Genomic DNA, 57,671 nt, shown 5'->3' with positions numbered 1-57,671 from the left:
CCTTGTCATGGGTTTATTTGTTGGGATTACCATAACGTCAAGATTGTAAATCTTCCCGAATTCCTCCGCCTCTGTGTCAGCCGTACCCGTCATGCCGGCAAGTTTGTTGTACATCCTGAAGTAGTTCTGAAAGGTTATTGTTGCCAGCGTCTGGTTTTCGCTTTCTATCTTTACCCCTTCTTTTGCCTCTATTGCCTGATGAAGACCATCAGACCAGCGCCGCCCGGGCATCAGACGCCCCGTAAACTCATCAACTATCAGCACCTCGCCGTCTGATATGACATAATCGACATCCCTTTTATATAGGTTGTGCGCCTTCAAGCCCTGCAGGACATGATGCACAAGCTCTATATTTACCGGGTCAAAGAGGTTATCCACTCCCAATAGTTTTTCGGCACGCACGCCGCCATCTTCGGTAAGTATAGCGTTTTTGGTCTTCTCATCTATCGTAAAATCTACGTTAATCGTTAATTTTGGGATTATCCTGTTTATATTGTAGTACTTGTCTGTTGAGTCCTCAGATGGGCCTGAGATTATCAGAGGCGTTCTGGCCTCATCAATAAGGATGCTGTCAACCTCGTCAACAATGGCATAGTTCAGCTCCCGCTGGACATAGTCCTGAAGGTCGTACTTCATGTTATCTCTTAAGTAGTCAAATCCATATTCGTTGTTTGTCCCGTATGTGATGTTGGCACGGTATGCCTCCTGACGCGTACACGGGCGCAGGTAATCGTTCTTGTCGTACTCCGATTTATAGGACGGGTCATAGAGAAACGAGCTGTCATGCTGAATAACCCCGACACTCATGCCAAGAAAATTATATATCGGCCCCATCCACTGCGTATCCCTGCGCGCCAGATAATCGTTTACTGTTACTACGTGGACACCGCGCCCGCCAATGGCGTTTAGATATACAGGAAGTGTGCCGACAAGGGTCTTGCCCTCTCCTGTCTTCATCTCAGCAATCTTCCCGTGATGCAGCGCCAAGCCGCCAATGAGCTGAACATCGAAGTGCCTCATCGCTACTGTACGGCGCGACACCTCTCTTACAACGGCAAATGCCTCTTTCAGCATGTCATCAAGCGTCTCACCATTAGTAAGGCGGGCGTTAAACTCCGCAGTCTTAGCCCTTAACTCATCATCTGACTTTGAGACAATGCCAGGCTCAAGGGCGTTTATTTCGTCTACGATTGGGAAGAGTTTCTTCAGTTCCCGCTCGTTTTTTGTGCCAAATATCTTGCTTAAAATCATGTTTATCATTTATTTTTTTCCTCTTCAGAAAATATCTTATTATAGAAAACTCCTGATTATACCATAATCCAGCGTCTTTGAGACGTCAACTAAGGTATTATAATTTATTGTATCAAGAAAAGGCAGGGCGGCAATTACCGGCACGGCGGTTAATTGTCTTATTAGTCCGATATTAGTACCAATAGATATGTCACGCCCGCCGGTTATTATATTATTATTGAAGATTATACCAGCAACGGTGATGCCTTTTGTTTTCATATGTTCCAGAGAAAGCAGCGTGTGGTTGATTGTCCCAAGCCTGTTTGTGCAGACGAGGATAACCGGCAGGTCAAGTTCTTTTATCAGGTCAGAGACAAAGAATGTCTTTGTAATCGGGACAAGCAGCCCGCCAACACCCTCAACGACTGCCACAGTGGAGCTGTCAATATTCCTAAATGACTGCACTATCTCATCAACATCTATCGTCGTGTTCTCAAGCCCTGCTGCCGCAGCTGGGGCAAGTGGATGAGTAAATCTAAGCGGTGTTATTACACCGATGTCTTCGGCTGAGTCTGTGATGTTTTTCAGAAACAGGCCGTCTTCAGGCATCAGGGTATTATCAAAAACGGTGCAGCCGGTCTCGATGGGTTTTCTGACTGCCACATGAGGAAAACCCTTTTCTTTGAGCAGGACGCCAAGCATAGCACTGACAACAGTCTTCCCTACTCCCGTGTCCGTGCCAGTGATAAAAAACCCCTTCATGTCAACCTGCTGTCAAGCGTAAAGAACTGCCCTGTGACGGTCTTAGTATTAAGAATAAACCAGATCAACTCAGCTGCCTCATCTGCGTCTGACAGGGTGTTAAGTACACTGCTGGATTTAGCACGGGCGAGGGCCTTTGGATTTGAAAGCCCCATAGGTGTTTCGACATAGCCCGGCATTACAGCGTTTACCCTGATGTTTTGCGGCGCCAGTTCCTGTGCCAGTGACACAGTAAGGCCAAGCAGGGCGGCCTTTGAGGCACTATAGGCACACTGACCGGCTGTGCCTCTCAGAGCCGAACGTGAGGAAATGTTTACAATATGCCCGCCCCCGGCCACAACAAACAAAGGCAGCATTGCCCTGATAACCCTGAAGCAAGCGCTCAGATTCACATCTATCACCTCGTCCCATGAACTTTCCGGGCACTTTATTAACAGCTCATCGGCGGTCACACCGGCGGCGTTGATAACATGGTCAATATGTCCGAATCGCGTTTCTATCAGTTTTGAGAGGTTTTCAATGTCGTCTTTATTCCTTAAATCAGCCTTTACGGCAAATACGGGCGCGCTGATGAAATATTCAATGAATTTCTCATCAGCGCTGTAGTAGTGTGCAATAACATCTGAGTTATGCTGCAGGAGCTTTTGGCATATCGCCCTGCCAATGCCGCCAGAGGCACCGGTAACCAGCGATACGCTCATCTTATGGCCTCAGACAGGGCATTTACGAGATGCTCTATGTCTTCATCTTCATGGAAGGCAGAAATGGAAATCCTGATTCGAGGCTGTTTAACAGTAGGCGGCCTGATAGCCGGGGCATAGACACCCATCTCAAGCAGACGCCCTGATATGTGTAAAGTCTCTGCTGTTGAGTCAAACACGATGGGGATAATTGGGGTGTTATCAAGCGTAACTGTGAATCCTTTTGAGCGAAGCATACGGCGGCAGTTGTCAATTGTCTTATGGAGTTTAACAATTAAGTCCGGTAACTCAGCCGGTAACTCAGCCGGTAACTCAGCCGGTAACTCAGCCGGTAACTCAGAATGTGCCTCAACATATTCAATTGCCGCAAGTGACGCTGCCGCTGCCGCCGCGGGAAGTGCTGTGGAGTATATCAGTGAGCGGGCAGTGTTAAACAGATAATCGATTACGGCCTCTGAGCCAGCGACAAATCCACCGATTGAGCCAAGGGCTTTGGAGTATGTCCCCATTTGGATAATATTATCATTCGGCGTGACGTTAAAATGTGCAAGCGCACCCCTGCCCTGCCCTATAACGCCGGTTGCGTGTGCATCGTCAATGTAAAGGGCTGCGTTATATTTATTGCACAGCAGATTCAGATTATAAATATCAGCGACATCGCCGTCCATGCTGAAGACCGATTCGGTGATGACAAGTTTATGGGCGCATGGGGAGTTTTTCATCAGTGATTCGAGATGGTCAAGGTCATTATGCCTATAAATATATCTTTTTGCGGCAGAGAGCCTGCAGCCGTCAACTATGCTGGCGTGGTTAAGGGCGTCGCTGAAGATGGCGGAGTTGTCATCGGTCAACGCGGGGATAGCCCCGGTGTTTGCAGCGTAGCCGGAGTTAAACATTATTGCCTTTTCAGCGCCTTTGAAGGCGGCTGTTTTTTCCTCAAGCAGGGCATGAACAGTGGTGCCTCCGCTTAAGAGCCTGGAGGCCCCGGCGCCGTGCCCATAGTCCATGAGAGCCTGTTTTGCTGCCCCGATTAGGGCGGGGCTTGAGGCAAGGCCGAGATAGTCGTTTGATGAGAAATTAAGGAGGTCACGACCATCAATGTTAATCACCCTGCCAGCAGGACAGCCCCTGTCTCTGACTGTCCGAAGGAGGTCTTGTCTTCTAAGTTGTTCTATTTTATATTTGTAGTCCATAGGCCGCCGCGCGCCGCCACTGCGCTATGAGATTGAACATAACAGGAAATTTCGGTATAAATCAATAGTATACAATACTAATCTTCTGAAAAATAATCGTTATCTATTTTCTTTACTTCATAAACCGATTGAATTGATACTCCAACATTATGCTCTATCATTAATTCTGCTAACATGTTACCATCAATGAGTACTACCTTATTTTCTAGTCCAGCTACATCACTGTGTGAGGTTTTTGGGAATGTTGATGTTGTTATTAAAACTCCCTTTTTCGCCTTTTTTATTGTTAATGCGCCAAGGAAATCTCTGGATGCACTTACAGGCACTTGGCTTTCCCATCTTTTGGCTTGTATATAGATAACATCTAATCCTAACTTGTCTTCCTTTATGATACCATCAATGCCTCCATCCCCAGTCCGCCCTATAGATTGACCAGCATCTTTTCTCGAACCACCATATCCCATCTTTAGTAACAAATCAATAACTAAGTGTTCAAAAAATTCAGGGGGACATCTCTTTATAGTTTCAATTATTTCCTGTGCTAAACTATCTATCATTTCTTTATACGCGTACTCTAATCGTTCTTCAGGTGTACTTGAAGTTCTGCCTACTGTTTCTGTTTTGGGGCACACTTCTTTTTGAGATTCATCTAATTTCTTCGGTTGTTTTTTAAAATTTCTAAATTGTGGAAATTTGAACAAGAAATCATCATTAACCTCAGAGGGTTTTTGCTTTAGGACATCCATTCCTGTCTGTGTTATCTCATAACATGCCCTTTGGGGAGACTCAATCAACCCAGCCTTCTTTAAATATGTTGCCGCCCAACTAACCCTATCACTAAAAATATTTTGATTGGACTTCTGATACCTTTCCTTCCGCTCCTCATCTGTCAGCTTAAAGTCATCGGAAAGCTTTGATATCACAGACTTTCTATCTAAAATCTTACCTTCTATTGCTTTTAAGAAAGGAAGCATTAATGTTTCATATTGTGGTATTGCCATGATGGTAAAATATACAAAATATTTTCATTGGATGTCAATGATGTATGATATAAAATACTTGATATACCTCGGGCTTTATGGGAAAGGGTTTTACCAGTGTGAAGATAAATACTTATAAGCATCATCATAAGTGTTGTTGTTTCTTAAGCCTACGTAAAGAAACATAATTTCAGGGTCTGACGGTTCGCATCCCCACAAATCAGCAGACTCCACAGATAAAGCATAAAGAATTCGAAGTTTGCCGGACTTAAATCGTCTGATATTTTTGGACTGATGCTTTAGGAGGGGATTTGTTGTTGGAGACGATACTATTGGAGACGATACTATAATATCTTCTTTAGCGCTGATTAAATCTATAAGTTTTGGAGGAAATTCCGATTTAAGTATTTTGTAATGTTCTGAATAGTTCTTTTTCAAGGGAATCATCTTCCATTTCTTCCATTTCCTCTACTATATCCAACATGGCAAAGTATTTTTCCTCTGTATCGATTGCTAATTCAGACACGTAGATAGGTTCGTTTGGTTCTGAATAGCGCCACGCAGGCAATTTATGAGAAATATTAGACAGCTCCATCCCTGTCATTCCCCCATATTTATTGACGACACTGGTTATAGTTTCCTGTGTTTCAGCCCATAACTCTGCGTGAGGGGCAGGTACGGTATATTTGTTTATACAACGGTATGAATATTGTTTTCCTTGCCTTGCGCTTTCGTGGACATCAGACATTTCCTTAGTCCAGAGAATATCAATCCCTTCGTTAAGCACCTCATCGAAAAAAGCTATTACCGGCCCATAAGTCAACCGTAAAAAATACAAGCCAGTAATAGACTTGCCAGCTTTCTTGTAGTACTCAATTTCAGCTAACAATATCAGCTTTGCCAGCTTTACTTTTGGCACTTGACCAGCTTGGCTCAAAACACCCGAAATCAAACCCTTTAGTCTTTCTCTCTCCAGTTTCATACCATAGTATAACATGTTTAGTCTGTTTTTCTGCCATATTTAATCGCGGTAGGAAATCACCTCAGTCACGCTGAAAAATCCCAATTGCCTGCATGGGCGAAAATATTATACAATAGTGCGAATGAAGACAGTGCAAAAAACGTATTCACTTTTCATGGATCAGCTTGGCATTACATATGAGATTAATGCCAAAGAACCCGGATTCAGGCTGCACTACAGCAATCCAAACGGCAGCCTTTATCAAGGGGATAGTATCTTGTGGTTAGATTCGATAGAAGATGAATCTATTGATTTAATATTTGCCGACCCCCCTTATAATATCAATAAGGCCGAATGGGATAATTTTGAAAGCCAGGAGCATTATATTGAATGGTCATTGAAATGGATTATACCAGCGTCGAGAATTTTAAAACCACATGGGTCATTATACATCTGTGGGTTTTCTGAAATTTTAGCAGATATTAAACACACTGCTTCAAAATATTTCAAAGCCTGCCGCTGGCTGATCTGGCACTATAAAAACAAGGCAAACCTTGGAAATGACTGGGGGCGTTCACATGAGAGCGTTATTCAATTCAGGAAATCATCAAAGGTTCAAATAAACGTAGATACGATTCGTATACAATATGGAGCGCATACCCTTAAATATCCATCACATCCGCAAGCAGCTACAAGCCAATATGGAAACGGGATACACAGAGGGCACTGGACGCCTCATCCACTGGGTGCTAAACCCAAAGACGTTTTAGATATACCAACTACATGCAACGGCATGGGAGAAAAAACACCTCACCCAACGCAAAAGCCTGAAGAATTAGTTCGCAAATTTGTATTAGCGTCTTCAAATAAAGGAGACATTGTCCTTGATCCATTCTCCGGCTCTGGTACAACACTTGTTGCGGCGCAGCAGCTTGGCCGCAAATGGTTAGGTTGTGAACTCAACCCTCAATATAACGACTGGGCGATTCAGCGCCTCGAAAATATCAGGGAAATGACAGTTGACCAGTGGATTGAGCATGATAGAAAAGTTCAGGAAAGACGGGAATCCATCAGGTGAAACTATCTAAGATTGTCCAGATTGCTTCAAATAAAGAGAAATTTGTAACCATCGAAGACTATATTAATTTCAGTAAGATTTATTTGGAATTTGTCGCCGATGGACTTCAGGCAATAATTGTCTCACAGAATGAAAACCATTATCATTTCTATCAATACAAGAGCGATGGTCATTTCAATATTTCAAGGCCAATTAACTCAAATCTGATTTACAGTATAAATGATATTTCAAAAATCGAGGTAGAATTTCTAAGACTTCTCAAGGCACTTAAAGACATCAGTCAACAGGACTCCAGCCGCGACATTATTAAATGTGGTATTTATACCATTGCACAATCCGTCGGCGCTGCCCTTGATGCCCTACCATCTGGACAATCAAATACGGCACGTAAGGTCAACGGTGATCTCTTTGAGAGACTTATCCAATTGCTGATAAAGGAAATAGGCATCAAATGTGAGAGCGGCACAGTGCAAGTGCCTGTTTATCTCAACAAGGTTTTTCAATTCAACATGAGTTATCAGCACGACCTCCTTCTGTACAATAAATCCGATTTAAAAGTTATCGGCTCGGTTAAAACTTCAAGCAAAGACAGGATAGACAAGATTTTCATGGATAAATTTCTCTACTGCAAATTGACAAACACAGCACTGCCTCATATCGCTATATTCCTGAATGACGTGCAGAGGAAAAGCACACGACGACATGACGAATACGGAATAAACGCAACATTTCTACCAGGCCACTTTAAAGTATATACGGTTAAACTCAATCCACTTGACGGCGTATATTACTGTGACATCCGACCCAACATGCTCACTGATAAGCTCTTAAAAAAACACATTCGCTCTATCGACCATTTTTTCTGTAATGACATATGGTCTCTTTTAGAAAAACCATAAGCTATGTCACGGTGTTGTTTGCTGACATTAACCATTCAGCTCACGCCTCATTGACTATCTCACGCTGAGTCATTATAATACAGCCTTAGTGTCAGAATTGATTTAAAACTCAGGGTATATGAACCTTTCTGAAATTTGGATAAAGCGGCCGGTAATGACTACTCTTGTCATGTGTAGTCTCCTGTTTTTCGGCATTGCCGGATACAAGAAGCTGCCTGTTAACAACCTGCCTACCGTAGATTTCCCTACTATCCAGGTTTCTGTAAACTTCCCCGGGGCAAATGCCGAGACTATGGCCTCCACCGTTGCCACCCCTCTGGAGAGACAGTTTACTCAGATAGCAGGGCTTGAGCAGATGACATCATCCAGTTCCACAGGAAAGACCTCGATCACGCTTCAATTTTCCCTTGATAGAAACATTGACGCAGCCGCCCAGGATGTTAACTCATACATCGCTGCCGCCGCAAAAGACCTCCCCTCCGCCCTTCCCTACCCCCCAACCTATAAAAAAGTCAACCCCGCAGACAACCCCGTTGTCTATATTGCCATTTCCTCTGATACCCTTCGCATGTCTCAGGTTGACGAGTACGCCGAGACCTTTATCTCCGAACATATATCTATGCTCAACGGCGTCTCTCAGGTGCTTGTCTACGGCGCTCAAAAATTTGCTGTCAGGGTGCGCGTTGACCCTTCTAAGCTGGTATCTGCCGGTGTTGGCCTCGATCAGGTCAAAAACGCCATCAGCGCAGGCAACGTAAATCTCCCAAACGGTATCATCGACAGCAGCTACCAGCAATATTCAATTCAATCCAACGGTCAGCTGTTTAGCGCAGCCGGTTATCTGCCGCTTATCGTCGCTTACCGCAACGGTTCTCCTGTCAGGATTCAGGACATCGGCACTGCCGAGGACGATGTCGAAAACAACAGAACCGCCGCATGGTTTAAGACAAAGGACAAGGCTGACCGCTCCATCGTTATCGTCGTAAAACGCCAGCCCGGCTCTAACACCGTCGAAGTGGCCGACAGCATTATGAATCTTATCCCCAAGCTCAAATCCAAGCTGCCCGCATCTCTAAACATGAAGGTCTTTTACAATCAGGCCGACTATATCAGGGAATCCGCACAGGACGTTCAGTACACGCTTGTATTTACTATCTTTCTGGTCATTATGATTATATATGTGTTTTTGCGCTCTGCAATGGCCACAGTCATCCCGGGGATAGCCGTGCCGCTTTCAATAGTAGGTACGTTTTGTGTCATGTATGTCCTGAACTACAGCTTAAATAACCTTACGCTGATGGCCCTGACCCTGTCGGCAGGCTTTGTAGTGGATGACGCCGTTGTTGTGCTTGAGAATATCTTCCGGCGCATGGAACACGGTGAACCCGCAATGAAGGCCGCCCTTGACGGCTCAAAAGAGATCAGCTTTACAGTGTTATCGATGACCATATCCCTCGTGGTCGTCTTTATCCCTATTATGTTTATGTCCGGTATTATAGGCAAGCTCTTCAGGGAATTTGCTGTAAGCATTGGTGTGGCTATCCTCGTCTCAGGCTTTATTTCCCTTACGCTTACGCCGATGCTCTGCAGCAGATTTCTCCGTCACGGCGGAAAGACCCGTGACGCCAGTAATAGTTACTACGAAAGGGTCTTCGACTCAGTTTTAAAAGTCTATGGCTCACTCCTGAAGTCCGTATTAAAACACCGTTATACGATGCTTGTATTTACACTAATTATCATGGCTGCAACCGTATTCTTATTTATTTACATAAAAAAGGGATTTATTCCCGGCGAAGACCAGAACTACTTCAGAGGGGTTACGATGGCCTCTGAAAGTATCTCCTTTCAGGACATGGTACGCCATCAGCAGACCATTTCCGAGATCGCAAGAAAAGAACCGGACGTAGAAAGTCTCATCTCGGTCGTTGCCCCTATGAGCCTGCCCGGTGCCAACTCCGGCATATTGTTTGTTACCCTGTCCAACAGCAAAGACCGCAAGCGCTCTGTTGACCAGATAATAGCCGCTTTGCGCCCAAAACTCAACTCGGTAGTCGGCCTCCGGGCATTCCTTCAAAATCCACCAGTTATTACCATTGGCGGGCAAGTAACAAATGCACTCTATCAGTTTACACTTCAGTCGGTTGACCTTAAGGAACTCTACAAGTACGGCGATATATTAACCCATAAGGTGCGGGAGATAGACGGCCTTACCGATGTCTCTAACGATATTATGCTCAACAGCCCGCGCATAAACGTAGAGGTAGACAGGGATAAGGCCTCAGCCCTGGGCCTTACGTTAAACTCCATCCAGGACACACTCTACAGCGCCTATGGCACGCGCCAGGTATCGACTATTTATACTGACATAAACCAGTACCAGGTAATCCTTGAGGTTGAACCTAAGTACCAGCTTGACCCCTCAGCGCTCTCATTGCTTTACATACGCTCAGACGACGGCAGGATGGTTCCATTATACACCGTTGCAAAAATTACGATGGGTTCAGGCCCGCTTGTAGTAAATCACACGGCACAACTGCCATCGGCAACTATTTCCTTTAACCTCCAGGGCACTAAGTCCATCGGTGACGCTGTCCTTGAAATCACAAAAATAGCAAAGGAGACACTGCCAGTAAACATTACGACAAGCTTTCAGGGCTCTGCTCAGGAATTCCAAAAATCCATAACCAGCATGGGCATCCTGCTCTTGATTACGATATTAATCATATACGTCGTGCTGGGGATTCTCTATGAGAGTTTCATACATCCGATAACCATACTGACCTCACTGCCACTGGCCGGTTTTGGGGCACTGGGAACGCTGATGTTGTTTAAAATGGAACTTGACGTGTATGCCTTTGTCGGGGTGGTGATGCTGGTTGGTCTGGTGAAGAAAAACGGCATCATGATGGTTGACTTTGCCCTGCAGCTGGAGCGTGAAAATGGGGAAAACTCAGTAGATTCGATTTACCATGCCTGTATGATACGCTTTCGCCCAATTATGATGACAACAATGGCAGCACTGTTTGGTACACTGCCCATAGCGCTGGGGATTGGGGCAGGAGGCGACGCCCGCAGACCACTTGGAGTGGCAGTAATCGGAGGATTGTTTTTTTCTCAGATGCTGACCCTGTTCGTCACACCAGTGTTTTATGTCTACATGGATAAGTTTAACAGATGGATTACGAAAGACAAAGGACACTAAATTTGTCTGTCATCAACCCTCAATTTTAACTGACTCCAGATACAACCTTATGATTGTCCTGTAGTCTTCCTGTAAATCAATGAATTTAACGCCTATCAGGTGTTTGGTGTCGCAGATGGAGGAGTTTCTCATGATGAAATTTATGCCTGTAAGCTGCCTGCCAAAGAGGATAAACGACAGCCTGTAGGATGTGTCCTCTCTGAGTTTCTGCTGTAGGGGCACCTGAAGCAGGCATCCCGTAGCGCTGATATTTAAGACAGCGGCAGGGATTGGTTCGGGGATGCCCTCAATTGTCAGCTCTGCCGGAGATGATATCTCCGCCCTTGTTTCTTTTCTGTTAGCAGCGCCTTTTTTTGAGAAATCACCGTGACCCCAGAGCTGCTGATTGTTTATGCCTACGTCAATTTGTGTTTGAGGAAGTGTCTCTATAACTTTATGCTCCACAGCCGATGTATCTCTGGATTGAGGGAAGGTGTACGGGACGCCGTTTGCCCTGATAACCGACTGAACGGCTGGTATGTTTAAAGCCTTACCACGGTATGTAACAACACCAATCTCACCGTTTTGCAGCCTGACTACAGTTCCAGGGGGATAGATGCCTAATTGTTTTATAAATAAAGCGGCAAGAGACTCGTTTACCTTATGAGAGCCGGTCAGGAAAATCTTCTTCATAGCCTCATTTGCAGGCATTGGCAGCCTGTATGAACGGGATGAGACCATTGCTGTGTAGATGTCTGAAAGTGATACAAGCTGGGCAGGGACTGATATGGCGTCACCTGTAATGCCTTGCGGGTAGCCGCTTCCATCTATGGCCTCGTGGTGTTGAAGCACTGACGTGAGCCAAACCTCGTCCGCCACGCCAAGCCTCTGCAATGTCCTGAAATCGGCCAACGGGTGATCAAAGATTGCAAGCCTCTGTGCCCTTGACAAGGGCTCTTTCTGAGACTGAAGCCTTTCATGCAGGGCAAGTGCAGATATGTTCATCGTTAAAGCCGCCGCTAAAATCTGCTTCCTGTCGTCCTGAGTAGTGTTCATGCCCCTGCCAATAACCTCACAGACAATGGCAGTTTGTATCGGATGTCTTATCGTATATTGAGAGAATCTATCCATAAACGCCAGTCCAAGGGCAATGTCCTCATCTTCGAAACAAAACTCCTGAATCATCTCGCAAATCGTTATTGTATTTTTCTGGAAATCGGGGACTGTATCAGCACCACCGCGTAAAAGCTCCTTAACACGCCTTTGAATAAGCTTAAACAAGTCAAAGGGATTATCCTTTGGGGGGATTTTAACGGGTTTAAACATGCTGAGAATCTCGTTGTCTTCGTCAATAATACCGCCCATCAGCTCACGAACGAGTCTCAATTCATTTTCGTCACTGATAACATAGCCTGCCCTGAGCATCAGTTTACCGGTTTTGTCCCTGATTGGCCGTTTTATTGGAACGCCTACGGCAAGTTCGTCAAGCTCCTCGACCCTATAGAGAATCCTCTGCTCCATAGGGAGATTATATCATTTGTTCAAGGGGGTTAGGTAACGGCTGCTGCGCCTCAGCAGGTTGGTCAAGCGTCTTAAGATATGTGCGGATATTGTCCTTATCTGTCTCAGATATTTCTGTAAACATCGTCCCTATCAACAAAGTATCATATTTTGGCTGAATGTTTTTTACTTCGGCGGCTGCGTTTTCCACGATATATGTCAATATCTTAAAAGTCACATGCAAGGTCGTGCCAATAGTTAAGTACCCCGCAGCCTCAGGGGTCATCTTAAGCATACAGCCGCTCTCATTTACATTGATTATGACAGCATCCATCGTGGTTATAGTCTGCATATCAAGGAGCTTTGCCGGTACGCTGACAAACACCCTTTCATCCTTCCTTTTGAGGGTCTTTGACCTCTTGAAAACACCATAACCCCATAATTGATAGCGGTTGACCGTTATATTGACATTCTCAGAGGGTATTAAGGCCGTTATCGCATATTCTGCAACAGAGGTATCCCTGCGCGGAGGGACAAAGGCGACCTCCCCTGTTCTCCTTATTACTGCATGTACAATAGGATAGTTTACCTTGCTTCCACGCTGTGTTACGATAGCAATTTCATTGCTTTTCAGACGCACAAATGTCCCAGGCGGAAAAATTCCCATGTGTTTAATAAATAACATACCGAGGTCTGTGTCGATTTTGCTGTTTAAGAAAATCTCCTTCATAGCCAACGATGGCGCAAGGGCTGGACGATAGTCTCTGCCCGATACACGGGCGCAGTATATGTCACTTAGAGAGAGAAGGCGTGCCGCCGGAATAATATCTCCCTCTTTGAGATTCTTTGGATAGCCGCTTCCATCAACCATCTCGTGGTGCTGTGCTACGGTAGTACACCACAGTTCATCGGTAATACCAAAGTTTCTTATCATCTCTGCACCAACAATGGGATGCCTGTGCAGCTCTGTCTTCTGAGAATTGGTAAGCGGGTCACTCTGGTTATGCAGTACGTCCTGAAGTTCAATCATTCCAATGTTCATAGTAAGGGCAGCAAGGGTGAGCGACGTCCTCTCGCGCAGACTCCAGCCCAGCTTTTTAGCTATTATGTTACAGACAATGGCAGTGTGTATATGATGTTTTACCGAATAACTGCCCTGATTATCAAGCATTATAGTACCAAGTGCAAGGTCTTCATCATTTTTACAGATTTCTTCCACTAACGCAGCCAGCACCATGGCCTTTGATTTAAAATCCTTTTCTGTGGCGATATTTTTAAAAAGGGACATCTGCCTGAACTGCAGCAGCGCAAGCAGCTCAAAAGGAGAGTCCTGCTGGTCGAGCATTGCTTCAGCCTTTTCGTACTCATCAGCCCAACCAGGGATTTCATGGGGTTCATGCTCAAAGACAATTGCGTCAATACTCTTTGGTACATCATTAACGGCAATAACGTGACCCCTTTTCAGAAGCAGCTGCCCTTGGTCATCGTATATAGATGTCGAAAGAGGTCTGCCTATAACAATCTCCCCTTTTGTTACACGTCTTGGTTTCATAGCGTTATATTTCTTACAATCATCGTTGTCCCACTCCACCAGCGTTAATGTCCGGACTTTCTTAATACCTTGTGTAAATACCTCATGTATTATATCATTATATCAGACATTCCTTCAAGCATATTATACGCCACTGTCAAGCCAAAAAAGAAAGGTCATATTTCTAGCAAAGTAAAAATGTCCTCGTATGTTAGGGTAAAGGCGTATGTTATTCTATGATGTTGATATTTGGATAAGGATACAACAGCCCGCAATGTACTCGGGCATAAAGAGCCCGTCGAATAGCATGGAGCGTTGCATCTATCTAATGTCTTGCCTGTCTGTATCTGTAATCCGTAGTGTTTCAATAAAGCATCGTAACGCTTTATCAACTCTTCCAACTTTGACATGTTATTCACTGCCGAACTTAATCTATCCTCTGATGCTCCTTGGGTACTCCCCCTAACTCAAATACTGCTTCTTGTAATCCTTCACTCAAAACTGAAAAACTTAGACAGTTTACTTGCTCCTTGTATCAGGGTAGTTTATTTGTCATTAGGCGGTAATTTTAATTGGCGTTGATCATCGGAATCCAGGAAAGCATCGGTCGGATGCTAAAAATATAGGCAATTACTGCCTAATTTTTCAAATGCGTTTGCCCTGTATATCTTGGAAATTCTACAATCTGATTTGTGTATATTGACAGCCCCTGTTATAACAGCATCACAGTATCAATTATCTTACGAAACGGCTTTGGCTCGTGGTTTATGAATTCGTTATATTCCATAAGGAACTGAAGGATAGCGTCGATGTCGGGCTGACCGTTTTTCACAAATGGATTATGCCTTTGCGCGGCAACCCTCTGCATGTCAAACCGCAGCGCCTCAGATTTTGATGCCTCATAGAGGTCTAAATCACTTTTGTCGAATCGGTTCATTCTTCTTTAATAAAATCGCTGAAATCCATGTTGAATAGTTCAAAGTATTTTTTTACCGCTCCAACATCGAGTGAACCTCCACAGACGTGCATAAGCGCCTTGATGTCAGAGGCGTCGATAGCATGGCGGGCGGGGTCGTTTTTCATTGCCTGAAGTTTTAGTCCTATTAAGTCCTCCGGTCTCAGGACATTAATGTTTAACGCACCAGAAAAGGCGGTCTTTACGGTTGTCCTCTTTAACATGGCGACAGTTGCGTCTCTGAATGCGTGAAGAAAGTCAACCTCTCCGAACACACGCAAAGGCGATACATACTGAGACACGTTCTCGGTCTTATACCTGCACTCATAGTCATGCGCTTCCATAATTGCCGCTATGCGCTCCATGTCATCTCTGAGGACGAGAAAGTCCACATCTACGGTTGACCTATGTACTCCCCACAAATTAAAGGCCAGACCACCAATCAAGGCATAACTTATATCATATCGGGCAAAATCATTTGTCAGTGTCTCAATGACAACTTTAAAATCCATAAGAGTTTGCCGCAATGTACGTATTACAACTGACAGCCATTATTTCGTCCCGCCAAAATTACTCAGCAACCAAACCACTACATAGCCCGTTCAATACTATTTAAAATCTCCTCACCTGTCTTTTTATATTCAATGGCTTTTTCCTGGAATCCTTCTATCTCCTCAAGCACATGAGCAAGTTCTGTGTAAGCTTCTCCAGTTGAATGTTTATCATTTATTTGCGCATAGAGCTTTATAGCCTTAAACACTTCCTCTATCCCCATGTCTGTCTGGTTATCTTTTATAACACAAAGCCCAAGACCCTTAATGCAGTTTGCCTCTCCTAAAATATCCCCAACCTGTTTATATAGTGGCAGCGCTTTATTGTAAGATTCCATGGCCTCTTTGTTTCTTGATTCTCTGAAATTTATGTCGCCTATACTCCTAATGCAGCGAGCCTGATTGGTAATGTCTCCGGCTGTCTCAGCGATTTGTCTTGCTTTTTCCAAAAAAGTCATAACCTCTTTTGTGATTCCCGCAAATCTTGAAAAATCAACCAAATTAAAAAGTATTTCCCAAAAACTATCTTTCTCCGATCTTAAAATCAAGTAATCCAAAACCCTAAACATATCTGGAAACTCTTTAATCAGCTCGTTAATCGCTCTCGTGCCCTTTCCACGAGGCGTCTTATAATATTCAATCGATTTCCTGACACATAAATCTATCCAGCGTGCTACGATAACTTTGTATTTTTTACTTTTTGCGCTCATTTTCTTAAACATCCCGTATGCATAGGTTTGCATGAGGGCAAGCATGGTGTATGTGCCTTTATAAGGACACGAAATCAGAGATTTGGATATAAGCGATGCATAATTCTTTGGTTTGAGCGCGGGAAGGATTTCTTGAGCGTCAGCTTCTGTAAGTCCGGTGGGAAATAATGAGCAGATGTGAAATAAAAGCCTTTCGTTATTGTCCTTTATTTTAGAATAAGAAAGTAAAAAACTCTTAGCAACACATTTGTCTTTCGTGGTATCTTCTATCTTTATACCACATTTCGTTAAAACGTCAATATTTTGTTTCTGTAATTCCTTTGTTAAATAATCAACTCCTAAAACAAGGTTAGACGCGGCAAGCACTATCGCTAACGGCACATCGCCTAATTCAACAAGGAGGGCGTTTAAATCTCCTGTCTTTAAATAAACAGTAAATGTTAGGTCGTCTGCCAACTTACTAATAAGTCTCTCTGAATATTCTCGTGTTAAAGTTTCTACACTCACGACCTTTTCTATGCCAGCAAGGTTTATACTCTCTCTGGACGTGATAAGCAGTTTAACGCCGCTGGCCTGTTCTAATAACTTTTCAATAAATGATTCCACATTAGCCCTATCTGCAAGAGTGTCTTCAAAATTATCTAAAATCAAAAGACATTCTTTATTCTCTAACCACGCAAACAAAATATTCTCGTTAGTATCAGGGTTATTAGTAACCACAGAGCTAATCGTGGCAGTGAGACTGTCTTTTGCCTCAATCCCTTGACACGAACAACAATAAACACCGTCTTTAAAATCTGGATTCACCTTATCTTTAAAAACAGAAGCAATAACAGAAGCAATAGTTGTTTTCCCAATTCCCGGAGGGCCTAAAAGGGTAATTAACCGCCTATTAGTATCTTTCAGTAAAGTTATTACGCCAGCGATAACAGTTTCGCGCCCAATGACTTCAGTCACAGCAGAATACTTAGAACACGTATTAGTTGATTTGGGAGGAGGTGTGTCTGAAATACATTTCTTTACATCAAAAATATCTGATTCAAAGTAGCCGCCATCTTCTTTTAAATGGAACGTGATGTCCCTTTCAATTACATAGCTTTCATCATCCTTTTTATTTCTTATTCGTGGCCACCACCTAATCCTGCCCTGTCCATCTTTAATTATGACTTTGCCAGCGCTGTAGCCGTGGATTCTTTTAGTTTCACCATTTATTTTTTCCAATCCAAATAAAGAAATACCCTGAAATTCCCGTCTATACTTGCCGCCTCCAACAGAAATAATCGTACTTTTCGTTTCATGTACGTGACCGTACAAATGGGCGTGAAATCTACCGGACGGGGCTATGTCAGATTTGAAAAATTTATGGACTTCTGTGCTTCCATCAGCTAACCACTCTGGCGGGTGATGGGTTACTAACATATTTATTGTATTTTCATTACACCAGCGTTGTGTGCTTTGATCAGCACAAACACCGTTAAACTGATTAACATCTACCGCTATATTGTATTTATTGGCATCGTCAGACAGATGCAAAAAAGCAGAATTGAGACCTATGAGTCCAAAGCGGCACTCACCCTTTTTAATAACCGCAGAGAAATCACCTGGGATAACCCCATAGTTAATATCATCAGGAAATGGTAAATCGCAGCTTGTCAGAAAGTTTTTATAATTTTCAAATCTCTCATTTATATATAATCTTGTTCTGCTTTTTGGTTCATTAAAAAATCTTTTTCTTATTTTTTCATTTGAGAACCAGCTTGCTAATGTATCAGCCTCATCACAATCATGTCTCACTAAATCGTGATTGCCGGGTACACACAGAAATTTTACATTTTCAGAACCAAGTTCTTTCAGCCGCTTAAATAAATCTTGTAAGTGTATGATAAGCGCATCAAATTCTTCTTTTGTTCCACGATTAGTTAAATCACCAGAAAAGATAACAACATCGAATGGGCCAGCCATTTCATGAACTTTCTCTAAATCTGTATAGAACTCATCTTCAACCTGTGACCATAAAAACATTGAGCTGGCGTCGCCCCAGTGCAAATCAGACAAGTGCAGCCAGTTTAACTCCGTCGATGCCATTATCCCCCTCACCTCTGTGTTGAAATATGCTGATATGAATATTAGTATAAACAAATGTAAAAGTCAATACGCACGCTTTACATAAACATGGAAAATACAATATTTTAAACACTTGATAATATTACTTGTTTGTGTTATTGTAAATACAGGAAGAGGGGGATATTTATGATAAGAAGGTCTGTGACCTTGCCGGAAGATATTATAAATGAGATTCAGCAATATACAGATAACTTCAGTGGATTTGTCGCTGCCGCCTTACGAGAATACCTAAAAGCACAGAGGATAGCAAAGGCTAAACAGAGCTTTGGCTCATGGGCTAATAGAGAACAGGATAGCATAGAAATGGTCAATGAATTGCGGAAAGATAGGGACTATGGAGCTGACTCTAATTGATACCGATGTTGCAATTGACTATCTTAGAGGACAGCCCTATGCAAAAGAAGCCATAGAAGGGTTATGGGTTGCCAACACTGCCTGTTTAAGCGTGTTATCGGTTTATGAACTTCATGTCGGCATGAAGGACAACGAAAGATTCTCTACAGAGAGTTTTATCGAGGCTTGCCACATTGAACCCGTTGGACATGATGTCGCTATCAAGGCTGGAGAAATATATAAAAAATACAGGACAAAAGGAATAACGCTTACACCAATTGACTGCCTGATCTATGCTACCGCTATTTTAAAAAAATACAAAATAGCGACAAGGAATTTAAAGCATTATCCAGATGGAGACACTTTGTTTAGCGCATGTCTTAGACTATGATGTGATGAACTGGAAAACATAGCTCTACAGCATTTTGTTATAAGAAATAGATTGCTATATCCACTATGACAACAATACACGTATAGTGTATTTGCCCTGTTTACAGAAGCGGCGCATTCTGGTAGAATATTTACGTGTATAATGTCGGCAATGCCGCATGAAGGAGCCGCGTGAAGACTTTCTCGTTAGTGCTATTACTGTTTGCCGTGTTTTTGTACGTCCCCGCGTTGCGGGCAGACCCTCCTCCTCCAAACTTCGCCGAAATCCATGCTAAAATTGCCGAGTTCAAAGAACTTCTCACACGGCAGACAAATAAAGATATAATAACTAAGGCACTCGAAATCGACGAAAAATCTAAAGAGGCATTCACCAGGGGAAACCACGCCCTTTCGTTCAAACTCCTAACCGAGGGGATTGCTTTATTAAAGGCTGGCGTCTCACCCCCATCTCTGACTCCGGCTCTGGCTCCGGCCCCGGATGAAACCCCATTAGGCGGCACCGGCAGCCCCAGCCGTTATGATTCCCCTTTCGGTATATTCGGCCCCTATGAGTACTGGGCTGCCCCGCTGTCAGACAAGCTGGCCTCACGCGATGTGATTTCAAAAGAAGAAATTAACAAGCTGCTTGCCGACCTCGGCGTCGCCTGGGTACAGGAGATGGCATTTGAACTGAAAAATCTCCCCGGCAATGTGAATATTTATACAAGGGTTGGCTCCTCTCCACATATACCACCGCCTGATATAAACTATGACCATTATCTGCCGGTTCTTAAAAAACAAATCAGCTTATTAAAAAACCGTGTAAAATACTATGAAATTGACACAGAACCACTTGGTGAACATTCAAGCTGGGCTGACCACGCCAATAAGTATGCCCAATTTCTAAGGAAATCCTATTCAGTTATTAAGGCCGAATGCCCTGATTGCTCTGTCGTGCTTGGCGGACTGCCGGGGGCAGATACTAACGCATCAACAGGAGATTTAAACAGCAGATTCTTACGCGATATTCTAAACCATAACGCCGGTAAGTACTTCGACGTCCTTGAAATTAAACAGCACATACACTCACTGGAAGACTACAGGGTGATAAAAACTCGTCTGGACGTGTATCGAAAGATACTCCAAAGCTATGGCGTCAATGTCGATAAGATGCCGGTCTTTTTGGAGACCGCTATGTACAACGGCAGCCCAAGCCGCCCCTCTGAGCAGCTTACTCTTCCCACACAGACAGAAACAGACCAGGCCATAGGGTTAGTCAAGACCTATGTCTATGCCATTTCTATCGGTTTCAACAAGATATTCTGGAACGGTGTCATGGAGCTTTACAAGTTTGCCGGTAACCCCAACGACCCCTTTAACTACTACGGCCTTGTAAATAACTGGAAAAACTCCGGCAAATCACACAAGAAACTTGCCTACTATACCTATAAAAAGATGATTGAAATCCTCGACGGCTCAGACTGGGAAAAGACTGAGGTAGTAATGGACTCAGACAGCGTGTTCGTCTGCAAATTCTCAAAAGGAGGCAGGCGTATTTGGGTAGTATGGAGCGATGACAAAAATGCAGCTAAAACTATAACCCTGAAACTTGACCCCACGTCAAAGGTGAAAATAACAACATCCATCCCTGCTAAAGCCCTAACAGGGACTCAGGTACGAAACTACACCAGCGCATTTGTAACCACAGCCGCAGCCACAGACGCAAGCGGAGATTTAACCATCAAGGCACACACGGCACCGGTGTACATAGAAGAAGACAGATGATCTCTTCAGAAAAAGCGTGTCCCCTCTGGATGCCAAAACACATTGCCGCTAAACACTATGTCATATACTCAGTGGTGTTTCTGTATCTTGTGTGCAGCGCTGCCCTATGTGCCCTGTATCCCTTTTATGTAGTATTCGCAGTTAACCTGCTCATTGTCTTGTCTGTCCTTTTTCTTATCAAACCAACATGGGGGGTCTACTGTCTGATATTCCTTGTCCCCATTTCACGTGAGACCATATACTTTGCGTTTACCGGCACGTGGAATATTCATTTCATATTCAGGCAGTCGGAATTCTATTTAAATGCACTGCCGGTTTATACGCCGGTACTGCTGTTGACATGCGCAGGGTTCGTCCTCCACAGGTGGGCTTCGTTAAGCGACGTGCGTCTAAGACCTGATATAAAGACCCTGTTTGCCGCAATTACAGTTTATGCCGCCATTACACTGTATTGGACGCAGAACATGCTTCATGGCATATCTCAGTACTACTATCTTGTGTCAAACATTATGCTCTTTACCGTCATTGTTTACACAGCGGTTACAGAGGATGCCCATAAGAAAATGCTCTGGTGTCTGTTGGTCTCATGTCTGATTGAGGCAGTGTTGTCGTACTGGTTCAGGTCTTTGGACACATATATTGATTACGGGTTTGCAGGGGATATTGTCTATGGGATGCGTATTTATGGAGGTCTTCTGGCCTCTGACGGCTCACCAGAACAGGCGCACGGCCTTCAGGACGCCCATGAGACGTCTATGCTGATGAATATATTTATTGGCGTTGCAGCCGCCCTTTTTCTAACTGTGAGGTCAAAAGGACCAAGGATATTCTTAGGCCTGTGTGTTATCACTGGCCTCTCCGTTGTGATTGGGACAGAAAGCAGGGCGGGAGCAGCGGCGTTTATTTTTATGGCAATGTGTTTTTTATTTATCAATAAGAAGACATCAAAGCATTTTATGCGGTATACCATCGTGCTGCTTGCGGCAGCCTTAGTGTTTTATATAGTTGAACAGAAGATATTTTCAGTTATGGCAGGCAAGGACACCACTATAATGAGGCTTCTCAGGATTGGGGGACAAATTGTTGACTCCGGCGATGTCATAGACCCGGGGTTGTCAAAAAGCGAGACGGCAGGCCCGGGCAGGCGCACTATCTGGGGCTATGGGTTCTCTGGCCTAGGCGCCAAATGGCCTGTTGGCATCGGCATCGGCAGCTATAAGTATCTCTACAGGACGCCTCATGCCCATAGTGTGCCGTTTTCTTTCTTATTCGACTTAGGACTTATTGGCTTTGTACTGTTTTTCCTGATTTTATACGCAATCACCAAACACTACATAAGGCTGATTAAGCTGCAAGACACCTATATGCAGCTCATGTCGATGTGTCTTATGTCCACACTTGCCGCCGTCATATTTCATGGATGCTTTGACTATGACTATACATATCCTCTGTTTTGGCTTTTTGGAGGTCTGTTGTACTCAACGCTGTTGTTAGCGGCTAAGTCAGAAGAGGCGCTTACTTAAGGCATTGGTCAAGTATGGCGAATTTCTTCTCGTCTGCATCAACTGACACGCTGATCCCGATTGGCAGGGCAGTGTTTGGCGTGTTATGTCCAAAATCGTTGGTCTTTAGAATCGGGAATCCATACATGTCCGTAAATTCACACAGGATATCCTCCATTTGCGGCTCATCGGGGAACTCCACCTGCATACTATAGACAAATCCAACCACAGCGCCCTTGATCTTATTGAATACGCCAAATGATTTTAGTTCACTAAAATAGGCCGCGCACTGGTCTTCGGTTATGCGAAGCGCCTCAAGCATTAATATTGCATCCTGAAAGTCTGGGCATAAGTCCGTCTTCATGAGTTTTAATAAGCAGCGTAGGTTTCCACCTACAAGCCTGCCTTCGGCCTTCCCTCCCCTTACGGTCTTACGCTGCCGTGCCTTGCGAATCTCTCCGGTTTTACGGCTGACAAACCGGTCAAGAAACTCCTTTTTCCCATAATCAGGAGGAGATGGCACCTCAAGCATTGGGTATTTGCCAAAACAATATCTCGCATCGCTTCCGTGGAACACCACCAACGAGGTCTTCTTATTAATGGCGTTAAGTGTGACGGTTACATCGCTTAATCCCACAAATATCTTCGGGTTTTCAGCAATGTTGTCCCATTTAAGATAAGGAAGCAGGTGTTGTGCGCTATCGCCGCCCTGTGTTGAAACAATAGCGGAGATTTTTTTATTGACAAAAAACTCATTTATATCCATCGCCCTGGCCCATGGGTCGGGGGAGCAGATGTTTTTTCCCGCCTCGACGTTAAACCCCATATTTTTCAAAAACTTTATCCCTTTTTCTAACTCCTCCATGTGGAGTTTCCCTGTGACGGGGTCAGAGGGGGAGACAAGCCCTATTGTATCTCCGGGCCTCAGCCTCTCCGGAAGCAGGGGCTTTGTCATGGTTTTACATACGCAAAGCCTTCGCTTTGGCTCCTTACTATCTCCGTTATACCGGCTGGGACTATCTTAATAAATGGAGGAAGCGCCGCCTCTGTCAGGCATGTATCAGTACCAGCACACATTTTCCTCAGCGAATTGCGGCACGCCATAAACAACGCGCCATCGTCTGCAAGGGCCTTCATAACCTCAAGTCTCGATGAGTCGCTGTAGGCAGCCACAGACGGGCCGTTAGCGACTACCTTTATCTCTGCCCCGCCGCGCCCTACATCTTTTATCAGATTCGTTATGTTGCCTAGTGCCGTATCCCATTTTTCCATTTCGTTGACGTGAAACAGAACCTTCAACCCTTGCTTGTCCATAGCATTAAACTCCCTGTCTCATCTGTTTCTCTTTTTTATATACACCCGTATGGGCGTACCATTAAAGGGATATCCCTGTCTGATTAGTTTTTCAATATATCTCATGTGATTGTCTTTGATGGCCTCGGGATAGTTTAAAAACACCGCAAACTGGGGCGGCTCTACCGCCACCTGAGATATATAAAATACCTTCGTCTGCTTGCCCTTATATGCTGGCAGTTGCTTGTTCAATGTCTCGACATACCTGTTTAGCACGCCTGTGGTTATGCGTTTTTTTCTCTCTCTCACTATCTCGCCAACCAGCGGGAAAATCTTTGTAATCCTCTTTTTCATCAGCCCCGAGATGGTGAGCATTGGGGCATAGTACGCAAATGCAAAATGATGCTCTACGGAGTCCATGAACTGGCGGTAGCTCTCATCTGGTGAGTCTACGGCGTCCCACTTGTTTATACACAGGATGAGGCCCTTGCCGGAGCGGTCTATCAGGCTTACGATTTTCTTGTCCTGTTCGACGATTCCCTCTGTTGCATCTATCAAAAACACCACTACGTCTGCCCTTTCGATGCTTCGTATGGCGCGCACCACAGAAAACCTCTCAAGGTCTTCGACAACGTTTGGTTTTTTTCTTATACCGGCAGTGTCTATAAGGACATATTTTTTGCCGTAATACGTACATATGCTGTCAACAGAGTCCCTTGTCGTGCCGCTTACCGGACTTACAAGCATCTTCTCTTTTCCAAGCAGCGTATTAACCAGCGTAGATTTTCCCACATTGGGGCGCCCTACGATTGCTATTTTGGGGAGCTCTGAGGTTGTACTATCGCTGTGGCTGCCGGGCTTAAACCGGCTTATAACCTCGTCCATCAGTTCGTCAAATCCAAGCCCGCCCTCTGCCGAGACACCAAGCACCGTGCCTCCTATGTGATAGAAGTCTGCCATGCGCTGTTCAGCCTTCAGGTTGTCTATCTTGTTAACTACCCAGAGGACTGCCTTGTTGCATTTTCTGACAAGTGAGGCAAGCTCAAGGTCGGCTGGGGTGAGGCCGTCTTTCGAGTCAAACAGTTGAATCACCACATCGGCCTCGTCTATACCCATAAGGGCGTGCCTTGTCACCCCGGCAAGGATTTCGTCGTCAGTGCCGGTGAAAAATCCCCCCGTATCGATAACGACAAAGCTGCGGCCTTCCCACACGGCCTCGCCGTAAATCCTGTCTCGTGTAACGCCGGGTTCGTCTTTGACTATGGCCTTTCTGCCGCCGGTAATCCGGTTAAAAAGGGTTGATTTCCCCACATTTTGTCTGCCTACGATTACTACTACCGGTCTGGACATAATGCCTTTAACATTTATCTATCTCAAATATAAAGTCTATCTCGATGGGGCTGTTAAGAGGCAGCACACTGACCCCAACGGCACTGCGGCAGTGCCGCCCACGCTCTCCCATAAGTTCAAAGAGCAGTTCCGAGGCACCGTTAATGACCTGCGGCTGTTCGTAAAAGGTATCAGCACTGGCCACATAGCCCGTGAGCTTTACACACCGTACTATGCGGTTAAAATCGCCGAGGGTCTGTTTAACCACTGCAAGGGCATTGAGGACAACCTGTGCTGCATCCTCTCGCAGCTCTTCAAGCGTAACATCAAACCCCGCCTTGCCTGTCCTGATGAGCCTGGCGTCTCTGAGGGGCAGCATCCCACTGAGGAACAACAAGTTCCCGCTGATAACCGCCGGTACATATGCTCCAAGCGGTGTGGGGGCAGGAGGCAGCGCCAGCCCCTTTGCCTTTAATCGTTCTTCTAAATGATATATAGGGTTCAAATCAGAGGCCTAGTTCCTCAGGCGTTGCAATCCTGCCAAGCACTGCGGTTGCCGCAGCCACTGCCGGATTTGCAAGATATACCTCTGAGCCTGTGTGTCCCATCCTACCTATAAAATTCCTGTTTGTCGTGGCCAATGCCCTTTCGCCCTCGGCCAAAATACCCATATAGCCGCCCAGACACGGGCCGCACGTAGGGGTCGAGACTACGGCCTCGGCATTTATGAATGTCTCCAGCAGGCCCTCGTTCATAGCATCTTTATATATCTGCTGAGTTGCCGGTATTACTATCATCCTGAGATTCGAGTTTACCTTGCGGCCTTTTATTACGGCGGCGGCCTCTCTGAGGTCCTCAAGGCGGCCATTGGTGCATGAGCCTATTACAACCTGATCAATCGAGATATTTGATAATTCTTTTGCTGCCCGCGTGTTTGACGGCAGATGCGGACAGGCAACCGTCGGCTCTATCTTTGAGCAGTCGTACTCACGCACTTCTACATAATGCGAATCTTTGTCTGAGGCATAAAACACATATGGCCTTTTGGCCCTGCCGCGTATATATTCCATTGTGATATCATCGGGGACAACTATACTGCTCTTTCCGCCGGCCTCAATTGCCATATTACACATTGTGAGGCGTCCATACATCGGCAGCGCTGTGATTACCTCACCGTCAAACTCCATAGCCCGGTAGAGCGCGCCATCAACGCCTATATCTCCTATCGTGTGCAGGATGAGGTCTTTGCCTCCTACCCATTTATTTAATTTGCCGTAATATATAAATTTCATAGACTCGGGGACTTTAAACCAGCAGCGCCCTGTAGCCATAGCCGACGCCGCGTCCGTTGAGCCTACGCCGGTTGAAAATGCCCCAAGCGCGCCATATGTGCATGTGTGGCTGTCTGCGCCGATTATGCAGTCACCGGGCACGACAAGCCCTTGTTCAGGCAGCAGGGCATGTTCAACGCCCATCCTGCCTACCTCAAAGTACAGGGATAAATCATGTTCCTTAGAGAACTGCTTCAGCGCCTTACACTGCTCAGCAGCCTTGATGTCCTTTTGGGGGACAAAATGGTCTGGGATGAGCGCAATCTTATCTTTATCAAATACACCTTTGGCGCCAATTTTATTAAATTCCTTAATAGCAATCGGAGCGGTGATGTCGTTAGCAAGGACAAGGTCTACCCCGGCATCTATCAATTCACCCGGTTCGACGAATTTCTTACCGGCTGCCGTTGCGAGTATCTTCTCCGTAATAGTCATGGGTTACCTCCGTGTATGGAACATCGGTATATTATATCAGAAGGAACAGGAAAATGTCACAACGACTAAAATCAGCACAGCAATTTTCAATGAACGATCTGAGAGCAAGAGTTTGGTGTAATACTTGTAATTTGTCCATTCTATCTGAAGCAACCGTTAAGTTGAAGTGCTTCATAATTTCTTCACATTGTCATGATATAGTTATATCAAGACACAAAATAAAACACAACAAAGGAGGATGTATGAAAAAAACTGGATTGACGTTGATATGCGCGGTTATATTGGTTATGGGGCATACCACAGGCTATGCCATGGGAGAGGATCGTCACATGCACGACCCAAAACCCAAGACTAGTGGAAAGCTTCAAGCGCAAAATACGAGTCAGGGCGATGAAAAAAGCCACGACCACAGCGGAGCTAAGACCACGATGATGCAGCATATTATGGAGATGATGGAGGTTATGGAGAAAATTTCAGGTGACTTGCACAAGGAATCTACACAAAAGGATATGACAAGCGAAGACCTGCACAAGATGTCCGAATTGATTGGTGATATGTGCCACTGCATGATGGAAATGTCACATACGATGAAAACGGGGCAAGTCAATAAACAAAGTGTACAGAATATAAATGAAAAGGTGACTCAAGTAAAACAAAAGAGAGATAAACTATTCGGTACGAAGTGGTATATACCGCGAAATTAAGAAGGCATAAATTGATCTTCCTCCGATTCAGTGGACAAGAAAATAAGATAGAATACTGAACGGAGGTAAGGGATGAAAAGACGAAGGTATGATGAAGAGTTTAAATCTGAGGCAGTACGATTGATAACAGAGGGAGGCATGAAAGTTTCTGAGGTTTCCCGGAATCTTGGAATTCATGAAAATCTGCTCTAGGAATTCATGAAAATCTGCTCTACAAGTGGAAAAGGTTGAACTGCGGAAACTGAAGAAACAGTTACTGGATGTGACGGAGGAGCGAGATATATTAATGGCCGCCTTCTCAAAAGCACCCATATAAATTTATATGTTAAGGGCTAAAACCTGGTCTGACACAGTTTAGTTAACAGACCCGCCTCATCACATCTTCTGAACCTTAAACACCGTTATAAGATTCAGCACCTCAAGCAGATTATAGAGCTTCTGTTCCCTGACAAGCAGCCGCAAATCAACCTTATTTTCAAAGACCAGTTTCAATAAATATCCAATGACAGAGGATGTAATTGAAATAGAATCAGGGATTTTTATCGTAATGGTGATGTCATCACCTGCAAGCATCAAGTTTATAACTTGTTTGATTTTTGTATAGTCTTCTATGGTCTTTACGTGACCTGTTATGACAGCCTCTGTATCTGTAGTTTTTTCAATTTCCATGTTTACACCGCCTAAGTATCAGAGTATTTTAGCAGGGATTTCCTTAATCAATAGGGCCTCGTTTCCCTGCTTATTGTATAATAGACAATCTGAGAGGGTTTTTGCAATTTTAATCCCCCTGCCGGTAAACGATTGGTCATCGGTATTGATCCCGCTTATTTTTGCGGCATTAAACCCGGCTCCTTCATCCCTGACGGTTGCTGTTAAGAAATCCTTACCGTCTTTCGTGTATTTCCCCAATGAAACGTATATGTTTTTATTAACGTGTCTCTCCAGTTCGATGCGATAGTCGTCGTAAGTGCCGTTGGATGTCATGGTTTGCTTAGACGTTGAGGGGATACCGAGAATTCCGTGTTCATAGGCATTGACCATCAGCTCTGTTAATGAGCTGAGAAAATGGGCGATAAACCCCTGGTCAAGTCCCATAGTATTAAGGGTGCTGTGCAAATCAGCCGTCATAGCGTCGATATCAGATACCTTGCCCAGCACTGTAAACTCCCGGAGCGTGTCCCAGTTTGTCTCAAGGCGCTGTATAAAGATAAACGTTACGTCGTCCTCAGGGGTAGCAGTTTGTTTAATAAAACTTTGATAGAGGTTATTTTTGAAACAGGAGCGGCTGAAATCCTCGTCTATATAGTCATGATAGAGACCTCCTTCTGACAGGGCTAATGGGCTTTCATTTAAACCGTCGCTGTATATGAGAATCTTTTCAATCCCAGATATATCAAAGGTACTGGTTACTGTGTCGTTGAGGTATTTCATGATAGGGAGATTGTTGCTGTTAATTTTCAGGAGCTGACCGTTGGACTTCAGGGCCAACACCGGGGGCATAGAAAATATTGCCGCTTTAAGCAGCTCAACGTGAAAGTCAATATATACGAATGCAGCGCATATTATCTCCTCAGCAAGGAGTTCTTTTTTTATGAAACTCGTATAAGATTTAAGGAATTTTGTAAAATCAAAGCCCCCGCTGTCAATAGACTCGTCTATCAGATGGTTAACAAACGAGGTGGTTAGTATGGATGTTACAGATGCGGAGAGACCCTTGCCCATAGCGTCAGATATAAAAAAAAGGACCCTGCCCTCTGCTATCTCCCTGATAGAATAGCTGTCGCCGCTTAGTATATCCAGAGGGACGTAGCAAATCTCAGCGTGCCAGACAGCTTTCCCAGTCTCCAATTTGATATGGTTGAGGTCGTTTCTGATAATCTTCAGTTCCTTAAGAAATGCCAGTTCCTGCTGAGTTGAATGGTATTTTTCCCTGTATCGCAGGAGTTCGAGTTCCTGCTGGCGGCTAATCTGAGCAAGATTGTCAAGGACGAAGCCCTGGACGGCTATTTCGACGGCCTTCATCAGGTTTTGCATGATTATGGGCTTGGTGATGAATTGATTGACGCCAAGATTAATTGCCTCAATCAGAAATTCTGTATCGATATATCCGGTTATCATAATAATGGGAACCCTTGTGTCTTTTTCTCTGATGCGCTTGATAAACTCCATGCCGTTTAACTCAGGCATCAAATAGTCAGTCATAACGAGATCAACCTGGTTTTCCTCGAACAGGCTGATGCCGTTTAAACCATTTTCGGCAACGATGACGTTTTTAAATATCTTACGCAGCTTGGACGTAAGCCTCACAGACTCCTCGTCCTCGACATAGAGAAGGGTCAGATTACCGGTTATCTCTGTGAAGTCTATTCTGTCAAACATTATATCCATGCTCATTATATATTATCACACAGCCAAAATAAAACGGATACCACTGTAATTTCCAAATGCGTTTGCCCTGTTTTTATCTGTTGGAAAAACCACTGCCAATGCTATATACTACTGACTAAATTATATTAACAAAAGGGGTAAACGGATGAAAGTTCTTGTAATTGGCGGCGGGGGCAGGGAACACGCGCTTGTCTGGGCACTAAGGAAGTGTAAACGCGTGGACAAGGTTTACTGTTGTCCTGGGAATGCTGGAATTGCAGGTCTGGCCGAATGTATCAACAGCACTGACCCGTACAATATTAAGGCCCTTATTGACCTCGTTAAGTGCGAATGGATAGACTTGACCATCGTGGGGCCTGAGGTACCACTTGGACTGGGGATTGTCGATTTGTTTGAGCGCGAAGGGCTGAAGATATTCGGACCAAAGCAGCAGGCCGCAGCGCTTGAGACCAGCAAGGTATTTGCAAAGGACTTTATGAGAAGGCACGGGATTCCAACCGCAAGGTACAAGGTATTTACGTCATACCCGGAAGCAGAGGCTTATATCAGATTAATGGGCGCCCCTATTGTTATAAAGGCGGACGGCCTTGCGGCGGGCAAGGGGGTCATAGTTGCCGGGACGTATGAAGAGGCTGAGAACGCATTAAAATTAATCATGACAGACAGGGCATTTGGCGATGCAGGAAATAAGGTCATCATCGAAGAGTGTCTAACAGGTGAGGAGGTATCTTTTATGGTCATTACCGACGGGAAGACCATTGTCCCCATTCCCACCTCGCAAGACCACAAGCGCGTCTTTGACAACGACAAAGGCCCTAATACTGGAGGTATGGGCGCCTACAGCCCGGCCCCCGTTGTGGACAATGCGCTGCAGGAGATTATTATGGAAACTATCATGCGCCCAACCATATCATTACTTGCCAAAGACGGCATTAAATACAAGGGCGTACTCTACGCCGGGTTGATGATACATGAAGGAAGGCCCTATGTACTTGAGTATAACTGCCGGTTTGGAGACCCCGAGGCTCAGGCTATTCTTATGAGGCTTGCCTCAGACATCACTGACATCTGCCTTTCAGTTCATGATGGAACATTGGAGACTGCCTCGATTCAATGGAAACCAGAGGCTGCTGTTGGCGTGGTTATCGCTGCGGGCGGCTACCCCGGAAACTTCCAGCGCGGGAAGCAGATTACCGGCCTTGAGTCAATTACGCCCTCAGACGATGTGTTTGTCTTTCACAGCGGAACAACCTTCGACAACGGCAGCCTTGTCACCTCCTCTGGAAGGGTGCTGACGGTAACTGCCCTGGGAAATAACATATCAGAGGCTAAAGACAACGCCTACAAGGCAGTTGCAAAAATCCAGTTCGAGGCAATGCACTACAGGACTGACATCGCCGCAAGGGCACTGTCCAACTGCCCATAGCCCCATAGCTTTGGAGTACGCTGAAGATGCGCCATAGATTCCTGCGCCATAGATACTCTGGCGATGCTCTAAGGCTGTCCCCTTAGGTTTATTTCCACGTCATCCCGATAGACTTCCATATGCCGCCAAGATAGTAGTATAAATTACCATCTGGTGCCGCGTACAACATGATGCCATTTTTAAAATAAATAGAATAATAGTTCTGACCGCTGCTCGTCCCGCGAATCACACCACCGGCAGGAGTTCCAAAAAAAGAACTGTACTGGTATATTAACGTATTGAATATCAAATAAACATCAGCAATTTCGGTATTCCAAATCACGTTAAGAGACTGCCATGTAGCGTTATAATAAAGGTACACATAGCCGTCTACCCATGCCATCAGTGCCATGCCGTTTGTAAACCACTGGGTATAATAGTTTCCAGTCAAGCCATAGCTGTTTGTTTGAAGAGTACCGGTTGCATTACCTAAGAACGAGCTATAAGTTGCTATTAAATTTAAAATTGCAACATTAGCGATTGCATAGTCAGGGTCTACTTCGGAAGCATTGGGAACATGGGTGATGGTGTTTACCAGAAGAGGTGAATGCCGCATCTCAGCGCTTGAATAAGAATCAACGGCCTCAGCCTGATGTAAGGCTACAAAGACAATAACGCATATCAATACGAATTTTCGATTACTGAACATAGTCTGCACCCTCCGCTTTTAATATATGACTAATACTACCATAGTACAATCGGACGTGTAAAGAGTATACTTTAATATAGCCGCTAATTTTTCTTTAATCTGACATTGTTCTCAGTGCCAATAGAAAGTGATGGTTTAAATCAGTGGAAAATATGATAAGCTGTATGCTATCATTAATTATGTGCGGCGTGTGCGGCTACAGCAAGGCTGTTAAAGAGGGTTAACAATACAGGAGGGGTAAAAATGGTTTCATGGCAAAACATTATCAGGGCAATCAGAGAACAAAAAGGGGATTTTTCATCATCAGTTGTGTTCAAGGCACTCATGCGCTGTTTAGCAGCGCTTATAATACTGTCAGCAGCAGGATACTCGTTTGGCGCTACTACCTATACTTGTGGTTACACATGGACAGAGCAAACAAATTCCGGTCAGAGGTATTGGTGGAAGGTAGCGTCGTCCGATGACGGAGTACATCTGGCTGCGATTGAGTATAACGGCTATATTTATACATCAAGCGATAATGGCACTACATGGACACAAACTAACTCAGGCCAGAGACCCTGGTACGCAATAGCGTCATCATCTAGCGGACAACGCCTGGCTGCCGTAGAAAACTCCCCTAACGGTTATGTATATATATCATGGAATTATGGAGATAACTGGACACGGACAAGTGCAATGAGTACTAACTGGATGACAATAGCGTCGTCTACAAGTGGGAATATACTATATGCCGGGGATTATACCGGTCATACCTATATTTACAAATCAATGGACGGCGGCTTAACATGGCAGGCACGCAGCACAATCCAGGATTCAAGCACCCCTACATACAACAACCCTGGAATTGGATATTTTTATACAATAGCCACATCAGATGATGGGCAGGCAGTCGCTCTCGGACCATCAAACGGAGATATTTATACGTCATCAGACAATGCTACCTCATGGAAAGATCAAGTAAACTCCGGCCAAAAATTCTGGTGGAGCATTGCGTCGTCGTGGGATGGAAAGAGGCTCTCCGCAGTAGAAGGCTATGGGGGATATATATATACATCTGCAGACTCTGGCAGTTCTTGGACAACACGAACTGGTGCGGGCAGCCAAAACTGGACATCTATATCATCAGGCCCGCTGGGAGTTGTGCTGGCCGCTTCAAGTTTTGGTAACGATGGATATATTTATACATCACAGAATTCCGGCGACAACTGGACACAGGAAACCTCGGCAGGAAGCAGGCTTTGGACGAGTGTATCGGTATCGTATGGTGGAGATAAGATTGCCGCCACTACATTTGGGGGATATATCTATACAGCGGCTCGTCCCCAATATAACGTACTTATTCAATTACAAGGCACGGGCACGGGCACGGTATTATCAACATCCGGCCCAATATTATGGGACAATACCGGCACCAACGGCATGGCGATTTATACCTGCCCACAATATGTAACCCTGATAGCTGAACCAACTATTGGCGATAGTTTTTCAGGATGGACCGGCTGCGACTCCACAAGCGGTGCGCAATGCACTGTGGTTATGACATCGCTAAAGAACATTACCGCAGTCTTTGGTGTACCCCAGACTGACCGAACACTCACTGTAATCAATAGTGGAAACGGTGGTACGGTAACAAGCAGCCCCTCAGGAATAACCTGCGGCACTGGAGGGTCTTCGTGTAAAACCACATTTGCCGACAATCTTACCGTAACCCTGACTGCAACAGCGAACGCAAGCTACGCATTTAAGAGCTGGAGCGGATGTGACTCCACAAATGGTACACAGTGTACTGTCATAATGTCAGCGAATAAAACTGTTTCCGTTTCGTTTGACAGCATCCCCACATCCCTGGTTATAAACAAAATCGGAAACGGCACAGTAGTAAGCAGCCCCTCAGGGATATACTGCGGCTCTCTGTGCAGTGCCCAATATGCTGACAACACTACCGTAATCCTCACTGCAACGGGTGACCCAGGCTATGGGTTTTTAAGTTGGACAGGATGCACCTCGTCCATCGACGAACAATGCACCATGCTAATGTCATCAGACAATAAGACCGCCACAGCACAATTCGCTACATCCGACACTATCATAACAACTAACGCCTCAAACGCAATCAACGGTATCTATAATAAAATGAGTTCATTTTTTGGAACGCCGCTTGGAACTATGCAGTCAGGCACTAATTCAAGCGGCACAATTTACGTCCAGTGGTACACAAGCGGCACGGCTATCCTGGCATGGTCTGACGGCACCATGTGGTACTACTATAACCAGGCCTGGCATGACACCGGACTCACATGGAAACAAGACATAACAACTAATTTACAAAAGGCCACTGCTGCAATAGATAAGCTCTATGATCAGTACCCCTTGAGGTACGGCACAAAAACGACTGAAATAACAGCCTATAGAGATTCTCTTGGTAATGCGTACTACGTACAGTGGTACGCAAACTCCGGCCTATTAGCCTGGTCGGACGGCATTATGTATTACTACACAAACGGAAGGTGGGATTACACCGGCATTAGCTGGAAATAAAGAGTTGAAACAGGCGGATTCCTGCATCTGCGGGAATCCGCCTGTTTACCCACATTACACAGGAACTCCTGTTTTGATTACTCATCATGGCTGAATTGTCATGATACCTAAATCCTTAGTTGACCATTACCAAATACTATGAATTTCTCCGTTGTCAGCTCTTGCAATCCCATAGGGCCTCTGGCGTGGATTTTGTCTGTAGAGATTCCTATCTCTGCACCAAGCCCAAACTGTCCGCCGTCGTTGAGACGTGTTGAGGCATTGATTAAAACCGCCGAGGAGTCAACCTCACGCAGGAATCTCATCGCCCGCTGGTGATTATTTGTAACGATTGCATCTGTATGCGACGAGCTGTACTTTGCTATATGGGCAATGGCCTCATCAAGGCCGCTTACTACCCTGATATTTAACTTTAACGAGAGATATTCTACATAATAGTCCTCTTCCCTGACAGGTGACACCTGCTCCGGGGCTGCCTTCATAGTCTCAGGACAGCCTATAATTGTAACACCGGCCTCTCTGAAGCGCTTTATCATCTGAGGCAGAAAATCCCCTGCAATTGCTGAGTCCACAAGCAGTGTCTCCATGGCGTTACACGTGCCCGGGCGCTGCACCTTAGAGTTAAAACATATCTCAGAGGCCATGTCAGTGCTGCACTCCCTGTCCACAAACACATGGCATACCCCCTTGTAGTGCTTCAGCACAGGGATTCTGGAGTTTTCTGTCACCGTGCGAATCAGCCCCTCGCCCCCTCTTGGGATGACCAAATCTATGAGACCCTCAAGTTTGAGCATCTCCATGACTACATCCCTTTGGGTGTTATCTATAAATGTCACAACCCCTTCGGGAAGTTCAGCAGCATGCAGCGCTCTGCGCAGTATGGACACGATTGCCTTATTTGAATTTACTGCCTCTGACCCACCCCTCAGGATTACTGCATTCCCTGCCTTGATACACAGACCGGCGGCATCTGCTGTAACATTGGGACGTGCCTCATATATCATGCTTATCACCCCGATGGGCACTCTCATCTTACCAACAAGCATTTCATTTGGCCTTTTTCGCATATTGGAGATTTCACCTACGGGGTCTGCCATCTGTGAGACCTCAACGAGGCCGTCAGCCATCTCCACTATTCTTTTTTCGTTAAGTGTAAGTCTGTCTATCATTGCGTCGCTAAGGCCCTTTTGTCTGGCTGCTGAGACATCCTTTTCATTTTCGCTGATAAGATAGTCTTTTTCTTTTTGCAGCCCCCAGGCCATTTCGGTCAATACAAGATTTTTCCGCTTTGTCTCAGCGGCGGCTATTGCCCTTGCCCCATTTCTTGCCTCAAGCGCCTTGTTCTTTACATATTCAACAATATCCACGATAGCTCCTCATTATTTATGCGTTTTTCGTCTTCTGTCATAAGACGCCGTATATGCCGCAGTGCAGGAGGCATAAATGTCCTCCGCAGTTTTTTCCCATGAAAACCTGCTTACAAACTGCAGCCCCTTAGCAATCATCTCCTTCCTCAGTGTCTTGTTTACAATCGGCATCAGCATGAGCTTGCTCAGGAACACTGAGTCTGCGGGGTTAAACACCATTCCCGCATCAGAGATAAACTCAGTCAGCGCCCCTGTGTTTGAGACAATGACTGGCGTGCCGCAGGCCAGTGCCTTTAGGATATTAGCGGCTGTGGATGTCTCTATAAGTAAATCTGCGTATGCAAACAGCGAGGGCATATCTTCGACGCTGCTGAGGTATTTAATCTTATTCGATGGCTCCCTGTCCTGTCCAACTATTAGCAGCGAATGCCTTATGCGTGATTTTATATTGTTAAAGGCAGCAATAACCGTATCACATGACCCGTCAGGGGCATCAGGCTGCGTACAAAAAAGTATATATGGTGAGAAAATCCCAAGCCGCGCGGCAAACTCTTTTTTCAATTCAGTCTTTACATCATCGGCAGCCGGTTTATATATCGAGGGGTCAAGGCCTGGTCCTATGATGTCGATATTTGACAGATATACGCTGGTATTATTTAAAAGCTGCTCCTTAAGGAAATTCGACATAACAAGCGCCCTGATGTCCTGCCTGTTGAGATGCCCAACGGCTGTTCTAAAATACTCGCCCTCAAGACCAAACCGCTCAGGGTAAAACAACGGCTCTAAGTCATGAACCATGACCGACATCGGCAGTATATCTATAAAAGGAAACTCCGTAGTAGGGCAGAACAACACATCGGCCTTGTGCCAGGCAAGCTGGTAGGGTAAGATAGTATTGTTGAACATTAAATTACTAAAATAACTAACGGCAGACGCCCCTGGAGGCTCAGACGTAATCACAATATTTGATTCATCAATGCCGGGGATATTAACAGGGGAGAAAACGAGCGTGTTTTCATCGATACGGCAAAGCCACCGGACAACTTCCCTTGTGAAAAGCTCAAGCGCAGCAGTCTTCACACCCGAGTAGGACGCGTTTACGACCAATTTCATAAAATATCTCCCATAGCTAAGTATATTATAATATATTGGGAGATGTGTTGCACTAATTTTATAAAGAAAAAAACAAACGCCGCTTGACATTTAGGTAAGCAGACAAGTATCATAGACTTATTTCTCAGGAGGTAATTGTGGAATCGTCTCATGCCTTATTGCATATACCAGGTGTGCCAGATTTTGTAACTTATTCGTGGCTGGCAATGGCCGTGCTTATAGGGGCAGCCCTGATGGTAAGGTCATCTCTGAAGTTAATCCCGACTGGCCTTCAAAATGTGGTAGAGTCCATTGTTGAGGGACTATATGATTTTTGCGGCGAAAACATAAATCACCACTGGGTGGATTCCATGTTCCCGCTTATCGGGACACTTGGTCTGTATGTCCTTGTATGTAATTTCTTCGGTCTGATTCCCGGGTTTGACGCCCCCACGTCGAACATAAATGTAACGGCGTCGTGTGCTGTACCAGTGTTTTTTGCCACACACTACTTTGGCCTGCGTGTACACAAGGCCGCCTATATCAAGCAGTTTGTCGGCCCGATACGCACAATATATGCGCTTCCGCTTATGATCATGATGTTTTTTATAGAGCTGATAGGACACTTGGCAAGGCCGATTACACTTTCAGTCAGGTTGTTTGGAAACATGTTGTCAAAGCATATAATACTGACGGTACTTCTGTCGTTGGCACCGGCGATTTTACCGGTTATATTTTTAGGGCTTGGCGTGCTGGTGTCCGTAGTGCAGGCCTTTGTCTTTGTACTTCTAACAACGCTGTATCTGTCAAGTGCCGTTGAAGAGGCACACTAAAATATAAGGAGGATAGACCGTTATGAGGAAATCCGTAGTTGTGATGTTGGCCTTAGCGCTGCTAATCGTATCTGCCCCGGCAGCTGTTGTGTACGCCTCAGGCGACGCAGACATGGGGAAAGATTCGGGCACAAAGGCGATGGCGGCAATAGGCGCCCTTATAGGCATCGGCATAGCCGCTCTGGGGACGGGCATTGGTCAGGGCATCGGCTTAAGCAAGGCATGTGAGGGAGTTGCAAGGAATCCCGGCGCATCAGGTAAGATAACAACAACACTGATAGTTGGTCTTGCAATGATCGAGTCACTGTGTATTTATGCATTTTTATTGTCTTTAGGTGTGCTGATAAATCAGAAGATGTTCTTTTAGCGCTTATGAGCAGGCTGGAGATTTAAGGACATGGGTATTGCAATAAGACGAATAGCAGTTGGACAGCTTGAGGTCAACTGCTATATCGTCAGTGACGACGCAGAGGCAATGGTGATTGATCCGGGGGATGAGCCGGACAGGATTCTGGATTATATCACGGAGAAGGGCCTAAAGCTGGTGAAAATACTGTGTACACATACACATTTTGACCACATAGGTGCGCTTCCAGACCTGAAGGAGGCATTTCTAAACGCCTCTGTGCAAATGCACAAAGACGAGGTCGTCATATATAAAATGGCAAAGGACATGGCAGCAGTATGGGGCTTTCAAATCGACCCCATGCCGGAGCCTGATGTATTGCTGTCCGAGGGTTCGGAAGTAGTAGTAGGCGGTATCACATTCAAAGTCCTGCATACGCCCGGGCACACACCGGGCGGCATCTGCCTCTACGGGGCCGGGAACCTGATCTCCGGGGACACGCTGTTTGCGGGTTCTGTCGGCAGGACAGACCTGCCAGGCGGTAATATGCCTGCCCTGAAGACCTCATTTAAGAGACTTATGACACTGCCATCAGATACAAAGGTACTCCCAGGGCACGGGCCAACCTCCACAATTGCCGATGAGTTGAGTAACAATTTTTTTAATTATGAAATTTGACAGGACAGTTTCCAGGACAGTTTCTCTGAAGTCAGGCAGCGAGAGGGGCATACCGTGAGTAATCTAATGTCAGGCAAAAAACTGGCTGCCGACATAAAGGCATGTGTCAAATCACGAGTTGAGAAACTCAGCCTCATGGGTATAGATGTAGGCCTGGCCCTGATGCAAATCGGAGGCACTGCCTCAGACGAACAGTACCTAAACACCACAGTCTCAGTGAGCAGGACAGTAGGGATAAAGACATATGAATACCGCCTACCAGAGACGGCCTCGCTAAATGAGATAATAAATACTATCAACAATATCAATGCAGACGAAAGAATCAACGGGCTGCTTGTCCTGTTCCCCATTCCACGGCGTATAAATCCAAGACGGGTAGTCAACGCCATATTACCTGAAAAAGATGTTGACGGGCTAGGCTCAACCTCAGTGGGTATGTTTGCGGCAGAGGAATCGATGTTTCAGATATTCGACAAAGATGATTTTGGGTCTGGCAGTGACAGTGGGGGTCTGGCTGTCAGGAATATGGCCTGTGTACCGCATGGGTTTCTACCGTGTACACCGTTTGGGGTGATACGCCTGTTAGAACACTATGGAGTGGAAATAAAAGGGAAAAACGCTGTAGTGATTGGAAAAAGCCTCGCGGTAGGAAAACCTCTGGCGCTGATGCTGCTTGCAAAGGAGGCAACAGTAACTATCTGTCATAAGTCGTCTGCTGACCTTGCCGCTCATCTGAGAAATGCCGACATAGTCTGTGCGGCAACCGGTGTATCTGGTCTGATAAAAGGCAATATGATAAAAGAAGGCGCCGTAATAGTCGATATAGGCATAAATATAATGCCAGATGGCTCATTTGCCGGAGATGTAGATTTTGAGAGTGTTGCCCCGAGGGCATCGTTCATAACCCCCGTGCCGGGCGGCGTTGGCCCGGTAACAATAGCCACACTATTAGAGAACACGCTGCGTTCAGCGCAAAACAATGTGCTGCTGAAAACCCCGTTAATCTTGCCGTAAAGACTAAGATACAGCAATAGAAGCCCAAGTTTCATAAACCCGACCATCTGTAGTGGACATCCTGGGTTAAACATCTGTGTGAACTTTTCATAATATACCCAATAATCTTTTTATATGTCTTGCCAATGTGTCATCAATTTCGCTATGTCTTGGGATTGGTTGTTTTTTACCTGTAACTGGGTTGATATATAAATCATGGCGTGCTCCATTTCTATGCAAAACACATCCTGCCAATGTGAGTTCACGGATAAGGGTCTTTCGCTTCATACAGCAATTTCTTTTACCTTATAATCACCGGGGATATCCTCTAAAACCATTAGGCGATATGCATCTTTTATATTTTCTTCCAATTCCTCAAGAGTCTCTCCCTGTGTCATAATATCGGGATGCTCCAGCAGTTTGCCTAACCAAAACCTATCCGCTTTCCAGTAAACCAGCGTCATATCATCTCCGGTAGTACGCATTTAATGAGATCAATCGTACCTGCCATGTATTTATTATAGCAGATTTTATCAAGACACTCAGCAGGCAGTCTTTGAGATAATCCTACTGCCTGAAACTGCTAAAAACAGAAACTCTGCACGTGTACGTCAAATCGTAAGAATCTTCAGTGCCCTGAGTCTGCTGGGGTGTTTGAGTTTTCTGAGGGCCTTTGCCTCGATTTGTCTGACGCGCTCACGGGTGATTGAGAGATGCCTTCCCACCTCTTCAAGCGTATGGTCTCTGTCTACGCCTATGCCAAAGCGCATCCTGATGACCTTTTCCTCTTTTGCCGACAGCGTGCGTAGCACCTTTTGGACATACTCTGAGGCCTCGCTCTTCTCAGCGTCTGAAAATGGGGACGGGCTATTTTTATCGCCAATGAAGTCCTCAAGTTCCGTATCTTCGTCGCCAACTGGTGTTTGCAGCGCTATAGGGTCTTGAATTGCCCTGAATACCTCTTCTACCTTCTTTAAGGGGACCTCAAGTTTCTGGGCAATTTCCTCGTTGGTCGGCTCCCTGCCCAGTATCTGTGTTATCTCCCTCGATGTCTTAGTTACACGGTTGTAAAATTCCATCATGTGGACAGGGACGCGTATAGTCTTTGTCTGGTCAATCAGGGCACGCGTGATTGCCTGTCTTATCCACCATGTGGCATAGGTGCTGAACTTAAACCCCTTTTCGTACTTAAACTTGTCAACCGCCTTCATAAGTCCAATATTGCCTTCCTGAATCAAATCAAGCAAGGGCAGCCCCCTGCCTACGTAGTTTTTTGCTATGTTGACAACAAGGCGCAGGTTTCTTGTGATAAGCTCATTTTTTGCCTTGCTGACAAGTTCTTTTGCCTTAGAGACACGGTCCCATTTGGACTTAAGGTCTTCAATTTTTATGCCTATCTCGGATTCAATCCTTTTTGATTCGCTGCTGACCTCCATATACAGGCTCTCAACATGAGCCGGGTCTATTATATTGCTATAATTTTTCGTCTCAACAATCTGTGCCAAATCATTGAACGTGCCATATGGCCTCATCTTGTTGTCATAAACGGTTATCTGGTCAAACAGTTCATCAAGTCGCTCAAGTGTCAGTTTCAGCGCCTCTTCTGCCCGTTCGTCTTCCATAAGTGTGTCATCGCTGAGGTCAAGGCCCGCCTCAAACCTGTTGTAAATCGAAAATGAAGTAACGATATTCTTAATTATTTCCCTGCCCTCTTCAAGGCTCTTGGCTAGCTCTGTCTCCTCGTCTTTGCTGAGAATCGATATGTCGCCCATTGAATGGAAATATGCCTGTACCAGGTCTTCAGTCTTTTCGTATCCTTCGATTTCATCTTCTGCCTCTATTACAGGCGCTGCGTGGTCATGGTCAACTACCTTTACCCCCATGTCCTGCAGGAGGTCCATAAGGTCTTCTATCTCATCTGGGGAGAAGAACTCTGACGGCAGGGCATCGTTTATCTCATCATACGTCAACGAACCACGTTTTTTTCCTATACTGATTATCTCTTCAAATATATCCTTCTCTTTCATCAGCAAATCTCCCGAACAGCATAATCACTTCTCGGCACACTATCTGTCAGACCACATATATTATCAAGCACAATCGCGTATTGTATCACAAACTAATGGCTAAATCAAGCCCTGAATCATAATAATTTCCGAAATAATTTTCAACTGCATAAATTTTATTTTCAGGCATTAGATATCGCACTTATGAACATATTAACTCCAACCAGCAGGAAGGCCGCTGCCGCACACTAACGGTTGGAAGGCAGGGCTTACATCAATGAGGGTCTGGTTCGTAATACAGTATCCTTCCGCACTGCGGACAGGTGTTAATTTTTTCACCCTTCATCACCTCTGCATAGAGCTGCGGGGGCATGTTTAGAAAGCAGCCCTGACACAGTTCAGCCTTTGCAGCCACTACAGCAAGGGCATTTTTTCGCTCAAGGATGTGCATATATTTATTGTATGGCTCTTTGGGGATGTGTTTAGCCAGCTCAGAGCGTTGTTTCAGGAGTTCGTCCAGTTCCTTTTCACCTTCGGACTGTTCTTTTTTCGCCGCAGATACTGCTTCATTGTATTTTGACTGCTCTATTTCAAATTTTTTGTTGACCGCCGTCGATGTCTTTTCAAACTCTTCTATCTGTTCCATTACGATTAGGATGTCGTCTTCTATTAATCTTACTTCTTTCTCAAGCTGCTCTACTTCCTTCAGGTGAAGCTGGTACTCCTTGTTTGTCTTAATATCTGAGGACTTTGCGCGGAGTTTTTTTATCTTTTCTGATTTTTCTGAGGCAGAAAGCTCAAACTCACGTTTTTGCCTGAGGGCCTTGTCAAGGTCGGCGTTCTTTTTTTGTCTTTCTTCCTGAGAGTCTTTAAAGGAGCGGTCATATCCATTCACCACTGCGGGGGTATTTTCTATGAGTGTCTTAATGCGTATTATTTTTGAATCAAGGAACTGCATCTCCTTCAAGAGAATCAGCGCCTCTATCATCGCGCCGCCTTGCTGCCTATCATAATAATAGGGTCTGTCATCAGATAAATGCTTGAGTTAATGGGCCCACCAGGACTCGAACCTGGGACCAACCGGTTATGAGCCGGCCGCTCTACCAGCTGAGCTATGGGCCCCCATCTTCCATTCATTAACATTCCTCTTCTTCCATCATTATAATAACTCAATACTATAACCTGGTTGCTTTGATTTGGTCAAGAGGAAAAGTTTTTTTATTTGATTGCATCTGGGATGATATTCTACTGACCGGTGATTGACAAATGATTGAAAAACATGCTAAGGTGGAACTGAGGGGTGTTTCTGATGGCTCCACAGGAAGGAGGGATAAGCAATCATGGACAATGGCTTGGACAATGACAATGAAAGGTATGGCGATATAAAAGATGCAGGTGGTAACGGGGGCCAAAAAGTGCTGGAGATTCCCCAAAATGAACTGCCAAATGAACTAATAGACAAAGTGCCTGACACAATTCAAGAAGACCTGCTTCTTAAAACCCCGCAGGATGAAATCATGATTGCCCCGCAAGAGCCTATGACTGAGATTACCCCAGCACGCCCTGCGCCAGCGTCTGCAAAGGTAAAACTAAACTGCTGGGAATTCAAGAAATGCGGACGTGAACCAGAAGGTGTGAACGCACTGCAACTAGGCGTCTGTCCCGTAACCCTTGCTACAACATATGACGGGCTGCATGATGGTAAAAATGCAGGCAGGGCTTGCTGGGCTGTTCCTTTTGCTACCACAGACGGCAGAATGAGTTTTGCCACTAAAATCAGAAAATGTACTAAATGCGACTTTCACCACCTTGTTATCAGTGAAGAAGAAAAATATCAAAGCGCCCTGAAACATCTGAAAAAGTTTAATAAAGAAGAAAAGGCAAAGATAATCAAAGAGACTAAGGCCGAAGTATTTAAAGAGCCTGGCCTGGTAAGACATATATTCGAAAAGAGTAAACACACCGCCTACGGAGAGGACGCCGAGGTTGACTCCTTGTTCATAACACTGCTCATAGGATGGGTATCCCTGTGCCCGTCAGTCAGTTTTCTTGAGGGAAGCAAGCGTATCTGCAAGGATGACCTCGTTGATGAGCTAATGGTCATTGACGCCATCGCAGACAACCCCAGAAGGCGTGCAGCCAAGACCGTAGCCAAGACAATGCTTAAGGCAGTCGGCAAGCAGATTACCAGATATTTTGATCCGCTTGTGGATGTCATAAAAAAGAAGGTTATTATTAAAAAATAAGCCAGTATTACAGGCATTGCGACTGTGGCAGGGGAAGCCTCACCGTAAAGGTAGTGCCCTTGCCTACGACGCTGTTAACTAGTATATCTCCTTGGTGTTCCTTTATTATCTTATAACTAATCGAAAGCCCCAGCCCTGTGCCCACCCCTACGGGTTTTGTCGTGAAAAACGGGTCAAATATCTTACTGCGTATCTCCGGGGGGATTCCTTTGCCTGTGTCTGTTATCGCAACCTCTATCTTTTCAGTATCTACAGAAGTCCTTATTTTGACCTCCCCTTCGCCCTCTATCGCCTGACACGCGTTTACCAGCAGGTTCATAAATACCTGATTGATTTTTGCAGCATAACATTGCAGCATAGGAATATTCCCATATTCCCTTACTATAACTATCCTGTTTTTATACTCGTGGAAGAGCAGCTCCAGCGTTGTGTCAATAGATTCGTTTATGTTCATATCGGTTATATCAGTGATGTCCAGCCGTGCAAAATTCTTGAGGTCCTGTACGATTTTCTTAATACGCTCAGTGCCCTCCCTTGTTTTTGCGATTAGGGGTGTAATGCGGGAGCTCAAATAACTATAATTAATCTCCTTCTTATAGTTCTCGATTTCTGATTTAGCCTCGTCTGAAGATTCAATCTTATCGTATCTCTCAAGCAGCCCAAACAGCCTTTGGATAAACTTCTCAAGGTTTCCTATGTTGCCAGAGACAAAGGCAAGCGGGTTATTTATTTCATGCGCCACGCCGGCAGTCAGCACACCCAAAGACGCCATCTTTGCCGATTGAACCAACTGCTCCTGGCTTTGCTGCAACTCACTTAATGTCCTGGATAATTCGGCAGTACGCGCCTGCACCTCCTCTTCGAGGTGTTCGCTGTGCCGTCTTATTTTTTCCTCCATCTGTTTTCTTTCAGTAATGTCCTCGCAGCTTGTGGCAATGGCAGCCACAGTTCCATCGTCGTCCATCACCACGTCAGACGTCAGTTGCACAGGGAAATGGCTGCCATCTTTTCGGGAATTTACACTTTCACGTTTCCATCTCTTTGTACTTCTGTCCGTATTGACACGAAACGCTATCAGCTCTTCCTCTGTCAGCGGCCTGGATAATTCTTTCGGGGCCATTATCCTGATATTCTTGCCAATCAGTTCATCAACCGTGTAGCCATGTTGAGCGGCCTCGGCCTCGTTTGTATAGATTATTACGCCGTCTGCATCTGTAATCGTAAATCCTACCTGTGTTGTTTCTATGGCCTTTGTCAACAGGCGCAGGTTCTTAGTCATTGCCGCTTCGATTTTTTTGCGGTCGGTTATGTTATGAGCTATGATTATTACGGAGGTCACAGCGCCTGAGTTGTCAAGCTCCGGGACTGATACCCCCTGAAACCACTGGACGCCGTTAATTGATATTTCCTTTTCCTGTCTTTCTTTTGAGTCAACTGTCAGTCGCGTCAGGTCTATTATACCTTTAATAAAATCTTCGTCGAATCCCAGTTCAGAAAACTTAGTGATGTGCCTTCCAATAAAATCTTCGGGCTTAAGCATCATGTAAAGAGCACAGCTTGGGTTCATATAGCGGCAAATATAATCGCTGTCAATACGGGTTATTATGTCCTGACTGTTTTCCACTATCGCGCGGAATCCCATGCGGTACTCATCTCTGCTTTGAAGCAGTTCAAGCTCAAATATTTTTCGTTCCGTTATATCCCTCGATACTGAGACCATCCCAAAGACCTCGCCGATCCCGGTAAATATCGGGTTTTTGATCGTCTCAAGATATATATCCCCTTCCCTGCTGCTTATCTTGTGTTCAATTTGAACAGCCTTTAAGGTCTCTAAGACCTCACGGTCACTCTCCCGCTCTTTTGAGGCAAACGACTTCGGGAAAAAATTATCATACGTCCTGCCTATGATTTCCTGCTCGTCCAGCCCTATGAATTCTTTGAATGCGTCATTTATTAAAACGAATTTTCCATCAGTATCTTTAATGCTTATCATGTCTTTGACCGAGCCAAGTAATGTGATTAATTGCGAGGTTGTCTTTGCGTTTTCCGCTATAATCTGTTCAAGCCCCCTCTTGCCGTTTTCAAGATTAATGATTGCACGATATGTCCTTAAGGCAAGGAGCATTGCGACATCAAATTTATCTTTGGTCAATTCGGTCTTTTCCCTGTAATCGTTTATATCATACTGGACGATGACTTCGTGTTGAGGGGCCTGGCCTGGCTGCCCTGTCCTTAGAATAATCCGCACCTGATTGTTTTTCAATTCTTCTCTGATATATTTGGTAACAAGCAGGCCGGAGTTGTCTTCTTCCATAACAACATCTAATAGCATAACAGCGGTATCGGGGTTTTCCTCCATGAGGTGCTTTGCCTCGCTGCCGGAGTAGGCGCTGATAAACTCAACAGGCTTACCGTCATAGACAAAGTGTTTTAGCGCCATGCGTGTCATCTCATGGACCTCTTGCTCGTCATCGACTATCATTACCTTCCATGGTCCGGCAGCAGAAGGCGCTATACCTCTGCCGCTGTACCGATAGAAGAACCTCTCGGTGTTGTCGTTCTGTTCCATTACGCCGCTGCCTCCTTTTTAATTACGGGAAAGCTGATTGTAAATGTCGTCCCCTTGTTCAACTCGCTCTGACAATCGATAGTGCCGCCGAGGGTCTGCGTTACTATATTATGCACAATATGCATCCCCAGCCCTGTGCCTCCAGCCCCGCGCATAGTCGTAAAAAAAGGGTCGTATATCTTCTTGATATTTTCCTGGGGAATACCCTTGCCATCGTCTTTGTACTGGATAACAATGTCATCTTTGTGGAGGGCGGCTTCAATCGTTATTGTGCCTTTGGCGCCCTTGTCATACGCGTGTATGATGGAATTCATCAGCAGATTTGTTATAATCTGTGCTATAGACCCTGGATAGCTGTCCAATTCCAGGGATTGTTCACAAATGACCTCTATATTATGCTGGCTCCTCTTGAGCTTCGGTTGAAGACTAAGCAGTATTTCTTCAATGTATCCCTTTAATCTGAACACGCGCCTCTCCTGCGTAATCTGGTCTGCCGATACCATCTTGAAACTTTTCACCAGTTCGGCTGTACGCATAAGGCTTTTAAATATAAGGGAACTGCTCTTATTTATATCGTCAATATATTCCTGCAGCTGCTCCATACGCAGTGACCTGTCATCGATTGCGGCCTTTATTGCTTCAGTCTCTTTGGTGATAGTCGAAGAAAGGGTTATGCCTATACCTACGGGCGTGTTTATCTCATGGGCCACGCCTGCCAGCATCTGCCCAAGAGAGGCCAGTTTTTCTGCTTGCACTAGCTGGGTGCGGCTCTCTTTGAGGTGTTTATTGGCTGTCTCTAACTCCTTCAGGTGCATGTCGCGTACTTTTTGCATCCTCTTCAACTGTGTTATGTTTTGTGCCGAGCAGACTATCTCATCAATTGTGTTACCGTCGCTGCCATAGATAACCGATGCGGAGAATATGACTGGAACTTTTACACCATATTTTGCCATAAATACTACCTCGACATCTTTTACATATCCATTTCTCATTATTTCATTATACAATATTTCGGCAATCGTGTCGCTTTCAAATATTTCGTCTATACGTTTATTGAGCAGCTCTTCCTCAGTGCGTCCTAACATCTTATTAACAGACTTATTAACTTTTACAATTTCAGCATCTTCTGTTAATACAATAACGGCGCTTGCGATGGTCTCAATGATATTGTCTGTATACTCTTTTGCTATGATTAAGTCATCCCTTGTTTTTTGCAGCTCCATGAGCATATGATTAAACGATTCTGCCAGTACACCGACCTCATCTTTCGATTTAATATCAGTGATTTGAGTAAAATCCCCTTTGGCTATCATATCTGTAAATGCAGTAAATCTCTTAAGCGGGTTGGTTATATTATTAGTTATGTGTCTTGTAATAAATGTAAAAATCACCCCGCTGATGACCAATACTAAAATCATTACGCCGACAGTGACGTATTTTATCTTGTTCTCGTCAGCACTAAACTCCGCATAGGGGATGACTACCATCAGCGACCACCTGAACTCATCAAGCGGGACAAGGGCTGCAATGCTGTCAACCCCTAATATTAATGCCCTGTTAATGCCTCTTTTTAACTGAACGGGTGTCTTACTGTCATCGATTGAATGCCCTGCAATATCAGGTCTGCTGCTGGCATATATGACTGTCATCCTACTGTCAAGCAGCAATGCAAAGCCTGATTTTTCGACCTCTGTTTCAGATAAAACGCTGGCTATGGTGGTGATTGGTACGCTGCCCCTTATAAATCCAATGGGCTTATCGCCGCTATATTTTGCCATAGCAAATGTAACCGCTGGTATGCCGAGGTCGATGTCGTTTTGTTCGTATGAGACAATAATTTTGTTCGGCTCTGACATTAACTCTTTGAAAATTGTGGAAGCGATTATTTCGCTTTTACCTGAGAATACAATTCCATTTACCGCCCTAACCTCTTCTCCTTTCATGTTTACATAACTCAAAACGGGAAACTCTTTTGAAAACTTAGGCAGATTCTGCGTCAGGACATATTCACCGTACTTGTCCGTATAAACGTCTAACTTATCGCCGTCCAATATCTTTTCCGATACCCGTTGCAGCGTGGATTTTTTTTGGGCAACTACCCCCAGCACCCGCGACTTAAGGGTATTGGTCAGGAATTCAAGAAACTTCTTTTCGTCAGTGTTAAAATGGTTTGAGATAAAATAATACCCGCACCCCCCGATTGCCAGTCCGACGAATAAGACTATCCCAAAGTGCGATATTAATATCTTATTTCTGATTGATAGGTACATTGCCGTTATATGCCGCAACAGATTATAGCTGAATTTTGCCCGCATTGTCCAGTTCAGCATATTGTATCTCAGTGATTTATCTTTGAAAAATGTTGAAAAACCATCGCTGTGTCAAGCGTTTGACATGACACGGTAAATATTACCTGCTAAAGCCTTATAAAATCACCGGTAATCAACAACCTAACCGGCGCGGTATACACTGGCATGGATATTGCTAACTACATAATCGAACACTCTTATTTACCTATGGAGGACATATGGAACAACCCGAAGCAACAGAACCAGTTAAAGTACAAAAGAAGTCAAGCATGAAACAGATCATAATCTTAGGAGCCATTATCCTTGTAGTGGCAGGCGGGGGATTCTTTGCCTACACTAAATTCTTCGCAAAACAAGAAGGAGGCAAAGAGGGCGCTAAAGAGGCTGAACACAAGGAAGGGAAACCCGGCGAGCAGGTACTCATCGCCATCGATCCCTTAATCGTTAACCTTACGGACAAGAACAGGTTTATTAAGCTGTCGCTTCAAATCGAAGTGGGAGACAAGAAACTTGAGGCGACCATGAAAGAAAAGATGCCGCTTCTCAGGGACGCTATTATCATGCTGGTAACAAGCAAGTCCTACGATGCAATCTCCGGCCCGGACGGAAAGTTCCAGTTAAAAGATGAGATGCTCGGCAGACTTAATCAGGCATTGGGAAGCGAACTCATTAAAAACGTCTATTTTACAGAATTCATGGTGCAGTAGATGAGCAATAAGATACTATCTCAGGATGAAATTGATGCCCTGTTAAAGGGTGTGCAAAGCGGTTCGGTAGATACCGGGGCGCAGTCAGCAGAAGAGTCCGGCGTTAAGACCTATGATCTGACCAATCAGGAGAGGATAATACGCGGCAGAATGCCGGGCCTTGAGATCGCTAATGAGCGTTTCGCAAGATTCTTCAGAAACTCTATCTCTACGATTATTCAGAAGTTTGTCGATGTCAACATACACGGGGTAGAGATGATGAAGTTCAGTGAATTTATGAAAACTCTGCCGCTGCCCTCAAGTATAAACATATTTAAGATGGAGCCGCTGAGGGGATTTTCCCTGTTTGTACTTGGAGCCCCTGCGGTGTTTGCCTTTGTCGAGTATTTTTTTGGGGCAACAACGGCAAGGAATACGAAGTCGGAAGGCCGTTATTTCACGCCGATTGAACAGCGTATTATCAAAAAAGTGGTCTCGATGGTGCTGAAAGACCTGGCTATGGCATGGAAAGGGATAGTCAGCGTGGAGCCTGAGCATGTCGGCTCGGAGATGAATCCGCAATTTGTTACGATTGTTACGCCTACAGAGGTGATAATAAAGGTAGAGGTTCACCTTGAGGTAGAGGATTTCACTGGCAAGATGTATTTCTGCATCCCCTACTCGGTAATAGAGCCGATTAAGGAAAAGTTATACTCCGGCATACAGGCTGAACAAGCTGAGATAGACCAGCACTCAGTAAGCCGTCTAGGTGGAATATTGAAGCTGTCTACCGTAGAAGTTGCAGTGGAAATGGGAACTACCGAACTCATGATAGAGGAAATCCTCGACCTGAAAAAGGGAGATGTAATTCCACTGAACAAAAGCATCAACGAAGACCTGACACTAACGGTCGAGGGAATCCCTAAGTTCAAATGCGTAGCTGGACAGTTAAAGGGTAATTTGGCCGTAAAAATCACCAAAGAATACGTTTAAACAACATATACTTAAGGAGGAGTCTCATGGATGTGCAAAAGGCTGATTTCCGCGAATTGGATAAAGACGGCAACCCAGAAGCTACAAGGGATATTAAATTCCTGCTCGATATACCACTGACAATAACGGTAGAGATAGGCAGAACAAAGATGCTCATTAACGACCTGCTTCAGCTTGGACAAGGCTCGGTAATCGAACTTGACAAACTTGCCGGTGAGGCTATGGAAATCCTCGTCAACAACAAGGTAATAGCAAAAGGCGAGGTAGTAGTGGTAAACGAGAAATTCGGCATCAGGCTCACCGATGTCGTAAGCCCTACAGACAGGGTAAAACAACTGCGATGATAGATGTCGTGTTTCAGGTATTCGTTGCGCTTGCGGCGGTTATTTTTTTGATTTACGCCCTGTCCTTCGCAGCGAAAAAAAGGCGCGGAAGCAGCGGCTTTCTGGGGCTGTTAGAGTACTTATCTTTAGGGCCAAAGAGGGGTATTGCCGTTGTCAAGGTTGGCAAACGCGCCATCGTACTTGGAGTAACTCAGACTGATTTCAAACTGCTGAAGACACTTGGCGAACAGGAAGTAGAGGCAATCGCCTTTAAGAAGACACTCAACGCTGAGATGTCAAAGACCGGCAGCCAGTTGGCCGATACCTTCAATCGCATTGTCCGCAGACTTAGCGGCAAAACAGGCAAGGACAACTAACCATGGGTGCGCTGAACATAGATCATCCGCTTATATCGATGTTTTTGCTGATAAGTTTTCTGTCGCTTATTCCGGCAGTGCTTATGATGGTTACATCGTTTACAAGAATAGTTATCGTGTTGTCCCTGTTAAGGCAGGCACTGGGCGGACCTCAAATCCCGCCGAATATGATTATTATTGGTCTGTCGCTTTTTATTTCACTCTTTATCATGTATCCAACACTGGACACAGTTGCCACTGAGTCCATGACCCCGTTTATGAACAAGAAAATAACCATGACCGAGGCGCTTAAAAAGGCTGAAATCCCTGTCAAGGACTTCATGATGAGACAGACGAGGGAGAAGGACCTCGCCCTGTTTTTGAAACTCGCCAAGCAGGAAGCGCCCAGAGAGCCTATGGACATACCCATGAAGATAGCTGCCCCGGCGTTTGTGATAAGCGAGCTTAAGACTGCCTTTGAGATGGGGTTTCTGCTCTATCTACCATTTATTATAATTGACATGGTCGTAGCCAGCGTTATGCTGTCGATGGGTATGATGATGGTGCCCCCTGTAATGATATCGCTGCCCTTTAAGCTGTTACTATTTGTGCTTGTCGATGGCTGGAACATAGTGATAGGTACGATTGTGAGGAGTTTCCATTGACAGTTGAAATTATAAAAGATTTATCATTTGATGTGTTTAAGACCCTGCTGATGGTCTCAGGGCCGATGCTCATTGTAAGTATGCTGGTGGGGTTGGCGGTGAGTTTCTTTCAGGCTATAACGCAGATACAGGAGTTTACACTAACGTTTGTGCCAAAGGTCGTAGCAGTTTTTCTGTGCGTGTTTCTGCTGATGCCGTGGATTGCGCGTATAATGATTGGTTTTACGGTGCGTCTGATAGAGAAACTGCCGGAGTACGTGAGGTAAGGCAATGGACGAGCTGATAAACTCTGGACTGGTGTCAAAGCAGATAAGCAATTTTGTGCTGATACTCTTAAGGGTAAGCATAATAATGATGATGCTGCCCATATTTTCCAGCAAAAACATCCCAGCTCAGTATAAGATTGCCTTTTCTGTAGCGCTTGCGGTACTGATAACCCCGCTTGTGGACTTCAAACTAGACAGCAAAGAAGAGATCGCGATTACCGTATTTAAGGAGACACTGCTTGGCATGGTGATTGGCGGAAGCGCAAGACTGGTCTTTTACGCAGCAGATATGGCAGGGCAGCTTATGAGCAATGCGATGTCATTGTCGATTGCGACGTCTTTCGATCCCGAGTTCGGCCAGTCGGCAGAGGTATCACGTTTTTTAGGCGTTTTAGCAACACTGCTTTTCTTTATCATGGACATACACCATGACCTGGTCAGCGTAGTTGTTAAGAGTTTTGAGATCCTCCCACCTGGGCAGATAAATATAGACACATTGATGATAAACAAGATTTTTGGCGGCTCGAAGATATTTACCCTGGCGCTGAAGCTGGCCGCCCCTGTTATGGTGGGAATGGTGGTTGCCAACCTGCTGCTTGGACTTTTATATAAGGCTGCGCCTCAGATAAATATTATGTTTGTTAGTTTTCCCATATTTTTACTTGTCGGCCTAATACTTATGATGTTTACGATGCCTATATTTTTTAAGGTTATCTCTGAGCAGTTTAGCAATCTCAAAGACGTTCTGTATGAAACGTTATTAATAGCGAGACCCTGATGGCTGAACAACAAGAAAGAACAGAACAAGCTACACCGCGGCGGCGGCAAAAGGCCAGAGAAAAAGGCCAGATGCCGCGCAGCAGGGAGCTTTCCACTGCCGCAGGTATGGCAGGGCTGCTCCTTGTAGTACACTACGGCGGTTCAAACTTTATGTATAACATAAAAGACGCTACGGCAAAGTTCCTGGCTTTTCAGTATGGACAGGACCCATTTCGGGCAATAAATGTAGCAATGCTGAAGTCCTTTATGATGCTTCTGCCATTTTTTCTTGGAATCATGATATGTGCCGTTGCCTCGGAGTTATTTCAGGTGGGTTTTGCGCTAAAACCCTATGAGCCAAAGCTGTCCAGGCTTAACCCTATCACCGGTATTGGCAAATTGTTCTCTTCTGATGTGGTGGTAGAGTTTATAAAGAGTTTTATGAAATTCCTCGGCGGTGGTCTCATATTCTACTATATCGTTAAGAGGGACATATACAGATGGCCGCTTTTGATGACGAAAGAACTTGGTCAGCTTGTCTCTGGCGCCTATGGCTTTATCGCAAATGCGATGGTATGGGGGCTGGTCTATCTGTTAATCATAGCCGCTGCCAGTTATGCCTTTGCAAGGTGGCAGTTTGAGAAATCCATAAGGATGTCCAAGGAAGAGATAAAAGAGGAATTCAAAGAGGCAGAGGGTGACCCGAAGATAAAATCCAGAATCAGGAGCATCCAGCGCGAACAGGCAAGAAGGCGTATGATGGCCGAAGTTCCGAAGGCTACGGTGGTAATAACAAACCCAACACACCTGGCCATTGCCCTTCTATACCAGTCTGACAAGATGTCAGCCCCAAAGATAATAGCAAAAGGCTCCGGCTACGTAGCCGAGAAGATAAGGGAGATAGCAAGGGAAAACCGCATTCCACTCTATGAGGACAAACCGCTTGCACGGGCGCTCTTTGCGTTTGAAATCGGTGAGTTTGTCCCTCAGGACTTGTATAAAGCGGTTGCAAAGATACTGGCATATATCTATCAGTTAAAGGGAAAGGTGGTGTGATATGGCAGAAGCGGCAGTAAGTACGGCACTAAACATTGGTAACATAAACTTTTTACAGTTGATAAGAAAACGGGCGGAGATATTTGTCTCCATAGGCGTGGTTGCCATCCTGGTTGTTATGCTCATACCACTGCCGCCGATTCTCCTGGATTTGTTGTTATCACTGTCTATATCCATAGCGGTGGTGATAGTGATAATCAGCGTATATGTGCAAAAACCTCTGGATTTCTCGGTATTTCCGACAATGCTCCTGATAACCACACTCTACAGGCTTTCGCTGAACGTTGCCACTACACGGCTAATCCTGATACATGGACACGAGGGAACGGAGGCAGCCGGACAGGTTATCCAGTCATTTGGAAATTTCGTAATAGGCGGTAACTATGCCGTAGGATTGATAATATTCTTAATACTTATCATCGTGAACTTTGTAGTTATAACAAAAGGTTCTGGAAGAATCGCAGAAGTGGCGGCGAGGTTTACACTGGACGCCATGCCAGGCAAGCAGATGGCCATAGACGCCGACCTCAACGCCGGTCTGATAGACGAAAAAGGGGCAAGAAAGCGCCGTGAATCTATAGCCCAGGAGGCAGACTTCTACGGCGCTATGGACGGCGCTAGCAAATTCGTCCGGGGCGACGCCATTGCCGCGCTTATCATAACGGCAATAAATATATTTGGCGGTATAATCATAGGGGTACTGCAAAAGGGTATGCCCATTGTTGACGCCCTTAAGACATACACAGTGCTGTCGGTTGGTGACGGCCTGGTGTCTCAGGTCCCGGCTCTGTTGATTTCCACTGCTGCCGGTCTTGTAGTCAGCCGCGCGGGTAAGGAGTCCGACTTAGGAAAGGACATATCCGAACAGGTTATAGTAAATCCAAAGGCGCTCTATACGACATCGGGCATACTCTTTGCTTTTGCCATAGTGCCGGGGCTGCCGCACCTGCCGTTTCTGTTAATCGCGGCGGGCGCAGCCGGTCTTGCTTATGTGATTACAGCGGCTGGGAAAAAGGAGGCCGCTGAACAACTGCTGCCAGAAGCGCCGCCAGAGGAGCCAAAGATAGAGGCCTTTACAGAGTTAGACCCTCTTACGCTTGAAATCGGCTACGGGCTTATCCCCATAGTAGAAGAGCAAAAGGGAGAACTGCTCAGCAAGATTAAGTCCATGAGAAGGCAACTGGCCAGAGAGATTGGCTTTGTCATACCCCCTGTGCATATCAGAGACAACTTGCAGCTTCGCCCGCATGAGTACAGCTTCTCATTAAAGGGTATTGAGGTGGCAAAATATGAAATAATGATGGGCAATTATCTTGCCGTTGCCTCTGAAGATACGCAGCCCATTGAAGGTATACCGGCAAAGGAGCCTGCATTCGGTCTGCCTGCATTATGGGTTGAGCCCTCAAGGGTAGAAGAGGCACAGCTTTCAGGCTATATGGTCGTTGACAATGCAACGGTCATAGCCACACATTTGACAGAGCTGATAAGAAAGCACTGCTGGGAGCTGCTCTCAAGAAGCGAGGTACAAAACATCCTTGACAGCGTGTCAAAGAGCTACCCAAAGATAGTGGAAGAGCTTATGTCCATCACCACGCTAGGCAACGTGCAGCGTGTAATGCAAAGTCTGCTTAGAGAACGTGTGCCGATTAATGACGTTATGGCCATACTTGAGACCATTTTAGACTACGGCCCGCAGATGAAGGACCCTGAAGTGCTGACAGAGTTCGCCAGACAGGCCCTGAGCAGGCACATAACAAAGCAGTATGCCGCGCCAGACGGCTCAATACCGGTGTTTACACTCGACCAGAAGTACGAAAACATGCTGCTGAGGAGCCTCCAAACCGGCGATGCCATAAGCCCTAACATCGTCAGTAAAATGGTCAAGGGATTGGAGACATTGATAGAAAGTGAGAGCTACAGAGGGGTACAGCCGATAGTCTTAACCAGCGCTCAGGTTAGAAGGCATATTAAAAAATTAATGGAGAAATTCCTGCCGTCAGTCATCGTGCTGTCAAACGCCGAGATTTCAGCTGCCGGTAAACTCTTTACACTGGGGGTAGTGAGATATGAAGATTAAAAAGTTTCAGGCAAAAAGTTTTGCAGAAGCACTGATAATGGTAAAAAAAGAACTGAGTGACGACGCAATTATCCTGTCCACTGAGGAAGGTGACTGCGGAGTTGAAGTTACAGCCGCCGTTGACTACGACATGCAAAAGTCCAGGCCAAACAACAAGTCCACAGAGAAGCTCCAAAACAACATAAGGATGTTTAACACCACAGCCGGAAAAGCAGAAGAGGCAAAAGACGCCGTATCGCTTAAATCTATTTTTCAGCCAAAGCAAAAGGTCTCAACCGGCGGGGGCCTGTTTAAACAAGCGGCACAGGAACTCCCTGTTGAAATCGTTAAAAAACCAGCAGCAGCAAATTCACCGTCTGCCGCAAAGACAGAATCGCAGGCGCCGGAGGCCACGCACAGCATTACCAGCGTTATAAGCAGTATGGCTTTAAACATATCATCAGAGATAGAGCAGCTCAGAGAGACCATCGAGGATATGAAAAACATGGGCTTTGAGATGTCCATGCCGCCAAAGAAAAAGGCCATACTTAGTTATCTGAGGGAACGCTCAATTCAGGACGAGTACGCCATCCTGTTATGTGAAAAGGCAAAAGAGGTTCAGGACATACTGCCCATCATATCATCCCATATAAAGGTAAAGAAGGCTGAGACCGATATGAAGGCGGTAATGTTAATAGGCCCTACCGGAGTTGGAAAGACAACGACTGTAGCAAAGCTGGCCGCTCATTCCATAAAAGAGGGCAAAAAGACGGCCATTATTAACTATGACACATACAGAATAGGGGCAGTGGAGCAGGTACGCATATATGCAAGAATACTGGGCATACCGCTTGCCGTCGTATCCACACCGACTGAGCTGAAGACATCGCTGTTGAGATTCGCCGAGACGAAAGACATTATTTACATTGACACAACGGGCAGAAACCCCAAAGACAACGACTACCTCGACAGCATCAACGAGATATGCGAAACAGAGGTGCCACTGGAAACACATCTGTTGATGAGCGCTAACAGCGACGGCGAATTCATGTCCGAGGCATACAGGTACTACAGAACCGTGCCGGTTAACTACATTGGCTTTACAAAGGTTGACGAGGCAGTAAGATACGGCGCGCTCTATAACCTCCTGATGATGTACAGCAAACCGGTGGCATACGTAACGACGGGGCAAAAAGTCCCTGATGACATAGACTTCACAGCGGTAGAGGGTATGGCAGGCCTTATCTTAAAGAAGGAGTGTTATAGATGTTAAATGACGGGCGCGCAAAGAAAAAGCATATAATGACCATAGCCGTGGCCAGCGGCAAGGGCGGGGTCGGCAAGACCAACGTGGTTGCAAACCTGGCCATAGCTATGAAAAAGATGGGTAAAAATGTGTTGATTCTTGACGCTGACCTGGGGCTTAGTAACATAGATGTGCTGCTGCAGTTGGCGCCTGAGTACAACATACAAAATGTGATCAGCGGGGAAATGCCGCTCAAGGATATAATCGTAACAGGCCCGCACGGGATACTTATCCTGCCTGCCACATCCGGCGTGCAGGAGCTGACAGTACTGGATGAGTTCCAGAG

At 45.3% G+C, this 57,671-nt stretch carries 52 protein-coding genes, 1 tRNA gene and 3 pseudogenes (2 of these 56 cut by a window edge); 27 read left to right on the top strand and 29 right to left on the bottom strand.

What is annotated here, in order from left to right; genetic code table 11:
• The 6 genes from secA to ASN18_RS10300 form a co-directional block, all read right to left on the bottom strand.
• Window positions 1-1,260 carry the 5' portion of a preprotein translocase subunit SecA gene (secA, locus tag ASN18_RS10325; protein ID WP_085052668.1) on the bottom strand. 1,434 nt of this gene lie to the left of the window's left edge, so only the first 1,260 of its 2,694 coding nucleotides appear in the window; it begins with the start codon at window positions 1,258-1,260; the stop codon falls past the left edge of the window.
• Between the two features lie 30 nt (window positions 1,261-1,290).
• Window positions 1,291-1,992: a dethiobiotin synthase gene (bioD, locus tag ASN18_RS10320; RefSeq protein WP_085052667.1), complete on the bottom strand. Its 702-nt coding sequence runs from the start codon at window positions 1,990-1,992 to the stop codon at window positions 1,291-1,293.
• Window positions 1,989-2,693 carry an SDR family NAD(P)-dependent oxidoreductase gene (locus tag ASN18_RS10315; RefSeq protein WP_085052666.1) on the bottom strand — a complete coding sequence of 235 codons (705 nt, stop codon included), beginning with the start codon at window positions 2,691-2,693 and terminating at the stop codon, window positions 1,989-1,991. The genes bioD and ASN18_RS10315 overlap by 4 nt, the downstream gene beginning before the upstream one ends.
• A complete protein-coding gene (locus ASN18_RS10310) occupies window positions 2,690-3,886 on the bottom strand; it encodes an aminotransferase class I/II-fold pyridoxal phosphate-dependent enzyme (RefSeq protein ID WP_085052665.1) in 1,197 nt (398 codons plus the stop codon). The genes ASN18_RS10315 and ASN18_RS10310 overlap by 4 nt, the downstream gene beginning before the upstream one ends.
• A 77-nt stretch (window positions 3,887-3,963) precedes the next feature.
• A complete protein-coding gene (locus ASN18_RS10305) occupies window positions 3,964-4,887 on the bottom strand; it encodes a restriction endonuclease (RefSeq protein ID WP_085052664.1) in 924 nt (307 codons plus the stop codon).
• Window positions 4,888-5,266: 379 nt separating this feature from the next.
• Complete coding sequence (locus ASN18_RS10300) at window positions 5,267-5,863, bottom strand: Panacea domain-containing protein (protein ID WP_085052663.1); 597 nt, start codon at window positions 5,861-5,863, stop codon at window positions 5,267-5,269.
• A 139-nt stretch (window positions 5,864-6,002) separates the two neighbouring features.
• Here ASN18_RS10300 and ASN18_RS10295 point away from each other — a divergent pair, with 139 nt between their 5' ends.
• From ASN18_RS10295 to ASN18_RS10285, 3 genes are all read left to right on the top strand, one after another.
• Window positions 6,003-6,905, top strand: coding sequence for a DNA-methyltransferase (locus ASN18_RS10295; RefSeq protein ID WP_157072936.1), 903 nt, complete (start codon window positions 6,003-6,005; stop codon window positions 6,903-6,905).
• Complete coding sequence (locus tag ASN18_RS10290; protein ID WP_085052661.1) at window positions 6,902-7,804, top strand: hypothetical protein; 903 nt, start codon at window positions 6,902-6,904, stop codon at window positions 7,802-7,804. The genes ASN18_RS10295 and ASN18_RS10290 overlap by 4 nt, the downstream gene beginning before the upstream one ends.
• Before the next feature lie 118 nt (window positions 7,805-7,922).
• A complete protein-coding gene (locus ASN18_RS10285) occupies window positions 7,923-11,006 on the top strand; it encodes an efflux RND transporter permease subunit (protein ID WP_085052660.1) in 3,084 nt (1,027 codons plus the stop codon).
• Window positions 11,007-11,018: 12 nt separating this feature from the next.
• Here the strand turns inward: ASN18_RS10285 and ASN18_RS10280 are convergent, their stop codons facing one another.
• From ASN18_RS10280 to ASN18_RS10260, 5 genes are all read right to left on the bottom strand, one after another.
• A complete protein-coding gene (locus ASN18_RS10280) occupies window positions 11,019-12,506 on the bottom strand; it encodes an HD domain-containing phosphohydrolase (protein ID WP_085052659.1) in 1,488 nt (495 codons plus the stop codon).
• A gap of 7 nt (window positions 12,507-12,513) precedes the next feature.
• Window positions 12,514-14,037 carry an HD domain-containing phosphohydrolase gene (locus tag ASN18_RS10275; RefSeq protein ID WP_085052658.1) on the bottom strand — a complete coding sequence of 508 codons (1,524 nt, stop codon included), beginning with the start codon at window positions 14,035-14,037 and terminating at the stop codon, window positions 12,514-12,516.
• Between the two features lie 691 nt (window positions 14,038-14,728).
• On the bottom strand, window positions 14,729-14,953 hold the full coding sequence (locus ASN18_RS10270; protein ID WP_085052657.1) for a hypothetical protein: 225 nt from the start codon (window positions 14,951-14,953) through the stop codon (window positions 14,729-14,731).
• Window positions 14,950-15,483: a nucleotidyl transferase AbiEii/AbiGii toxin family protein gene (locus tag ASN18_RS10265; protein ID WP_085052656.1), complete on the bottom strand. Its 534-nt coding sequence runs from the start codon at window positions 15,481-15,483 to the stop codon at window positions 14,950-14,952. Before ASN18_RS10265 ends, ASN18_RS10270 begins: the two co-directional genes overlap by 4 nt.
• Window positions 15,484-15,560: 77 nt before the next feature.
• On the bottom strand, window positions 15,561-18,317 hold the full coding sequence (locus ASN18_RS10260) for a metallophosphoesterase (RefSeq protein ID WP_085052655.1): 2,757 nt from the start codon (window positions 18,315-18,317) through the stop codon (window positions 15,561-15,563).
• A gap of 165 nt (window positions 18,318-18,482) precedes the next feature.
• Between ASN18_RS10260 and ASN18_RS10255 the strand changes: the two genes are divergently transcribed.
• From ASN18_RS10255 to ASN18_RS10240, 4 genes are all read left to right on the top strand, one after another.
• Window positions 18,483-18,710 (top strand): type II toxin-antitoxin system CcdA family antitoxin, encoded by a 228-nt coding sequence (locus tag ASN18_RS10255; RefSeq protein WP_085052654.1) that lies wholly within the window; start codon window positions 18,483-18,485, stop codon window positions 18,708-18,710.
• Window positions 18,691-19,080 carry a type II toxin-antitoxin system VapC family toxin gene (locus ASN18_RS10250; protein ID WP_236861662.1) on the top strand — a complete coding sequence of 130 codons (390 nt, stop codon included), beginning with the start codon at window positions 18,691-18,693 and terminating at the stop codon, window positions 19,078-19,080. The genes ASN18_RS10255 and ASN18_RS10250 overlap by 20 nt, the downstream gene beginning before the upstream one ends.
• Window positions 19,081-19,250: 170 nt before the next feature.
• Window positions 19,251-20,843: a hypothetical protein gene (locus ASN18_RS10245; RefSeq protein ID WP_085052652.1), complete on the top strand. Its 1,593-nt coding sequence runs from the start codon at window positions 19,251-19,253 to the stop codon at window positions 20,841-20,843.
• A complete protein-coding gene (locus tag ASN18_RS10240) occupies window positions 20,840-22,366 on the top strand; it encodes an O-antigen ligase family protein (RefSeq protein ID WP_085052651.1) in 1,527 nt (508 codons plus the stop codon). The genes ASN18_RS10245 and ASN18_RS10240 overlap by 4 nt, the downstream gene beginning before the upstream one ends.
• On the opposite strand, the gene ASN18_RS10235 is transcribed toward ASN18_RS10240, so the two are convergent.
• Genes ASN18_RS10235 through leuC form a run of 5 tightly spaced genes read right to left on the bottom strand, consistent with a single transcriptional unit; the run spans window position 22,359 to window position 26,733 of the window.
• Window positions 22,359-23,300, bottom strand: a complete 942-nt coding sequence (locus tag ASN18_RS10235; RefSeq protein ID WP_085052650.1) for a S66 peptidase family protein — start codon at window positions 23,298-23,300, stop codon at window positions 22,359-22,361. The genes ASN18_RS10240 and ASN18_RS10235 overlap by 8 nt on opposite strands.
• Window positions 23,297-23,659 (bottom strand): DsrE family protein, encoded by a 363-nt coding sequence (locus ASN18_RS10230; protein ID WP_085052649.1) that lies wholly within the window; start codon window positions 23,657-23,659, stop codon window positions 23,297-23,299. Before ASN18_RS10230 ends, ASN18_RS10235 begins: the two co-directional genes overlap by 4 nt.
• Before the next feature lie 18 nt (window positions 23,660-23,677).
• Entirely contained in the window at window positions 23,678-24,988 is a 1,311-nt protein-coding gene (gene der, locus ASN18_RS10225) for a ribosome biogenesis GTPase Der (RefSeq protein WP_085052648.1), read from the bottom strand.
• Between the two features lie 7 nt (window positions 24,989-24,995).
• Window positions 24,996-25,472 (bottom strand): RidA family protein, encoded by a 477-nt coding sequence (locus tag ASN18_RS10220; RefSeq protein WP_236861661.1) that lies wholly within the window; start codon window positions 25,470-25,472, stop codon window positions 24,996-24,998.
• A 1-nt stretch (window position 25,473) separates the two neighbouring features.
• On the bottom strand, window positions 25,474-26,733 hold the full coding sequence (gene leuC / locus ASN18_RS10215; protein WP_085052647.1) for a 3-isopropylmalate dehydratase large subunit: 1,260 nt from the start codon (window positions 26,731-26,733) through the stop codon (window positions 25,474-25,476).
• A gap of 242 nt (window positions 26,734-26,975) precedes the next feature.
• Between leuC and ASN18_RS10210 the strand changes: the two genes are divergently transcribed.
• Window positions 26,976-27,437 (top strand): hypothetical protein, encoded by a 462-nt coding sequence (locus ASN18_RS10210; protein ID WP_085052646.1) that lies wholly within the window; start codon window positions 26,976-26,978, stop codon window positions 27,435-27,437.
• A 72-nt stretch (window positions 27,438-27,509) separates the two neighbouring features.
• Window positions 27,510-27,626 (top strand): annotated as a pseudogene (locus tag ASN18_RS17975) (transposase); the annotation flags it as partial.
• A 186-nt stretch (window positions 27,627-27,812) separates the two neighbouring features.
• On the opposite strand, the gene ASN18_RS10200 reads toward ASN18_RS17975, so the two are convergent.
• Entirely contained in the window at window positions 27,813-28,106 is a 294-nt protein-coding gene (locus ASN18_RS10200) for a hypothetical protein (RefSeq protein WP_085052644.1), read from the bottom strand.
• A gap of 18 nt (window positions 28,107-28,124) precedes the next feature.
• Window positions 28,125-29,816 carry a response regulator gene (locus ASN18_RS10195; RefSeq protein WP_236861660.1) on the bottom strand — a complete coding sequence of 564 codons (1,692 nt, stop codon included), beginning with the start codon at window positions 29,814-29,816 and terminating at the stop codon, window positions 28,125-28,127.
• 154 nt (window positions 29,817-29,970) lie between these two features.
• Here ASN18_RS10195 and purD point away from each other — a divergent pair, with 154 nt between their 5' ends.
• Entirely contained in the window at window positions 29,971-31,251 is a 1,281-nt protein-coding gene (purD, locus tag ASN18_RS10190; protein WP_085052642.1) for a phosphoribosylamine--glycine ligase, read from the top strand.
• An 88-nt stretch (window positions 31,252-31,339) separates the two neighbouring features.
• On the opposite strand, the gene ASN18_RS10185 is transcribed toward purD, so the two are convergent.
• Entirely contained in the window at window positions 31,340-31,939 is a 600-nt protein-coding gene (locus ASN18_RS10185) for a hypothetical protein (protein WP_085052641.1), read from the bottom strand.
• 243 nt (window positions 31,940-32,182) lie between these two features.
• Between ASN18_RS10185 and ASN18_RS10180 the strand changes: the two genes are divergently transcribed.
• Window positions 32,183-34,480, top strand: a complete 2,298-nt coding sequence (locus tag ASN18_RS10180; RefSeq protein ID WP_085052640.1) for an InlB B-repeat-containing protein — start codon at window positions 32,183-32,185, stop codon at window positions 34,478-34,480.
• Window positions 34,481-34,587: 107 nt separating this feature from the next.
• Here the strand turns inward: ASN18_RS10180 and ASN18_RS10175 are convergent, their stop codons facing one another.
• On the bottom strand, window positions 34,588-35,847 hold the full coding sequence (locus ASN18_RS10175; RefSeq protein ID WP_085052639.1) for a glutamate-5-semialdehyde dehydrogenase: 1,260 nt from the start codon (window positions 35,845-35,847) through the stop codon (window positions 34,588-34,590).
• Window positions 35,848-35,859: 12 nt separating this feature from the next.
• Entirely contained in the window at window positions 35,860-36,960 is a 1,101-nt protein-coding gene (locus tag ASN18_RS10170) for a glycosyltransferase (RefSeq protein ID WP_236861659.1), read from the bottom strand.
• A gap of 137 nt (window positions 36,961-37,097) precedes the next feature.
• On the opposite strand from ASN18_RS10170, the gene atpB reads away from it, so the two are divergent.
• From atpB to ASN18_RS10150, 4 genes are read left to right on the top strand one after another with little or no spacing between them, the layout of a single operon-like run.
• Window positions 37,098-37,772, top strand: coding sequence for a F0F1 ATP synthase subunit A (gene atpB, locus ASN18_RS10165; protein WP_085052637.1), 675 nt, complete (start codon window positions 37,098-37,100; stop codon window positions 37,770-37,772).
• 22 nt (window positions 37,773-37,794) lie between these two features.
• On the top strand, window positions 37,795-38,139 hold the full coding sequence (gene atpE, locus ASN18_RS10160) for an ATP synthase F0 subunit C (RefSeq protein ID WP_085052636.1): 345 nt from the start codon (window positions 37,795-37,797) through the stop codon (window positions 38,137-38,139).
• Between the two features lie 30 nt (window positions 38,140-38,169).
• On the top strand, window positions 38,170-38,796 hold the full coding sequence (locus ASN18_RS10155; RefSeq protein ID WP_236861658.1) for an MBL fold metallo-hydrolase: 627 nt from the start codon (window positions 38,170-38,172) through the stop codon (window positions 38,794-38,796).
• 54 nt (window positions 38,797-38,850) lie between these two features.
• Window positions 38,851-39,810 (top strand): bifunctional 5,10-methylenetetrahydrofolate dehydrogenase/5,10-methenyltetrahydrofolate cyclohydrolase, encoded by a 960-nt coding sequence (locus ASN18_RS10150; RefSeq protein ID WP_157072932.1) that lies wholly within the window; start codon window positions 38,851-38,853, stop codon window positions 39,808-39,810.
• A gap of 87 nt (window positions 39,811-39,897) precedes the next feature.
• Here the strand turns inward: ASN18_RS10150 and ASN18_RS17970 are convergent, their stop codons facing one another.
• From ASN18_RS17970 to ASN18_RS10125, 6 genes and pseudogenes are all read right to left on the bottom strand, one after another.
• Window positions 39,898-40,077, bottom strand: coding sequence for a type II toxin-antitoxin system HicA family toxin (locus ASN18_RS17970; protein ID WP_085052634.1), 180 nt, complete (start codon window positions 40,075-40,077; stop codon window positions 39,898-39,900).
• Window positions 40,074-40,253: a type II toxin-antitoxin system HicB family antitoxin gene (locus ASN18_RS10140; protein ID WP_085052693.1), complete on the bottom strand. Its 180-nt coding sequence runs from the start codon at window positions 40,251-40,253 to the stop codon at window positions 40,074-40,076. Before ASN18_RS10140 ends, ASN18_RS17970 begins: the two co-directional genes overlap by 4 nt.
• Before the next feature lie 147 nt (window positions 40,254-40,400).
• Window positions 40,401-41,114, bottom strand: a pseudogene (locus tag ASN18_RS18065) (sigma-70 family RNA polymerase sigma factor); the annotation flags it as partial.
• A 387-nt stretch (window positions 41,115-41,501) separates the two neighbouring features.
• A pseudogene (locus tag ASN18_RS18060) lies at window positions 41,502-41,816 on the bottom strand (RNA polymerase sigma factor region1.1 domain-containing protein); the annotation flags it as partial.
• A 253-nt stretch (window positions 41,817-42,069) separates the two neighbouring features.
• On the bottom strand, window positions 42,070-42,783 hold the full coding sequence (locus ASN18_RS10130) for a zinc ribbon domain-containing protein (RefSeq protein ID WP_085052632.1): 714 nt from the start codon (window positions 42,781-42,783) through the stop codon (window positions 42,070-42,072).
• 61 nt (window positions 42,784-42,844) lie between these two features.
• Window positions 42,845-42,917, bottom strand: a tRNA-Ile gene (locus ASN18_RS10125).
• A 218-nt stretch (window positions 42,918-43,135) separates the two neighbouring features.
• Here ASN18_RS10125 and ASN18_RS10120 point away from each other — a divergent pair.
• Entirely contained in the window at window positions 43,136-44,041 is a 906-nt protein-coding gene (locus ASN18_RS10120; protein WP_085052631.1) for a two-CW domain-containing protein, read from the top strand.
• 7 nt (window positions 44,042-44,048) lie between these two features.
• Here the strand turns inward: ASN18_RS10120 and ASN18_RS10115 are convergent, their stop codons facing one another.
• Together ASN18_RS10115 and ASN18_RS10110 are read right to left on the bottom strand one after the other, a co-directional pair.
• A complete protein-coding gene (locus ASN18_RS10115; protein WP_085052630.1) occupies window positions 44,049-46,610 on the bottom strand; it encodes a PAS domain S-box protein in 2,562 nt (853 codons plus the stop codon).
• Window positions 46,610-48,940, bottom strand: coding sequence for a PAS domain-containing sensor histidine kinase (locus tag ASN18_RS10110; protein ID WP_085052629.1), 2,331 nt, complete (start codon window positions 48,938-48,940; stop codon window positions 46,610-46,612). The genes ASN18_RS10115 and ASN18_RS10110 overlap by 1 nt, the downstream gene beginning before the upstream one ends.
• A 197-nt stretch (window positions 48,941-49,137) precedes the next feature.
• Here ASN18_RS10110 and ASN18_RS10105 point away from each other — a divergent pair, with 197 nt between their 5' ends.
• The 11 genes in view from ASN18_RS10105 to ASN18_RS10055 are tightly spaced (at most 26 nt apart) and all read left to right on the top strand, a layout consistent with a single transcriptional unit that may run on beyond the window.
• On the top strand, window positions 49,138-49,626 hold the full coding sequence (locus tag ASN18_RS10105; RefSeq protein WP_085052628.1) for a flagellar basal body-associated FliL family protein: 489 nt from the start codon (window positions 49,138-49,140) through the stop codon (window positions 49,624-49,626).
• On the top strand, window positions 49,627-50,598 hold the full coding sequence (fliM, locus tag ASN18_RS10100) for a flagellar motor switch protein FliM (RefSeq protein ID WP_085052627.1): 972 nt from the start codon (window positions 49,627-49,629) through the stop codon (window positions 50,596-50,598).
• Between the two features lie 26 nt (window positions 50,599-50,624).
• Window positions 50,625-50,942 carry a flagellar motor switch protein FliN gene (fliN, locus tag ASN18_RS10095; RefSeq protein WP_085052626.1) on the top strand — a complete coding sequence of 106 codons (318 nt, stop codon included), beginning with the start codon at window positions 50,625-50,627 and terminating at the stop codon, window positions 50,940-50,942.
• Window positions 50,939-51,298, top strand: coding sequence for a FliO/MopB family protein (locus ASN18_RS10090; protein ID WP_085052625.1), 360 nt, complete (start codon window positions 50,939-50,941; stop codon window positions 51,296-51,298). The genes fliN and ASN18_RS10090 overlap by 4 nt, the downstream gene beginning before the upstream one ends.
• A gap of 2 nt (window positions 51,299-51,300) precedes the next feature.
• The gene (gene fliP / locus ASN18_RS10085) at window positions 51,301-51,942 is read left to right on the top strand and encodes a flagellar type III secretion system pore protein FliP (protein ID WP_085052624.1); all 642 of its coding nucleotides are present in this window, start codon (window positions 51,301-51,303) and stop codon (window positions 51,940-51,942) included.
• Window positions 51,939-52,208, top strand: coding sequence for a flagellar biosynthesis protein FliQ (gene fliQ / locus ASN18_RS10080; protein WP_085052623.1), 270 nt, complete (start codon window positions 51,939-51,941; stop codon window positions 52,206-52,208). The genes fliP and fliQ overlap by 4 nt, the downstream gene beginning before the upstream one ends.
• Before the next feature lie 4 nt (window positions 52,209-52,212).
• The gene (fliR, locus tag ASN18_RS10075; protein ID WP_085052622.1) at window positions 52,213-52,986 is read left to right on the top strand and encodes a flagellar biosynthetic protein FliR; all 774 of its coding nucleotides are present in this window, start codon (window positions 52,213-52,215) and stop codon (window positions 52,984-52,986) included.
• Window positions 52,986-54,023, top strand: coding sequence for a flagellar biosynthesis protein FlhB (gene flhB / locus ASN18_RS10070; RefSeq protein WP_085052621.1), 1,038 nt, complete (start codon window positions 52,986-52,988; stop codon window positions 54,021-54,023). Before fliR ends, flhB begins: the two co-directional genes overlap by 1 nt.
• A 1-nt stretch (window position 54,024) precedes the next feature.
• Window positions 54,025-56,100 (top strand): flagellar biosynthesis protein FlhA, encoded by a 2,076-nt coding sequence (flhA, locus tag ASN18_RS10065; protein WP_085052620.1) that lies wholly within the window; start codon window positions 54,025-54,027, stop codon window positions 56,098-56,100.
• A complete protein-coding gene (gene flhF, locus ASN18_RS10060) occupies window positions 56,090-57,352 on the top strand; it encodes a flagellar biosynthesis GTPase FlhF (protein ID WP_085052619.1) in 1,263 nt (420 codons plus the stop codon). Before flhA ends, flhF begins: the two co-directional genes overlap by 11 nt.
• Window positions 57,346-57,671 carry the 5' end (the start) of a MinD/ParA family protein gene (locus ASN18_RS10055; protein ID WP_085052618.1) on the top strand. Its footprint extends 514 nt past the window's final position, so 326 of the gene's 840 nt are visible here — the first part of the coding sequence; it begins with the start codon at window positions 57,346-57,348; its stop codon lies beyond the right edge, outside the window. The genes flhF and ASN18_RS10055 overlap by 7 nt, the downstream gene beginning before the upstream one ends.

Origin of the sequence: Candidatus Magnetominusculus xianensis, from assembly GCA_001541255.1 — a bacterium.
Classification (GTDB): Bacteria; Nitrospirota; Thermodesulfovibrionia; order Thermodesulfovibrionales; family Magnetobacteriaceae; genus Magnetominusculus; species Magnetominusculus xianensis.
Note: the sequence above shows the minus strand (reverse complement) of the source record. Positions and strands in the feature narration are given on the sequence as shown.

Coding starts and splice junctions, on each gene's coding strand:
- bioD (WP_085052667.1), bottom strand. CDS start 1,992: ATGAAGGGGTTTTTTATCACTGGCACGGACACGGGAGTAGGGAAGACT.
- ASN18_RS10315 (WP_085052666.1), bottom strand. CDS start 2,693: ATGAGCGTATCGCTGGTTACCGGTGCCTCTGGCGGCATTGGCAGGGCG.
- ASN18_RS10310 (WP_085052665.1), bottom strand. CDS start 3,886: ATGGACTACAAATATAAAATAGAACAACTTAGAAGACAAGACCTCCTT.
- ASN18_RS10305 (WP_085052664.1), bottom strand. CDS start 4,887: ATGGCAATACCACAATATGAAACATTAATGCTTCCTTTCTTAAAAGCA.
- ASN18_RS10300 (WP_085052663.1), bottom strand. CDS start 5,863: ATGTTATACTATGGTATGAAACTGGAGAGAGAAAGACTAAAGGGTTTG.
- ASN18_RS10295 (WP_157072936.1), top strand. CDS start 6,003: ATGGATCAGCTTGGCATTACATATGAGATTAATGCCAAAGAACCCGGA.
- ASN18_RS10285 (WP_085052660.1), top strand. CDS start 7,923: ATGAACCTTTCTGAAATTTGGATAAAGCGGCCGGTAATGACTACTCTT.
- ASN18_RS10280 (WP_085052659.1), bottom strand. CDS start 12,506: ATGGAGCAGAGGATTCTCTATAGGGTCGAGGAGCTTGACGAACTTGCC.
- ASN18_RS10275 (WP_085052658.1), bottom strand. CDS start 14,037: ATGAAACCAAGACGTGTAACAAAAGGGGAGATTGTTATAGGCAGACCT.
- ASN18_RS10270 (WP_085052657.1), bottom strand. CDS start 14,953: ATGAACCGATTCGACAAAAGTGATTTAGACCTCTATGAGGCATCAAAA.
- ASN18_RS10265 (WP_085052656.1), bottom strand. CDS start 15,483: ATGGATTTTAAAGTTGTCATTGAGACACTGACAAATGATTTTGCCCGA.
- ASN18_RS10260 (WP_085052655.1), bottom strand. CDS start 18,317: ATGGCATCGACGGAGTTAAACTGGCTGCACTTGTCTGATTTGCACTGG.
- ASN18_RS10255 (WP_085052654.1), top strand. CDS start 18,483: ATGATAAGAAGGTCTGTGACCTTGCCGGAAGATATTATAAATGAGATT.
- ASN18_RS10250 (WP_236861662.1), top strand. CDS start 18,691: ATGGAGCTGACTCTAATTGATACCGATGTTGCAATTGACTATCTTAGA.
- ASN18_RS10240 (WP_085052651.1), top strand. CDS start 20,840: ATGATCTCTTCAGAAAAAGCGTGTCCCCTCTGGATGCCAAAACACATT.
- ASN18_RS10235 (WP_085052650.1), bottom strand. CDS start 23,300: ATGACAAAGCCCCTGCTTCCGGAGAGGCTGAGGCCCGGAGATACAATA.
- ASN18_RS10230 (WP_085052649.1), bottom strand. CDS start 23,659: ATGGACAAGCAAGGGTTGAAGGTTCTGTTTCACGTCAACGAAATGGAA.
- der (WP_085052648.1), bottom strand. CDS start 24,988: ATGTCCAGACCGGTAGTAGTAATCGTAGGCAGACAAAATGTGGGGAAA.
- leuC (WP_085052647.1), bottom strand. CDS start 26,733: ATGACTATTACGGAGAAGATACTCGCAACGGCAGCCGGTAAGAAATTC.
- ASN18_RS10210 (WP_085052646.1), top strand. CDS start 26,976: ATGAAAAAAACTGGATTGACGTTGATATGCGCGGTTATATTGGTTATG.
- ASN18_RS10200 (WP_085052644.1), bottom strand. CDS start 28,106: ATGGAAATTGAAAAAACTACAGATACAGAGGCTGTCATAACAGGTCAC.
- ASN18_RS10195 (WP_236861660.1), bottom strand. CDS start 29,816: ATGTTTGACAGAATAGACTTCACAGAGATAACCGGTAATCTGACCCTT.
- purD (WP_085052642.1), top strand. CDS start 29,971: ATGAAAGTTCTTGTAATTGGCGGCGGGGGCAGGGAACACGCGCTTGTC.
- ASN18_RS10185 (WP_085052641.1), bottom strand. CDS start 31,939: ATGTTCAGTAATCGAAAATTCGTATTGATATGCGTTATTGTCTTTGTA.
- ASN18_RS10180 (WP_085052640.1), top strand. CDS start 32,183: ATGGTTTCATGGCAAAACATTATCAGGGCAATCAGAGAACAAAAAGGG.
- ASN18_RS10170 (WP_236861659.1), bottom strand. CDS start 36,960: ATGAAATTGGTCGTAAACGCGTCCTACTCGGGTGTGAAGACTGCTGCG.
- atpE (WP_085052636.1), top strand. CDS start 37,795: ATGAGGAAATCCGTAGTTGTGATGTTGGCCTTAGCGCTGCTAATCGTA.
- ASN18_RS10155 (WP_236861658.1), top strand. CDS start 38,170: ATGGGTATTGCAATAAGACGAATAGCAGTTGGACAGCTTGAGGTCAAC.
- ASN18_RS17970 (WP_085052634.1), bottom strand. CDS start 40,077: ATGAAGCGAAAGACCCTTATCCGTGAACTCACATTGGCAGGATGTGTT.
- ASN18_RS10140 (WP_085052693.1), bottom strand. CDS start 40,253: ATGACGCTGGTTTACTGGAAAGCGGATAGGTTTTGGTTAGGCAAACTG.
- ASN18_RS10130 (WP_085052632.1), bottom strand. CDS start 42,783: ATGATAGAGGCGCTGATTCTCTTGAAGGAGATGCAGTTCCTTGATTCA.
- ASN18_RS10120 (WP_085052631.1), top strand. CDS start 43,136: ATGGACAATGGCTTGGACAATGACAATGAAAGGTATGGCGATATAAAA.
- ASN18_RS10115 (WP_085052630.1), bottom strand. CDS start 46,610: ATGGAACAGAACGACAACACCGAGAGGTTCTTCTATCGGTACAGCGGC.
- ASN18_RS10110 (WP_085052629.1), bottom strand. CDS start 48,940: ATGCTGAACTGGACAATGCGGGCAAAATTCAGCTATAATCTGTTGCGG.
- ASN18_RS10105 (WP_085052628.1), top strand. CDS start 49,138: ATGGAACAACCCGAAGCAACAGAACCAGTTAAAGTACAAAAGAAGTCA.
- fliM (WP_085052627.1), top strand. CDS start 49,627: ATGAGCAATAAGATACTATCTCAGGATGAAATTGATGCCCTGTTAAAG.
- fliN (WP_085052626.1), top strand. CDS start 50,625: ATGGATGTGCAAAAGGCTGATTTCCGCGAATTGGATAAAGACGGCAAC.
- ASN18_RS10090 (WP_085052625.1), top strand. CDS start 50,939: ATGATAGATGTCGTGTTTCAGGTATTCGTTGCGCTTGCGGCGGTTATT.
- fliP (WP_085052624.1), top strand. CDS start 51,301: ATGGGTGCGCTGAACATAGATCATCCGCTTATATCGATGTTTTTGCTG.
- fliR (WP_085052622.1), top strand. CDS start 52,213: ATGGACGAGCTGATAAACTCTGGACTGGTGTCAAAGCAGATAAGCAAT.
- flhB (WP_085052621.1), top strand. CDS start 52,986: ATGGCTGAACAACAAGAAAGAACAGAACAAGCTACACCGCGGCGGCGG.
- flhA (WP_085052620.1), top strand. CDS start 54,025: ATGGCAGAAGCGGCAGTAAGTACGGCACTAAACATTGGTAACATAAAC.
- flhF (WP_085052619.1), top strand. CDS start 56,090: ATGAAGATTAAAAAGTTTCAGGCAAAAAGTTTTGCAGAAGCACTGATA.